At 68.5% G+C, this 56570-nt stretch carries 56 protein-coding genes and 1 pseudogene (1 of these 57 running past the window's edge); 24 read left to right on the plus strand and 33 right to left on the minus strand.

What is annotated here, in order from left to right; all coding sequences use genetic code 11:
- Positions 1–196: 196 nt before the first annotated feature.
- The 4 genes from ABN034_RS20925 (at position 197) to ABN034_RS20940 (ending at position 3547) form a co-directional block, all read left to right on the plus strand.
- Positions 197–628 (plus strand): hypothetical protein, encoded by a 432-nt coding sequence (locus ABN034_RS20925; protein WP_349692683.1) that lies wholly within the window; start codon positions 197–199, stop codon positions 626–628.
- Positions 629–684: 56 nt separating this feature from the next.
- On the plus strand, positions 685–2103 hold the full coding sequence (gene proS / locus ABN034_RS20930) for a proline--tRNA ligase (RefSeq protein WP_349692684.1): 1419 nt from the start codon (positions 685–687) through the stop codon (positions 2101–2103).
- 133 nt (positions 2104–2236) lie between these two features.
- On the plus strand, positions 2237–2803 hold the full coding sequence (locus tag ABN034_RS20935; protein WP_349692685.1) for a hypothetical protein: 567 nt from the start codon (positions 2237–2239) through the stop codon (positions 2801–2803).
- Positions 2804–2932: 129 nt separating this feature from the next.
- Positions 2933–3547, plus strand: a complete 615-nt coding sequence (locus tag ABN034_RS20940; protein WP_349692686.1) for a hypothetical protein — start codon at positions 2933–2935, stop codon at positions 3545–3547.
- A 96-nt stretch (positions 3548–3643) separates the two neighbouring features.
- On the opposite strand, the gene ABN034_RS20945 is transcribed toward ABN034_RS20940, so the two are convergent.
- Entirely contained in the window at positions 3644–4330 is a 687-nt protein-coding gene (locus tag ABN034_RS20945) for a histidine phosphatase family protein (protein ID WP_349692687.1), read from the minus strand.
- A gap of 119 nt (positions 4331–4449) precedes the next feature.
- Between ABN034_RS20945 and ABN034_RS20950 the strand changes: the two genes are divergently transcribed.
- Positions 4450–5313, plus strand: a complete 864-nt coding sequence (locus ABN034_RS20950) for an alpha/beta fold hydrolase (protein ID WP_349692688.1) — start codon at positions 4450–4452, stop codon at positions 5311–5313.
- A gap of 10 nt (positions 5314–5323) precedes the next feature.
- On the opposite strand, the gene ABN034_RS20955 is transcribed toward ABN034_RS20950, so the two are convergent.
- The 8 genes from ABN034_RS20955 to ABN034_RS20985 all read right to left on the minus strand — a co-directional run bounded on the left by ABN034_RS20955 (position 5324) and on the right by ABN034_RS20985 (position 11741).
- Positions 5324–5893: a hypothetical protein gene (locus ABN034_RS20955; RefSeq protein ID WP_349692689.1), complete on the minus strand. Its 570-nt coding sequence runs from the start codon at positions 5891–5893 to the stop codon at positions 5324–5326.
- A 19-nt stretch (positions 5894–5912) separates the two neighbouring features.
- Positions 5913–6431 (minus strand): deaminase, encoded by a 519-nt coding sequence (locus ABN034_RS34485; RefSeq protein WP_502879069.1) that lies wholly within the window; start codon positions 6429–6431, stop codon positions 5913–5915.
- An 85-nt stretch (positions 6432–6516) separates the two neighbouring features.
- Positions 6517–7074 carry a hypothetical protein gene (locus ABN034_RS20960; RefSeq protein WP_349692690.1) on the minus strand — a complete coding sequence of 186 codons (558 nt, stop codon included), beginning with the start codon at positions 7072–7074 and terminating at the stop codon, positions 6517–6519.
- 77 nt (positions 7075–7151) lie between these two features.
- Positions 7152–8429 carry an MFS transporter gene (locus ABN034_RS20965; protein WP_349692691.1) on the minus strand — a complete coding sequence of 426 codons (1278 nt, stop codon included), beginning with the start codon at positions 8427–8429 and terminating at the stop codon, positions 7152–7154.
- Positions 8430–8587: 158 nt separating this feature from the next.
- On the minus strand, positions 8588–9124 hold the full coding sequence (locus ABN034_RS20970; RefSeq protein WP_349692692.1) for a P-loop nucleotide/nucleoside kinase family protein: 537 nt from the start codon (positions 9122–9124) through the stop codon (positions 8588–8590).
- Positions 9105–9998, minus strand: coding sequence for an aminoglycoside phosphotransferase family protein (locus tag ABN034_RS20975; RefSeq protein ID WP_349692693.1), 894 nt, complete (start codon positions 9996–9998; stop codon positions 9105–9107). The genes ABN034_RS20970 and ABN034_RS20975 overlap by 20 nt, the downstream gene beginning before the upstream one ends.
- A gap of 66 nt (positions 9999–10064) precedes the next feature.
- Positions 10065–10613 (minus strand): dihydrofolate reductase family protein, encoded by a 549-nt coding sequence (locus ABN034_RS20980; RefSeq protein WP_349692694.1) that lies wholly within the window; start codon positions 10611–10613, stop codon positions 10065–10067.
- A 63-nt stretch (positions 10614–10676) separates the two neighbouring features.
- Positions 10677–11741, minus strand: coding sequence for a sigma-70 family RNA polymerase sigma factor (locus ABN034_RS20985; RefSeq protein WP_349692695.1), 1065 nt, complete (start codon positions 11739–11741; stop codon positions 10677–10679).
- 174 nt (positions 11742–11915) lie between these two features.
- On the opposite strand from ABN034_RS20985, the gene ABN034_RS20990 reads away from it, so the two are divergent.
- Positions 11916–12344, plus strand: coding sequence for an SDR family NAD(P)-dependent oxidoreductase (locus tag ABN034_RS20990; protein WP_349692696.1), 429 nt, complete (start codon positions 11916–11918; stop codon positions 12342–12344).
- Positions 12345–12825: 481 nt separating this feature from the next.
- On the opposite strand, the gene ABN034_RS20995 is transcribed toward ABN034_RS20990, so the two are convergent.
- The 4 genes and pseudogenes from ABN034_RS20995 to ABN034_RS21005 form a co-directional block, all read right to left on the minus strand.
- Positions 12826–13845 carry an aldo/keto reductase gene (locus ABN034_RS20995; protein ID WP_349692697.1) on the minus strand — a complete coding sequence of 340 codons (1020 nt, stop codon included), beginning with the start codon at positions 13843–13845 and terminating at the stop codon, positions 12826–12828.
- 71 nt (positions 13846–13916) lie between these two features.
- Positions 13917–14252: a zinc-binding dehydrogenase gene (locus tag ABN034_RS21000; protein WP_349692698.1), complete on the minus strand. Its 336-nt coding sequence runs from the start codon at positions 14250–14252 to the stop codon at positions 13917–13919.
- Position 14253: 1 nt separating this feature from the next.
- A pseudogene (locus ABN034_RS34490) lies at positions 14254–14517 on the minus strand (alcohol dehydrogenase catalytic domain-containing protein); the annotation flags it as partial.
- Positions 14444–15577 (minus strand): LacI family DNA-binding transcriptional regulator, encoded by a 1134-nt coding sequence (locus ABN034_RS21005; protein ID WP_349692699.1) that lies wholly within the window; start codon positions 15575–15577, stop codon positions 14444–14446. The pseudogene ABN034_RS34490 and the gene ABN034_RS21005, both read right to left, overlap by 74 nt.
- Positions 15578–15720: 143 nt before the next feature.
- Here ABN034_RS21005 and ABN034_RS21010 point away from each other — a divergent pair, with 143 nt between their 5' ends.
- Complete coding sequence (locus ABN034_RS21010; protein ID WP_349692700.1) at positions 15721–16293, plus strand: MarR family winged helix-turn-helix transcriptional regulator; 573 nt, start codon at positions 15721–15723, stop codon at positions 16291–16293.
- A complete protein-coding gene (locus ABN034_RS21015) occupies positions 16290–17591 on the plus strand; it encodes an MFS transporter (protein ID WP_349692701.1) in 1302 nt (433 codons plus the stop codon). The genes ABN034_RS21010 and ABN034_RS21015 overlap by 4 nt, the downstream gene beginning before the upstream one ends.
- A 144-nt stretch (positions 17592–17735) precedes the next feature.
- On the opposite strand, the gene ABN034_RS21020 is transcribed toward ABN034_RS21015, so the two are convergent.
- Complete coding sequence (locus tag ABN034_RS21020; RefSeq protein WP_349692702.1) at positions 17736–18551, minus strand: class I SAM-dependent methyltransferase; 816 nt, start codon at positions 18549–18551, stop codon at positions 17736–17738.
- A gap of 121 nt (positions 18552–18672) precedes the next feature.
- Positions 18673–19824 carry a sialidase family protein gene (locus ABN034_RS21025; protein WP_349692703.1) on the minus strand — a complete coding sequence of 384 codons (1152 nt, stop codon included), beginning with the start codon at positions 19822–19824 and terminating at the stop codon, positions 18673–18675.
- A gap of 359 nt (positions 19825–20183) precedes the next feature.
- On the opposite strand from ABN034_RS21025, the gene ABN034_RS21030 reads away from it, so the two are divergent.
- On the plus strand, positions 20184–22145 hold the full coding sequence (locus ABN034_RS21030; RefSeq protein WP_349692704.1) for an ABC transporter substrate-binding protein: 1962 nt from the start codon (positions 20184–20186) through the stop codon (positions 22143–22145).
- A gap of 39 nt (positions 22146–22184) precedes the next feature.
- On the opposite strand, the gene ABN034_RS21035 is transcribed toward ABN034_RS21030, so the two are convergent.
- The 11 genes from ABN034_RS21035 to ABN034_RS21085 form a co-directional block, all read right to left on the minus strand.
- Positions 22185–22745: a GrpB family protein gene (locus tag ABN034_RS21035; protein ID WP_349692705.1), complete on the minus strand. Its 561-nt coding sequence runs from the start codon at positions 22743–22745 to the stop codon at positions 22185–22187.
- Positions 22746–22910: 165 nt separating this feature from the next.
- Positions 22911–23729: a phosphotransferase family protein gene (locus ABN034_RS21040; RefSeq protein WP_349692706.1), complete on the minus strand. Its 819-nt coding sequence runs from the start codon at positions 23727–23729 to the stop codon at positions 22911–22913.
- A 69-nt stretch (positions 23730–23798) separates the two neighbouring features.
- Entirely contained in the window at positions 23799–24731 is a 933-nt protein-coding gene (locus tag ABN034_RS21045; RefSeq protein WP_349692707.1) for a nucleoside hydrolase, read from the minus strand.
- Positions 24732–24855: 124 nt separating this feature from the next.
- Positions 24856–25503 (minus strand): class I SAM-dependent methyltransferase, encoded by a 648-nt coding sequence (locus ABN034_RS21050; RefSeq protein WP_349692708.1) that lies wholly within the window; start codon positions 25501–25503, stop codon positions 24856–24858.
- Between the two features lie 56 nt (positions 25504–25559).
- Positions 25560–26423, minus strand: coding sequence for an AAC(3) family N-acetyltransferase (locus tag ABN034_RS21055; protein WP_349692709.1), 864 nt, complete (start codon positions 26421–26423; stop codon positions 25560–25562).
- 137 nt (positions 26424–26560) lie between these two features.
- A complete protein-coding gene (locus tag ABN034_RS21060; RefSeq protein WP_349692710.1) occupies positions 26561–26743 on the minus strand; it encodes a hypothetical protein in 183 nt (60 codons plus the stop codon).
- Between the two features lie 63 nt (positions 26744–26806).
- Positions 26807–27655 (minus strand): sulfotransferase family protein, encoded by an 849-nt coding sequence (locus ABN034_RS21065; RefSeq protein WP_349692711.1) that lies wholly within the window; start codon positions 27653–27655, stop codon positions 26807–26809.
- 320 nt (positions 27656–27975) lie between these two features.
- Positions 27976–28659, minus strand: a complete 684-nt coding sequence (locus tag ABN034_RS21070; RefSeq protein WP_349692712.1) for a Type 1 glutamine amidotransferase-like domain-containing protein — start codon at positions 28657–28659, stop codon at positions 27976–27978.
- 4 nt (positions 28660–28663) lie between these two features.
- Positions 28664–29620: a ribose-phosphate diphosphokinase gene (locus ABN034_RS21075; RefSeq protein WP_349692713.1), complete on the minus strand. Its 957-nt coding sequence runs from the start codon at positions 29618–29620 to the stop codon at positions 28664–28666.
- Positions 29621–29828: 208 nt separating this feature from the next.
- The gene (locus ABN034_RS21080; RefSeq protein WP_349692714.1) at positions 29829–30320 is read right to left on the minus strand and encodes a pyridoxamine 5'-phosphate oxidase family protein; all 492 of its coding nucleotides are present in this window, start codon (positions 30318–30320) and stop codon (positions 29829–29831) included.
- A gap of 136 nt (positions 30321–30456) precedes the next feature.
- Positions 30457–31548 (minus strand): ABC transporter permease, encoded by a 1092-nt coding sequence (locus tag ABN034_RS21085; RefSeq protein ID WP_349692715.1) that lies wholly within the window; start codon positions 31546–31548, stop codon positions 30457–30459.
- Positions 31549–31667: 119 nt separating this feature from the next.
- On the opposite strand from ABN034_RS21085, the gene ABN034_RS21090 reads away from it, so the two are divergent.
- Positions 31668–32291, plus strand: coding sequence for a TetR/AcrR family transcriptional regulator (locus tag ABN034_RS21090; RefSeq protein WP_349692716.1), 624 nt, complete (start codon positions 31668–31670; stop codon positions 32289–32291).
- A gap of 178 nt (positions 32292–32469) precedes the next feature.
- Positions 32470–34329 carry an acyl-CoA dehydrogenase gene (locus ABN034_RS21095; RefSeq protein ID WP_349692890.1) on the plus strand — a complete coding sequence of 620 codons (1860 nt, stop codon included), beginning with the start codon at positions 32470–32472 and terminating at the stop codon, positions 34327–34329.
- 126 nt (positions 34330–34455) lie between these two features.
- Here ABN034_RS21095 and ABN034_RS21100 read toward each other — a convergent pair whose 3' ends face one another.
- The 3 genes from ABN034_RS21100 to ABN034_RS21110 all read right to left on the minus strand — a co-directional run bounded on the left by ABN034_RS21100 (position 34456) and on the right by ABN034_RS21110 (position 40631).
- Positions 34456–35409, minus strand: coding sequence for an LLM class F420-dependent oxidoreductase (locus ABN034_RS21100; RefSeq protein WP_349692717.1), 954 nt, complete (start codon positions 35407–35409; stop codon positions 34456–34458).
- Between the two features lie 187 nt (positions 35410–35596).
- Entirely contained in the window at positions 35597–38026 is a 2430-nt protein-coding gene (locus tag ABN034_RS21105; protein WP_349692718.1) for a glycoside hydrolase family 43 protein, read from the minus strand.
- Positions 38027–38300: 274 nt separating this feature from the next.
- On the minus strand, positions 38301–40631 hold the full coding sequence (locus tag ABN034_RS21110) for an MMPL family transporter (protein ID WP_349692719.1): 2331 nt from the start codon (positions 40629–40631) through the stop codon (positions 38301–38303).
- A 76-nt stretch (positions 40632–40707) separates the two neighbouring features.
- Between ABN034_RS21110 and ABN034_RS21115 the strand changes: the two genes are divergently transcribed.
- Together ABN034_RS21115 and ABN034_RS21120 are read left to right on the plus strand one after the other, a co-directional pair.
- Complete coding sequence (locus ABN034_RS21115; RefSeq protein ID WP_349692720.1) at positions 40708–41538, plus strand: TetR/AcrR family transcriptional regulator; 831 nt, start codon at positions 40708–40710, stop codon at positions 41536–41538.
- Between the two features lie 221 nt (positions 41539–41759).
- Entirely contained in the window at positions 41760–42398 is a 639-nt protein-coding gene (locus ABN034_RS21120; RefSeq protein WP_349692721.1) for a hypothetical protein, read from the plus strand.
- Between the two features lie 89 nt (positions 42399–42487).
- Here ABN034_RS21120 and ABN034_RS21125 read toward each other — a convergent pair whose 3' ends face one another.
- Together ABN034_RS21125 and paaN are read right to left on the minus strand one after the other, a co-directional pair.
- Positions 42488–43357 (minus strand): aldo/keto reductase, encoded by an 870-nt coding sequence (locus tag ABN034_RS21125; RefSeq protein WP_349692722.1) that lies wholly within the window; start codon positions 43355–43357, stop codon positions 42488–42490.
- Between the two features lie 284 nt (positions 43358–43641).
- Entirely contained in the window at positions 43642–45387 is a 1746-nt protein-coding gene (gene paaN / locus ABN034_RS21130; RefSeq protein ID WP_349692723.1) for a phenylacetic acid degradation protein PaaN, read from the minus strand.
- 164 nt (positions 45388–45551) lie between these two features.
- On the opposite strand from paaN, the gene ABN034_RS21135 reads away from it, so the two are divergent.
- Positions 45552–46256, plus strand: a complete 705-nt coding sequence (locus tag ABN034_RS21135; RefSeq protein WP_349692724.1) for an alpha/beta fold hydrolase — start codon at positions 45552–45554, stop codon at positions 46254–46256.
- A 119-nt stretch (positions 46257–46375) separates the two neighbouring features.
- Entirely contained in the window at positions 46376–47266 is an 891-nt protein-coding gene (gene sigJ / locus ABN034_RS21140; protein ID WP_349692725.1) for an RNA polymerase sigma factor SigJ, read from the plus strand.
- Between the two features lie 92 nt (positions 47267–47358).
- On the opposite strand, the gene cysC is transcribed toward sigJ, so the two are convergent.
- Positions 47359–48636 (minus strand): adenylyl-sulfate kinase, encoded by a 1278-nt coding sequence (gene cysC / locus ABN034_RS21145; RefSeq protein WP_349692726.1) that lies wholly within the window; start codon positions 48634–48636, stop codon positions 47359–47361.
- Between the two features lie 9 nt (positions 48637–48645).
- Entirely contained in the window at positions 48646–49071 is a 426-nt protein-coding gene (dtd, locus tag ABN034_RS21150) for a D-aminoacyl-tRNA deacylase (RefSeq protein ID WP_349692727.1), read from the minus strand.
- 144 nt (positions 49072–49215) lie between these two features.
- Between dtd and ABN034_RS21155 the strand changes: the two genes are divergently transcribed.
- The 9 genes from ABN034_RS21155 to ABN034_RS21195 form a co-directional block, all read left to right on the plus strand.
- A complete protein-coding gene (locus tag ABN034_RS21155) occupies positions 49216–50073 on the plus strand; it encodes a beta-keto acid cleavage family enzyme (RefSeq protein ID WP_349692728.1) in 858 nt (285 codons plus the stop codon).
- A 20-nt stretch (positions 50074–50093) separates the two neighbouring features.
- Positions 50094–51137, plus strand: coding sequence for an asparaginase (locus tag ABN034_RS21160; protein WP_349692729.1), 1044 nt, complete (start codon positions 50094–50096; stop codon positions 51135–51137).
- A gap of 198 nt (positions 51138–51335) precedes the next feature.
- Positions 51336–51719, plus strand: coding sequence for a helix-turn-helix domain-containing protein (locus ABN034_RS21165; protein ID WP_349328166.1), 384 nt, complete (start codon positions 51336–51338; stop codon positions 51717–51719).
- Between the two features lie 50 nt (positions 51720–51769).
- The gene (locus ABN034_RS21170) at positions 51770–52375 is read left to right on the plus strand and encodes a hypothetical protein (RefSeq protein ID WP_349328165.1); all 606 of its coding nucleotides are present in this window, start codon (positions 51770–51772) and stop codon (positions 52373–52375) included.
- Between the two features lie 233 nt (positions 52376–52608).
- Positions 52609–52941, plus strand: coding sequence for a DUF2516 family protein (locus ABN034_RS21175; protein ID WP_349692730.1), 333 nt, complete (start codon positions 52609–52611; stop codon positions 52939–52941).
- 327 nt (positions 52942–53268) lie between these two features.
- A complete protein-coding gene (locus ABN034_RS21180; RefSeq protein ID WP_349692731.1) occupies positions 53269–53973 on the plus strand; it encodes a potassium channel family protein in 705 nt (234 codons plus the stop codon).
- A 24-nt stretch (positions 53974–53997) separates the two neighbouring features.
- Positions 53998–54504 (plus strand): DUF6069 family protein, encoded by a 507-nt coding sequence (locus tag ABN034_RS21185; protein ID WP_349692732.1) that lies wholly within the window; start codon positions 53998–54000, stop codon positions 54502–54504.
- A 224-nt stretch (positions 54505–54728) separates the two neighbouring features.
- Positions 54729–55976, plus strand: a complete 1248-nt coding sequence (mshA, locus tag ABN034_RS21190; protein WP_349692891.1) for a D-inositol-3-phosphate glycosyltransferase — start codon at positions 54729–54731, stop codon at positions 55974–55976.
- 109 nt (positions 55977–56085) lie between these two features.
- Positions 56086–56570 carry the 5' portion of a type III secretion system chaperone family protein gene (locus ABN034_RS21195; RefSeq protein ID WP_349692733.1) on the plus strand. 49 nt of this gene lie beyond the right edge of the window, so 485 of the gene's 534 nt are visible here — the first part of the coding sequence; its start codon is at positions 56086–56088; its stop codon lies beyond the right edge, outside the window.

Consider the following 56570-nt stretch of genomic DNA (forward strand, 5'->3'; position numbering starts at 1 on the left):
CCAAAGCCCGACGCGCCCCCAACCCGACCACCGAGGAGGTGAACGACAACACCATCCCGGCGCTCAGCGCCTAACCAACCAACGGATCACGCGACACGACCGATACACCACACCAATGGACTTGACCTGGGCTGCGCGGGACACACCGCACCACTGCGTCCCGGCTACGATCGCCCAGTGATGGGAGGATCTGCGAATGTCTGAGGCGTGGGTGACCGACAGTGACCTCCTCGCAGCGCAAGAGCGCTTTGCCGCACAGATACCCGGGTTCGTCATGCCCGTGGCCTACGGCGTGGCGCGCGAGGACGCGTCCGTTCTGACGTTCGGCCATGTGAACGCGCCCGGGGCGGTACGACCGCTCCCGGCGGCCGTGCTGGCCTCGGTGTGCGGCTACGTTGCTAGGACGGGGGTCTATCGGCTGGACCACGCGCAGTTCGCCAAGGTGGTCGAGCGTCTGGCTCCGGCCGAGGCTGCCACGCACATGCCGCACCCGAACCTGTGGTCGTGGCGCGATCTGTTGACCGATGCTGGCGCCGACAGCACCTTTCTCGGTTTCTTCGTTGCCGCCGTCGATGACCCGCCGGTCGACCAGTACGACGCGCAGTTTCGGCACCTGCTGGCACCCTGACCTCGGACGGGTGGTGCGCCCCGACCTCCCCCTGGCCCCGTCCTAGGATGCAAGGCATGGCGAAGGCAGGTGTACTCACTCCGCAGGCGACGGACTTCCCGCGCTGGTACCAGGACGTTCTCGGGAAGGCCGAGCTCGCCGAGAACGGTCCGGTTCGCGGCACCATGGTCATCCGGCCGTACGGCTATGCAATCTGGGAACGCATGCAGGCCGAGATGGACCAGCGCATCAAGGCCGCGGGTGCTCGCAATGCCTACTTTCCGCTGTTCATCCCCGAGAGCTACCTCAAGCGCGAGGCCGAGCACGTCGAGGGATTCAGCCCCGAACTCGCGGTCGTCACCCACGCGGGTGGGAAGGAGCTGGAGGAACCGGTCGTCGTACGGCCGACCAGCGAGACGGTCATCGGCGAGTTCATGGCGAAGTGGATCCAGAGCTACCGCGACCTGCCGCTGCTGCTGAACCAGTGGGCGAACGTCGTCCGGTGGGAGCTCCGGCCGCGGGTCTTCCTGCGGACCAGCGAATTCCTCTGGCAGGAAGGCCATACGGCGCACGCGACCCGGGAGGACGCGGCCGCCTACGCCCGCCGCATCCTGCACGAGGCGTACGCCGACCTCATGGCGACGGTGCTCGCGATCCCCGTGGTGGCCGGTGTGAAAACCCGCCGCGAGCGGTTCGCCGGAGCGATCACCACACTCACCTGCGAGGCCATGATGCGCGACGGCAAGGCCCTCCAGATGGGAACCAGCCACGAACTCGGCCAGAACTTCGCCCGCGCCTTCGACATCCGATTCCTCGACGCCGCCGGTGAACGGCCGTACGCCTGGACGACCTCCTGGGGATCCTCGACCCGCATGGTCGGCGGGCTGATCATGACCCATGGCGACGACGCCGGCCTGCGCATCCCGCCGCGGCTTGCCGCGACCCAGGTCGTGGTCACCGTCGTCAAGTCCGGCGAAGGTGTGGGGGAAGTGGCCGCCAAGCTGGTCGGCGACCTGGTGACCGCAGGTGTACGCGCCGAGTTGGATGACCGAGTGGATGTCGCCTTTGGGCGGCGGGCCGTGGACTGGGAACTGAAGGGCGTACCGGTCCGCATCGAGATCGGCCCGCGGGACCTGGCCGCCGGCGCGGTGACGGTCGTACGCCGAATCCCCGGAACCAAGGCGACCGTACCGATGGAGACCGTGCTGTCCGATGTGACAGAGGCGCTCGAGATCGACCAGGTTGCCCTTCTCGCGGAGGCGACGCAACTCCGCGACGCGCGGACCGTCGACGTGGCGTCGGTGGACGAGGCGGTGGCGGTGGCCGTCGACGACGAGGGCTGGGCGCGCATCCCGTGGGCGACCCTTGGCGAAGAGGGTGAGGCACGGCTGTCGGAGAGCGCGGTGACCGTGCGGTGCCTGATACGGCCCGACGGTGGCGTTCCCGACTCCGAGGACGAACCGGACCTGATCGCCGTGGTGGGCCGATCCTACTGACGGCGGACAACGGTACGGAGTTGCGGCGAAGCCCAACCCGGCGCGCGGAAGCTCCACACGTACGACGTTTTCAGGGTTCCTCTTCTCAGGAATTCAGCTGGAGCCGATAAGTCACAGCATCTAGCCTGGCGAAATGGTCACGAGGGTCAGGGACGCCAGGCCGTGGCGCATCGGGACGAGCGATGACGTCGCGTGGATCGACGAGGGCACGTCCATGGGCCGGACCATCACCGCCGCCATCCCACCGGTTTTCGAGGCGTACGCGACGATCATGCTTCCCTACGGAGGCGAGGGCCAGGACGCACACGACCGGACCATGCTCGCGCTGCTGAGTGAGCAGTCGGCGGGCCAGTCGTGGTGGCTGGGGTATCTCGACACCGGCGCCGATGACATCGTCTTTCCCGACGCGCCCACGGTGAGCTTGTATGCGGGGTGGCCGTATGTGTTGGTTGAGGCGGGGCCGGAGCAGGCCGCCACCTGGCGCCAGAGCGGAGACCTGTCGTTCTGGAAGGGTGCGCTGCCCAACTTGATGTTCCCGACTGACCACTCGTGGCTCGTTTCGACGCTGTGGGATGACGACTGGACCTGCATCGGCGGACCGGCCGAGCTGGTGGACAAGTTCCTGCGCCACCCCGCTCTGCAGGCCAGGCCGGTAGCCCTCGACCAGGACGCCACACCGCCAGGTCATCAAGCGCTGTAGCCCACTATCGCGAAGCGCGCCAGCCAGGCGGTTTGGCTCGTGCCGTCGATCGAAACAACACGGGTGCCTTCAGGATCCGGTTGTGGCGTCCTTCATGGCTGTTCCTATGCGATGAAGGTAGTCGGTGGCGTGGCCGTCATCCTGGAGGTCAGGGATGTCGAGGATGTACCGGCATTGATCAAGGGGCATGTGACGCGCGAACGCATGCGGATCGTTGATCAGCTCATCGAGCAGGTCTTCGCCCTCCACAAAGAACAGGTCGATGAGCTTGGGGTTCCCGTCGGCCGAGAGCAGAACGTGACGGTCGCCGATGTCGACCCGCGGCCCCCACCACCGCACATTCTGACGGCCCCAGGAATGCATGGCCTCGACCTCGTGCCGGAGATCACGCAGATCGGCGTCGGCTTCTGCTGGATGATCCCACTGCCGCAGAAATGTCCGCACCACACTGCTGTCCGGGGTCGTCAGGTATTCAAGCACGGCCAGATGTCCGCCACCGTCGAGTGGGGTCGCCAGCTCTATCCGCGGAATGTACCTGTTGCCTGCGCACCGCTCGCAGAGCTCGACGAAATATTTGTACGCCGGCTCGAACGGGCTGACCCGGGCCACGAGTCGACCACTCGGCGACCGATGAGCGTAGGCCCAGTCGCCACGACCGCACATCGCCCAACCCAGGCGCTCGAGATGTGCTCGTGCGACGCGGTGATCGAGCACGGGCCACGGCTCCGCAAGGAGCGGGACTAGTTCGCGATCCTGCATCGGCGAAGTCTGACACCGGCGTTGCGGGCGCAGCCACCGACTTTTGTTGTGGGCCTGCGGCTTGCCCCTGTGGCTAGTGGCCTAGGGCAACCCCCAAGCGTTCGGGAGGAGGTGGGCGTGGTCGTTGTATCGAACGAGCCGGGCCTTCATCTGGCCAATGTCAGGTAGCCAGCCGTCAGCGATCCATTCGGTGATCCCCGTGTCCGTGATCTCCGGGTAGAGGTACGACGCGTGGAACGGGAGGCTGAGGAACGCCCACAAACTCGCCCGCAGCGGGACGGTCTGAGTGACGATCACGACGGTGCCGCCCTCGTTGGCCAGGACGGCTTCGATGAATGCTCTGGCAGCCCGCTCGATACCCTCCCGATAGGACTCGCCGCCCGGCGACTTCGGTGCGTACGGAGACCAGTTGGCCAGCCGCTCCTGGGCGAGCGTGGCGAGCCACTCCTCGACCACCATGCCGTCACACTCACCGGAGTGTGGTTCGCAGAACCCGCAGTCCGGTTCCGGTTCCAGATCGCCGAGGGCTGGTGAGATGACCTGCGCGGTTTCGATCGCCCTGCGGGCGTTGCTGGAAAGCAACCGCGTCACATCGGCCAGCTCGCCGGTAGCGGCGAGGCGGTCCCTTAGCCGCTCCGCCTTGTCACGCCCCTCCTCAGACAACCCCAGATCGTCATGATCGAGCAGACGCCCCGGGTCGTGAGAGCGCTGGATGGCATTTCGGATCAGGACCAGTCGTGTGCTCGGCAGCTCACGCAGCTTGGGCATGACACCAATTCTCCCAGCCCCGCTCGGCAGCACCCATCCCTGGGAAGACGCCGCCGATGAGTTTTGCCGTGGCGGCGAGTCAGTAGGGCAAGAATCAAGAACTCGCGAAAAGAGGCGTCATGACTCAGCCCAAGACTCACACCCTGGAAGTGCCCGGCGCGGTGCTGCATTGCGACGTCCGGAGCAACGATTCCAGTTCGGCGCCGGTCCTGCTGTTGATCGGGTCGCCGATGGGTGCCAGCGGGTTCCTTACCCTTTCCGGACATTTCGCCGACCGTACGGTCGTGACCTACGACCCGCGCGGTGTGGAGCGCAGCGAGCGTACGGACGACGCCACCGAGTCCACGCCTGATGAGCACGCGGACGATCTGCACCGACTGATCTCGGCGCTGGACGCCGGACCGGTGGACATCTTCGCCAGCAGTGGTGGCGCCGTCAACGCGCTGGCCCTGGTGGCCCGCCATCCGGAGCAGGTCAGGACGCTCGTCGCGCACGAGCCGCCGGCCGCTCAGGTGCTGCCCGACCGCGAGCAGGCGCTTGCCGCGTCCGTGGACATCCACGAGACCTATCAGCGCAGGGGCCTCGGACCGGCGATGGCGAAGTTCATCATGCTCGTCGCCCACAAGGGACCGATTCCGCCCGATTTCGCCGACCAGCCCGCCCCGGATCCTGCCAACTTCGGGTTGCCGACCGAGGACGACGGTTCCCGGGACGATGTGCTGGTCGGGCAGAACATCATTTCGTGTACGCACTATCAGCATGACCTCGAAGCCGTTCGTGCGGCATCGACTCGCGTCGTCATCGCCGCCGGCGCCGAATCCACTGGGGAAATGGCTCACCGGGCCGCTGTGGCAATGGCCGAACGGCTAGGTACGAAACCCGTCACCTTCCCCGGCGACCATGGGGGATTCCTTGGCGGCGAATACGGCATGAAGGGCGAGCCGGACGCCTTCGCCGCCGCCCTGCGCCAGGTCCTGACCTAGGCATCTTCGCTCATGACTGCGGCCCGCTGCCTGGGCAGGAGACGTACTCCTCGAACTCGGCGATGGTCCTGACGCCGTCGTCGAGAACGGCGGCGTAGATGCTGGCGCTCGTGATCGTGTCCCGATAACGAGGATCACTCCAGTACGCATCCTTGATGTGCAGGATCGCGTCGCGGGTCTCAGGCGTGAGTCGCCGGACAAGCGCGCGAGCCCCGGCACTGGCCTCCTCGAACTGGGTGGCGTCCACGGCCCAGATGTCGAACTTCCAGGCGCCGCTCCTCGTGTCACCGAGTCGGACACCCCAGTAGAGACCGCGTCCTTCCGTGCGACTGTCGGTGAAGAACGCCTTCCACGCATGGAAACGCACCGTGACCTTCGCGCCGAAGGCAAAGTAGTCTTCGATGCTCACGTCCGGCGCGTTGATGTAGAGGTCAAGATCGCGCCACGTCATGAGATCGTAGAAGTAACTTCCGCCGACAAAGGTCTCGCCAAGCGGGCGAGCTATCGCCAGAAGTCCTTGCTCCTCGAGCACGGCATCGGCTTCACGGCGAAGTCGAGCCGCCTGGTCGTGGATCTGCATGGAAGTCGCTCTCCTCCGCCTACGAAGGCGCTACGGCAGGCAGCTGCGCGAGAGTCCGCGCCCACCGACGCAGTCCGGAATCTGGAGCAGTCTCGCAATATCGGCTGAACTGGTTTCGGACATCGGATCGTCGGACGCCACCCACCATCAGAGGCGCCGCATACGACGGGATGTCCGCACTGACAGGGGTCCATCCCGCCGCGACGCTCGCCGCGCCGTCTGCCGGCGACTCCAGGCCGAAGTAAACTTCCGCAACTCCGAGGGTCATCGCGGCACCGAGGCACATGAGGCATGGCTCGAGGTTGACCGCGAGCCGCAGTGGGTGAGGTCGCGGGCGCCACCCCAGCGATTCGTCGGCCTGGGCCATGGCCAGTAGGTCCGCGTGGACCAGGCGCCGCTTTTGCGCCTTCTCCTGGGTGAAGGCTCTGCCAACGATGTCCTCGCCCATGACCACCACTGCCCCGATCGGTAGTTCGCCGCAGAGTAGCCCTTCCTCAGCGACTTCGATTGCCGAACCGATCATCTCGTGTGGCGTCATGAGCGAACGATACGCAGCCGCGAAACCGTGGTGGACAAGGGCCTCTGGCGAAGCCCTCTGCGAGCGAACACAACCAACTGACCGGTCAACGACGGCCGGCGTGTGACGTTTCCGGGAGCTGTGTGGTGAGCCTGTCCGGCCACTCTACGGCCAGACAACTCCCGGCAGATGTCGTTGCCCACTCCTCGCTCAGCGCCCGAAGATCCCGGATCGCAGTCTGGAAGTGCTGCACCGTATAAGGAAACGCGTCTTCGCGAACCGTCCCCCACAGTCCGTGCGCCCGCTTGATCAGACCACTCGACCTGCCATGGTGCACTGCGTCGTGGACCAGCGACGTCATCGTTTCGGCCACGGTGATGGACCGACTCCTGGTGTTCGTACGAAGAACCTGCTGCGAACGCTGTTTCGGGTCACGGCGCTGCCGACCGGACACGACGGTCATCCGCTCGAACATCGCCCCAGCGGCCATGCTGCCGAACACGCCGCCGGCCATCTCCAACGCTCGTTCGGTCGCGAAGTGTGCCAGGTCATGCGGCACCTGCCATCTCCCACCGGCGCCGGGCAGCGACACGACCACACCGTCACGTCGATGGACATGGACGGAGTACTGAGTGTCCCCATCGCGATGGAACTCCACCTTCATGTCCACCACCGTGACACGAGGGCTGCGCACCGCCCACCCGGATTTCGGCCGTGGGCAAGGGCGTTACGGTGGCATGATCACGGCGCCGCCTCGGCGGCGGCGGCGTGTGAGTCGCACGCGGCGTGGCCCGCCGGTGCCGCGCGAGTCAGGCTGTGTCGGCGTACGACGGTCCACAACGCCGCCGCGGCCATCGCGCATGCGGCCGCGGCGAACAGCATCCAGGATGCCGTGGCGTTCTCCAGCAGTCCTCCGAACCCACTACCGAGGGATGCTCCCACCAGGCCGGCCGCGACCATCGAGGTGTAGGCCTGCGTCAGCGCGCCTTCGGCGGCGACATCGTCGAGCAGGCTGGACGCGGCGATGCCAGCCGGCGCGTAGAGTGCGCCGAAGATCACCAGTACGGCCATCAGCGCCACAGACTGGGCAGCGGAAACGATCGTGACAACGACGATGCCACCCGCGCCCGCCGCCTGCGCGAGCAGAAGCCTCCTGGACCGTGGGATTCTCCACGACCGACCGCCGTACAGCGTTCCACCGGCGAGTTCGCCTGCCGACACGCAGGCGAACAGAACGCCCGCCACGGCGGGAGCGCCGTGATCGACGGCGGTAGCTGGGATCGCCACGCTGATGAGGCCGAACGCCGTTCCTCCCAGGAGACCGGCGACGAGCAGTGTCCGGGTCCCCGGGGTGGCGAGTGCCGTCTGCCGGGGTTGGCTGCGTACGCCGGAAGATCTCCATCGACGTGAGGCTCGTGTGGACGCGAAGACGAGCGCCGAGCTGCCTGCCAGCCCAGCGGCGGCCAGCACCGCAACAGACGGGCCGGCGAGGAGGAGTAGGCCCGAGACCACGAGCGGTCCGGTGATCATGGCGATATGGAACTGCATCGCCAGAAGGGCGTACGCGGTCTCGAGTTCGTCGGTGCGCCGCACCAGTGTCGGCCACAGCACCCGCATACTGCTGATGGTCGCCGGTATGCAGGCGCCCCCGGCCCCGGCGAGCGCGACGACAAGTGCTTCGGGCGCATGCCGAGTCGCCGCAAGGATCAGAAGGATCAACAACGTAGTGCAACCGAGACCCGTGCCGACCAGCACGCGTGTCTGGCCGTACCGATCGATCAGGCGCCCCTGGATCAGCAGGCCGCACGCGTTGCCGGCACTCAGCGCGCCGCTGGCCAGTCCGGCCGAGCCGAAGGAACTGGTGGTGGTGTGGACGAGCAACAGCACGCCGAGCGTGAGCATACTGATGGGGAGAGAGCCGAGAAAGCTTGCGAGCAAGGGTAATGGCGCTCCGGGAGCGCGAACGACGAGTGCGTAGGGGCGGAACACAGTCCTCCTAGGATGTGTCCCACCCGTCACCCTGTGCAGACGCTATTGGCCAAACAACGCACCGGCGGCACGTACACCGACTCGTCGCCGGTGAGTCTAGCGTCGCCGCGTGGTTCGTGAGAAGCGCGCAATTCTGGGCTGTCTTGGTGCGGGTGCTGCCGGCTGGATTCCTCCATCCGCTGCGGAGTTCAACGGCGGACGGTCACGATCTCGATGCCTTCGTTCTCGTCCGGCGGCTCGAAGATCGTCCGGTGGTGCCGGACTCCGGCCTCATCGATCGGGTGGCTGCCCGGAACGCCTGTCGCCGTCCTACGTGCCACCTGCTCGACGGCAGTCTCCACCGACACGTCGATGTGGTGGAGGATCGGGCGATAGCCGGCGGCCTCGACTCGCTGACGCCACGTCTGGCGGTGTTTCCTGCTCCACTGGTTCCCATCGAGAACGACGTCATGGCCGAGCGCCAGGACCTGCATGGCGGTCTCCCAGATGAGTGCTGTGCATCCCTCGACTCGCACGGCGTACTGCGGATCGTCGTACGGCAGCTCGTACAGCCGCAGCATCCACTCGTCGAGGCTGAACCGCACAGCCGGGAGCTCTGCGGCGAGGTGGCGAGCGTGGGTCGTCTTGCCCGCCCCCACCAGGCCGCACAGGAGGTGAACGCGCGGGGCCTCGGATCGCCCGGCGACCTGGTCCGGCAGCACTGTGTCACGACCTGTGGTCGGCAAGGACTTCACGGATCACGTGGCGCGCGTTGTCGGCCATCATCGGGTTGGTGTCCTGGTAGTACGGCAGTGCGATGAGTGCGATGGACAGCGCGCGACCGCGCCCCCGGATCCAGCTGGCGTCGTCGACCTGCAGGACGGTACGGAAGTCGTTTCGTACGCCGGCCGGCAGAAGGTTCCACGCGACGATCAGGTCGCAGGCGGGATCGCCGACGCCGACGGTCCCGAAATCGATGACGGCACTGAGCTGGCCGTCGACGGTCAGGAGATTCCCGGGCATCAGGTCGGCGTGGACCCAGACGGGTGGACCGGTCCACGCGGGTGCGCGCAGGGATGCCTCCCAAGCCGCGGTCACGGCCACGGTGTCGACCAATGTGCCCAGCTCGCCAATCGCGATACGGGTTTGCGCATCGAGTGCGGAGAGCGGCCCACCTCGGTAGGCAGGCGGCCCGCCCGGAAGATCGATCCGGCGTACGGCGGAGACGAACTGCGCCAGGTCCTTTGCGAGCAATGCAGGCTCGGAGAGCCTCTCGGGCGTGGGATTCTCTCCTTCGAGCCAGCGGTAGACCGACCACTGACAGGGGTATTCCTCCACCGGCTTTCCCCTCCCGAGCGGGACGGGAATGTCGAGGGGAAGGAGCGGAGCCAGCTGGGGCAGCCAGTGGTGCTCCTTCTCCACATCTTCGAAGAAGCCTGCCATCCGCGGGAGCCGTACCGCCATGTCGGGGCCTAGCCGGTACAACGCGTTGACGGTTCCACTCGAGGGGACGTGCCGGATCGGAAGGTCCGCCCACTGCGGAAACTGTGCGGCGAGCAACCCGCGGACGAGGTCGGCGTCGATGTCGATCTCGTCGGCATGCATCTTGCCTGCGCACATGGGGACCTTCTTGAACTGGGGTTGGGCCGACGCCTATCCGAACCGGTCGCGACGTCGCGTGTCAACTCACATTCCGACGACGCGCAGCCAGAGGTTGGTGGCCTGAGGCGCGTGCGTCAGACTGAGGCGTTCGAGTGTGACGTTGGTTCCGCCGGGGTGGTCGAAGAGCCGGACGCCATCACCGAGCAGGACCGGAGCGATGAGCACGAGGATCTCGTCGAGCACTCCCGCCTCGAGGCACTGCCGGGCGACGTCGGCGCCGAGAACGTTGACGTACTTCTCACCCGCGGCGGCCTTGGCGGCCTTGACGGCGGTGTCGAGGTCACCGACGAAGGTGACGTCGGGCACCGGTGTGTCCGGCGGGTTGTGGGTCAGCACGAACTGCGGTCCGCTCCACCCACCGCCGGCGAACTTGCCTTCCTTGTCCGCGTCGCCCTTGTGCGGATCGTCACCGCGGAAGGTGCGGTTGCCGACAAGGAGCGCGCCGATCTTCTGGAGGAGCTCACCGACGATCGGGTTGGGTCCGAGGTGCTCGGTCAACCAGGACATGTCGCCACCCGGACCGGCGATGAACCCGTCCAACGACATCGTGACCGAATACAGCAGCTTCGCCATGGCCTACCTCCGTCGACATCACATCTGACTGACCTTCCTTGAGACGGTGGATCGCCGGAAAACTCATCGGTCCGCCGCAGGCAACGCGGTCGGCAGGTCGAACGCCGCGAACAGGTCGAGGTCGTGGAAGGCGGTGATCTCGACGATGTGGTCGTTCTCGATCTGTAGGACGGCGATCCCGAAGGCGGCATACTCATGGTCGCCGGGGCGCTGGACGTAGACCGCGGCGGCCGGCTGCCGGTTCGCCTGGGTCGGCACCATCTGGAACCGTCCCACGTAGCCCGGAGCGCCTGCGTCCCAGCTCGCCGTGAGTGCCGCGACGACCGCTCCGCGACCCTGGAACCACATCGGATAGGGCGGCATCGTCGTACGTACGTCCTCGGCGAGCAGTTCGGCGACTGCGGCGAGATCGGCACGCTCGACCGCGTCCATGTACCTCCGCAGCACCGACCGCTCCTGCTCGGTGGGCTTGGCTGAGGGTGCCCACTCCAGGCGGCGCTCTGGCAGGTGATCGCGAAGCGTTGACCGCGCCCGCTGCAGGGCGCTGTTCACCGATGCCACGCTGCCCTCCAGCAGCGCGGCGGTCTGCTTGGCTGGCCAGCCGAGTACGTCGCGGAGGATCAGCACCGCCCGCTGTCGAGGCGGCAGGTGTTGGATCGCTGCAAGGAACGCCAGCTCGATCGTCTCCCTGGCGACCACCACGGCGTCGGGTTCCGCCTCGCTCGGGGCAGCCGGCTCCCACCTCCCCTCCGTGCCGATCAGGCGATCGGGGAAGGGCTGCAGCCAGGCGATGTCGGTACGCGGCGGGAGCCCGACGCTCGGATCCGTTGGCCCTGTCAGGTGATGAGGAAGCACGCGGCGGGAGCCGTCCTCGAGGACGTCGAGGCAGGCATTTGTCGCAATCCGGTACAACCAGGCACGGATCGTCGAGCGGCCCTGAAAGCTCGCGAGGTTCTTCCAGGCGCGAAGGAAGGTCTCCTGCACAAGGTCTTCGGCGTCGTCGAACGATCCCAGCATCCGGTAACAGTGCACCCGCAGCTCATCCCGGTGCCGTTCGGTGAGTGCGGCGAAGGCCGACTCGTCGCCCGCACGGGCGGCGGCGACTACCTCGTCGTCTCCTGCGTTCACCGTCGCCTCCGCAGCTACACCGATCGCCAATTCGGACGTGGTGAGAACGCTACGACCACGCGTTGCGGATCAAGAGACGAGGTGACACTGGAGATAAATGCCCAGCAAACAGGAACTGCCGCGGACCACCTCGCGGCCCTAGCTGTCTTCGGTGGGGCATCTCGCGCGGATGGAATGGAGTGCCTTGTACGCAGGATGCTTCCGCACCGGCGCGGGTCGATCGTCAACGTCTCCTCGATCCAGGCGTTCGCGCTCTGGCCGCGGTATTTCGCCTATGGTGCGGCCAAGGCCGCCATCGTCGCCATGTCGCGCAGCGTGGCGGTCGACTATGCGGCGTACGGGATCCGTTGCCATGCGGTCCTTCCAGGTTCGATGCGTACGCCCATGTTGGAGTCGACGTTCGTGCCGGGCGAGGACCGTGTCGAGGCGTTGCGGCGCGAGGGCGAGGTCTCGCCGATGGGTCGGGTGGCTGATCCCGGCGAGGTGGCAGCCGTGGTGGCGTTCCTGTTGTCCGACCAGGCGTCATATGTCAGTGGAGCGGAGATCGTCGTGGACGGTGCGACGACGGTGCGCGGCTTCCCGGCACCCCCGCTCGTGCTGTAGCGCAGCCGTCAGGCGGTCAGAGCCCTGACGAGGAAGACGCCTGGGTCCTTGACGACTTTTCGGCCCCGTCGTCATCCAGGTATCGCGTCGGGATCTGGCTGGGAGGTGGGCGGCGAACAGGAAGAGCGCGAACATCGCCAGGATGGGAATCCATCGGGGGTCGTTGAGCATGAGGTCGGACGCGGTCTGCTGCCGTTCGGCGGTGGTGAGTGATTGGGTGGTGTGCTCGTTTTCGGCCCATCCGAGCCGGGCGGGAACGAACGCCAGGTAGGTCCACACGCGCATCGCGAAGTGCATGGCGGCGCCGGCGACAAGCAGCACGCGGCGCTTTCCGGGGCGCCAGCCGAGGTAGAGGACGCCGGGCGGTCCACGCATGCGGGTCCTCAACTGAGGATCCTGGAGCGCTAGACGCCGATGGCGCCGTCGATGCGCTCTCGAAGTACGTCAGCATGGCCGTTGTGCCGGGCGTCGTGGTTGCTTGCTACCAGTGGTGTAGGTGTGGACGGAAGTCGGCGTAGGCGTCGTCGAGGTAGTACGGGACGACCGCTCGGCCGGGTGGTGTGATCGCGTCGATCCGGGCGAGGTCTTCGTCGTCGAGCGTGACGTCGATGGCGGCCAGCTGTTCGGCGAGCTGGTCCGCGGTTCGGGCACCGAGGACGACGCTGCTGACGGCCGGCTGCGCGAGGAGCCAGGCGAGGCTGAGTTGTGCGGGCGTACACCCTTTGTCAGCGGCGATCTCGACGATCGCGTCCACCACCGGGTCGACTCGATCGCCGAAATGCTTGACGTCCCAGTCGCCCTTGCTGCCGCGCGTGAGCCGGACGCCGGAAGGTGAGGCGCCGTGCCCGTATTTGCCGGTCAGCAGACCGCCGGCGAGTGGGGACCAGACGGTGATGCCGATGCCGTAGCTGCTGGCCATTGGCAACAGTTCCCGTTCGACCCGGCGGTCGAGCAGGGAGTACGGCGTCTGCTCGACGACCGGACGGTTGAGGTGGTGCTCCTTGGCTGCCCAGAGCGACTCGAGCAGCTGCCAGGCGGCGAAGCTGCTGGTGCCGATGTAGCGGATCTTGCCGGAACGCACCAGATCGTCGAGTGCTCGGAGCGTCTCGTCGATCGGGACCCGGGTCGTTGGGCGATGGACGTAGTAGATGTCGAGGTGGTCGATGCCGAGCCGGCGCAGCGAGGCCTCGCACTGGTCGACGATGTGTCGGCGGGAACTTCCGGCGGCATTGGGATCGTCGTCGTCCATCGCGCAGTGGAACTTGCTCGCCAGGACGATCCGGTCACGGCGTCCTGCCTTCTGGAGCAGTCGGCCGAGCAGTTCCTCGCTGGCTCCGCGGCCGTAGACGTTGGCGGTGTCGAGACTGTTGATACCGGCGTCGAGAGCAAGGTCGAGCTGGCGGGCGGCGTCGGCTTCGTCGACCGCGCCGCCGAACAGCATCGTGCCCAGGCTGAACGAGGTGACGGAGACGCCGGTTCTGCCGAGGGGTCGGTACTGCACGGGTGATCCTCCACTTGGTCGTCCGGATAGGTAGTGGGTTCGTGGCCGTTGTCGCGTGGGCTTGGCCACGGTCAGGGGCTGTGTGTGGCGGCGAGCAGGATCTTGCCGGTGACGGAGCGGTCGGCGAGCCGTCGATGCGCGGTCGCCGCCTCGCTGAGCGGAAGCCGGTCCACGATGCGCGGGGTGAGATTGCCCTTGCGCACTGCGGTCAGCACGGCATGTGTTGCGCGAGCATGGGCGGTCGCATCGCTGAGGTAGTGGCTGGCCGACGCCCAGCGCAGGGAGAGGGACCCGGCGGTACGGTGGGGCGCGGTGATCCCGGAGAGCCGATCGAGGTGGAACGGTGGGGGCGTCCCGGTGATGGCCCCGTACATGACCAGCGTTCCTCGTCGATCCGGCTGCCGCATGCACCGCGACCGTCTTCCCCGCGACGTTGGTCCCGGGCACGAACGGAAGCGTTACGGGGTACGGCGTACCGGCACGGTGCTGCAGGTCAACGTAGTTGATGCCGATCCAGTGGTTACGGACAAGGACCCGATCACCCTCCGGGTGCGGGGATTCGATCTCGGTCGGTGTCAGGACGTCCGGCCCGCCATGGTCAGCGATCTGAACGGCCAGCATGGCGGCGTCCCTTCCGAGATCTGGACGGGTCGGCTGGCCGTGTCGCGGCATCGGCAGCCGGTGCCGCAGTGCTTGACCGAACCACGAGCTCGGTGGCGAGGAGCTGACTGGAGCCGGCCTCGCCGGTGCGGAGCCGGTCCAGCAGCAGCTGGGCGGCGAGCGCACCCTTGTCGCGTGCGGGCTGTCGCACGGTGGTCAGCGGTGGCTGGGCCATTGCGGCGGCAGGCGAGTCGTCGAAGCCCACCACCGACACGTCGGCCGGTACGCGCAAGTCCTGCGCAGCCAGCTCCGCCATCACGCCGAGGGCCAGCTCGTCGCTCAGACAGACCAGGGCCGTCGGTCGGGGGACGGCCTCGAGGAGCAGGCGAGCGGCATGCCGGCCATGCTCAGCGTCGTTGGCCGGGCAGGACACCATGACTGGCGGCGGGACGCCGGCATCCTCGCATCCGTGGCGCCATCCGACCATGCGTTCACGGACGACGTAACTACGACTCGTGGCGTTGTTGCCGACCAGCACACACTGCTCGGCAGCTGCTCCGGAGTCGCCGGCAGCGACCGCGACCCCCGCGATCGCGGCGTGGCCCTGCGCTGCCAGGTGGGCGACGGCGGCCTCGGCGCCAACGCGATCGTCGACGTTGACGCAGGCCGTTCCGGTCTCGGGCGCCTGGTCGACCAGAACCGACGGGATGGCACGCTTGCGGGCGACCGCCAGGCCGGGGGAGTCCTCATCGACGGAGTAGACGATCAGCCCGTCGACCATCGCCCGCGACATCGGCCCGCTGCCGCCGGACCGTGGAGCCGACAGCACGGTCAACGCATGGCCCGCTTCCTGCAGCTGCCCGGCGACTCCAGCGAGGAACAGCGTCGACACCGGGTCGCTGAACGCATAGCCCAGGTCGTCGGTGAACAACACGCCGATCGAGTCGGTCCGGCCTTTGCGCAATGACGCCGCCAGTGGGCTCGGACCTTCGTAACCGAGTTCGCGCGCCGTCGCGAAGATCCGCTCCCGCAGCTCCGCCGACAGCTTCTCCGGACGCGAGTACGCGTTCGAGACCGTCGTCCGGGAGACACCCAGAGCCTGGGCGAGACTCAGCAGCGTCGTCCGGCTCACAGGTCACCTCCCGATGTTGGTGAATCGATCAACCTCATGTGAATCGATAAACTACCGGGCAGCCGAAGGATTCGTCAAACGCCCTGGGAGACCACGCGAGGCATCATAACAGCACTTACATAAGTGCTGTTATGATGCCCGTCATGGCGCCATCTCGCGAACGTCCTCCCGACCGCGATCCGCACCGCTCCACCGCGCGTGGACCCGAGTCCACTGCGCCTGGACCGGACCCGACCGAGGACAGTCGGTGGCGGCCGTTGCGTGTCCTGCTGTCGGCGATGGACGACGAGATCGCGCGCCTCTACGCGGAGCGTGGAGTGTCGGGGATCCGGCCGCGCTACACCATGCCGCTGATCCGGCTCCGCCACCGTGGCCCGATGACGATCCGGGAACTCGCCTCGGAGCTGCAGGTCACCCACTCGGCGATGAGTCAGACCGTGAGCAGCCTGCGCCGCGAGGGTCTGGTGCGTACCAAACCGGGAGCCGACGCGCGCACCCGCGAGGTCGTGCTGACAGCGCGCGCCCGGAAGGTGCTGCCGTTCCTCGAGGCGGAGTGGCGTGCCACCGAGCGGGCGGTCGCGGATCTGGAGGACGAGATCCCGTACGCATTGAGCCAGGTAGTGCGGGATCTCGAGGCGGCGCTGGAGCGGACGTCGTTCCGCGACCGGATCGCGCGACACCTGGCCGACGACCACGACGAGGAGTCGCGCCCGTGAGCATCGTCCACGGGCTGGTCGACGTCCGTCCGCTGCGTACGAGCGCTGCTTTCCGGCGACTCTGGATGGGCGGCAGCCTGTCCGGGTTGGGCGGGCAGCTGACGCTGGTTGCCGTGCTGTACCAAGCATGGGAGCTGACCGACAGCCCTGCAGCGGTAGGCGTCCTGGGCCTGGCGCGCGCGGTGCCGATGGTGGTGTGCGGGCTGGTGGGCGGTGTGTTGGCCGACGCGGTAGACCGCCGCCGGTTGGTTCTCCTCACCATGGTCGGACAGCTGCTCGCTGCCGTGGTCCTGGTCGCGCAGGCGGTGGCGGAGCTGGGGTCCTTCGGGACTCTGCTGGCGATCGTCGCGATCCAGTCGACCTGCTCGGCTCTCGGAGCACCCGCGGCGCGGACCTTCGTACCGCGTCTCCTACCGGCCGACCAGGTTGCCGCCGGCATCGCCCTGAATCACCTCAGCTTCCAACTGGCCATGCTCGTTGGACCTGCGGTGGCCGGAATGGTCACGGCAGCCTGGGGGGTGAAGATCTGCTATCTGCTGGACGCGGTGACGTTCGTAGCCGCGGCCTACGGCGTGTTCGGTCTGCCGTCGATGCGCCCCACCGGCGAGGCGAACCGGCCGGGACTCGCGGCGATCTGGGAGGGCTGGCGATTCGTCGTGCGCCGGCCCGCTCTGTCCGGCGCCTTCGCGACGGACATGTTCGCGACGGTGCTCGCCATGCCGATCGCGTTGTTTCCGGCGATCAACGACGAGCGGTTCGGTGGGCGCCCCGAAACGCTCGGCCTGTTCTTCTCCGCGATCGCCGTGGGCGGGATCACCGCGGGAATGCTGTCCGGCACCCTCACCCGTCCGGGGCGTCCGGGCGTGGTCATGCTCGTGACCGCCGGGATGTGGGGCGTGGGGCTGACGGGGTTCGGCCTGGCGCAGCACCTGTGGTTGGCCCTCGGCTGCCTTGCCGTCGCGGGTGCCGCGGACACGCTCTCGGTCATCTCGCGTGGAACCATCGTGCAGCTGGCGACGCCCGACTCCCATCGCGGCCGGGTCAGCGCCCTCGAACACATCGTCGGTGTCTCAGGACCCGATCTCGGCAACTTCCGTGGCGGTCTGGTGGCGGGCGTGACCAGCGCCAGCTTCGCGGCCATCTCCGGCGGGATCCTTTGCGTCGTAGGGATCGCCGGGGTAGCGGCGACCAACCGGGCGCTGCGACGTTTCACCACCACATCTGGCGACGCCTGCGCGGAGCCGGAATCCAGTCGTACGCCGCAGCCGGAGAGCACTGCCTCGACGACCACGTCCTAGCGGGTCGAGTGCTGCATGCGAAGGGCGGGTCGAGTGCTGCATGCGAAGGGCGGCCCCAGCCGCATTGAACGAATGGACCTGCCGCGTCGCCGAGATCAGCATGGGTCGCCGTGCTCACCAGGCGTCAGGCGCTCGGTGGATGCGCTACGCAAAGTGCTCGTGTTCGGCATAGCGTGGCGGGTCTTCGAGCTTGACGCCGCCCACCCACACCACGTGGTGGGTCACCTCGATTCCACCGGCCGCATCGCTGTGGCGGCGGGTGAAGAGTTCGAGGCGCGGATCGTCGGGCAACGGCAGTGGCTGGCCCGTCCAGGCCCAGATGCCGCACTGGAACTTGAGCCATTCGTACACATCGGGGTAGTAGCGCTTCGACACGATGTCGGCGGCCACGCGAATCCCGACCCCACTGCGTTCCATCGCGACCTTCACCTGGTCAAGTGTCCTGATGGTCTGGTTGAGGGGTGCCGCGTCGCCGAAGACCTCGCGGACCTCCTGGTGATGTAGGTCGCCGATGACCTCGGAGAAGATCAGTCCACCGGGACGCAGCACGCGAAGTGCCGCCTGCACGCCACGGGTCTGGTACCCGATCGGACCACGTTCAGAGAAAACCAGGTCGAAGGGCTCCGGCCACGGGTGTTTCGGGAGGTCGTCGAGCTCGAGATGCAGGAGTTCGACGTTCGTCACGCCGGCGGAGTCCTTCGCCTTGCTCGCCAGGTCGAGGTGCGAACGATCATTGTCGATGCCGACACCCTCGCGGAATCGGTTGCTGTGCCGGACCAGCGTGGTGCCGTCGCCGCATCCGATGTCGAGGACACGCATGTCCGGTCGCAGTTGTGAGCCGATGAGGTCGCCCGCGAGGGGATTGAGGCGTGCATCGATCCGGCACACCGGAGGCGGGCCCTCGTAGTAGGAATAGCTTTCGCTCAACACCTCGGCCAGGTGCGCGCGATCGAGCGTCATAGGTCTCCCTCGGTGGTGGTTCAGGCCGCCGCCCTCGCCGCCGCCCAGGCCGAGCGACTCCCCCGGCAGGGCCCCGGGTCCTACGCGCCACCACGCCGTCGACTCGCCGACAAACCGAGAGCTATCCGCCGGCGGCGAGGCGGCCAGTCGCGAAGTACGCCTTGCACACTCCGTCGTCGGCGTAGTCGGTGGCGATCTCGAGCACTCGCCGGCCGTCCAACGACGGGACGAGCGTCGAGCTGTAGTTCGGGCAGTAGTTGTTGTACGCCTCAGGAACCGCCACGGGTGCGGGGATCTCGCGCCATGGCCCCCTGTCGTCGTCTTCGCTCACCATGAGGGTGGCACCGTTTCCAGCGGCCGTCGTGCCGTCGGCGTTCTGCAGGAGCTGGCCGACCAGGACGATGCGTGCACTGCCGTGCGGCCTTGGAATCACGGCGATCGTGGGTGTGTGCGTGAAGTACCGGCCCGATGCGGCCAGGATCATCGTTCCGGCGTCAGTGGGATCCCCCCAGTCGGAACCGTCCGGTGATGTGCGGGAGTAGACCGCGCAGTCGTACTGCCCCGGCACACCGCAGATTTCGTACACCATGAGGTAGGTGCCGTCGGGAAGCCGACGGACGACGGGCATGCCAGGGCGGAAGGCCCCCGGTCGGCTCTGCACGGTGACCTGCTTGGGTTCCCAGTTCACCCCGTCGGTGGAGACAGTTCTCGCCAGCTGCTGGCTGCCCTCGACCCCTTCGGACTCGTCGGCGAAGTGACAGACCAGTCGTCCGGCCGCATCGACGGAGAACTCCGGCTCCCACATCCCACGCGGGCTTGGGGATTCGGCACAGTTCGACAGGTAGGTCCAGGTCCGACCGAGATCGCTGCTACGCCAGACCCGCTGCGTCATCCGTCGGTCTGGGCCGGCATCGGCCCCCACGCTGCCCGCCCACAGCAGCGTGCCGGCGGGCAGGTCCCCGATCCGTCGCGGGAGTTCGAAGATGCTCGCGCAGCAAAGCCCCGGAGTGCCGGCCTGCTCCGACGCCGGAATCGCACCGACCTGCTGGAAGCTGCGGCCGTCGTCGACGCTCTCCAGGATCGCACCTTCGCCGCCGCGTCCGGTGAACGTCACCACACTCGCCATGATGCGGTCGTTGGCTGTGCCATTGTGCTGGAGCCGAATCGCCCGTGGATAGAGCGACACCTCGCCGGTCAGCAGTTTCGGCGACTCTGCCGTACGGCTGGCAAGGCCACCCCGGTCGACGTCATCGGTCGACTCGCCGGCCGTCATCCCGGCTCCACCGGCCGTCCTAGCTGGCACCTCGGCTGTCGCGACGCCTCCAGTGACGACGCACGCTGCGGCAAGGCAACCGGCAACAAGAGCGAGTCTCATGTTCTCCCCACCTCTCACGCCATCCGGGCGTCGGCACATCCGAACAGTGAGCCGCCTCAAATTAGGGAGCCGACGTAGCGGTGTCAACGTCATGGGGTAGAGCTGGCCACCTGCCGCTTACGCCCATCGCTCGTTCGGCGGTCGTACCTCGATCTGGCCACTCTCGGCCGCGAGTGGTGATATTCGGTCTTGACCCTAAAACCGGTCAGCGGCAGGGTTGCTGCAACCCCTCCGGCAATCCGTCAGGAGACGAAGCGATGGCATCCCTGCATGAGAAAGGCCGCGGCGTATCCCGCAAGGACCTGCTCAAGGCGGGAGGGGCGCTGGCGCTCGTCGCCGTTGGCGTGCCTGGGTGTGACCTGCTCTCTACCGACCCGGGCAGCGACCGGTCCGGCGCAGGCCGTGGCGCCCGGGGCATGGAAGCGCCAGACCTGGCCAAGAAAGTCAAGGACGGCACACTTCCGGCCGTGAAGAAACGCCTGCCGGAGAAGCCCGTCGTCGTTCAGCCCGTCGACCGGACCGGACAGTACGGCGGAGAGTGGCACACGGTGCTGCAGGGCAGTGCCGACTCGTCGTGGGCCAACCGCATCCTCTGTTACGACTACCTCCTGCGTTGGGACGCCGAGTGGAAGCAGATGCTTCCCAACCTGGCTGAGCGTTTCGAGGCCAACGCCGAGGGCACCGAATACACCTTCGTACTCCGCGCCGGGATCAAGTGGTCCAACGGCGAGCCGTTCACGGCCGACGACATCGTCTTCGCTCAGAACGACGTCCTCAACAACACCGACCTGTGGCCCGTGGCACCCTGGCCCGCGCAGGCCGAGAAGATCGACGACCTTACCGTACGCATCACCCTCGCAGAACCAGACGGACTCTTCCTGCAGCGGCAGTGCACCGCTCTGGGCCGCTACCTCATCGCGCATCCACAGCACTATGTGAAGCAGTTCCACGTCGATCACCATCCCGAAGCGGCCGCGATGGCAGAGGCCGACGGTCTCGAGGACTGGATGGCGTTGTACACCGCGAAGGTGGACCCGCTCCTCAACGTCGACCTTCCGGTCCTTTCGGCATGGAAGTTCAGCCGCCCCGCCGACGGTGGCACGCGTGCTGTCGCGGAGCGCAATCCGTACTACTGGAAGGTCGACACGGACGGACGGCAGCTTCCGTACATCGACCGGGTCGTCTTCGAAGTGATCAGCGACGTGCAGGTCATGGTCACCAAAGCCGTGGCCGGCGACTTCGACATGCATTGCCGGCACTTCAACACCCTGACGAACAAGCCGGTGCTTGCCCGTGGGCGCGCGAGAGGTGACTACGACTTCTTCGACCTGCGTTCGGGATCGATGAACCATACGCTGATCCAGCTCAACCTGACGCACAAGAACCCGATGTTGCGGAAGATCTTTCAGAACAAGGCGTTCCGGATCGGTCTCTCACACGCGATCAACCGGCAGGAGATCATCGATACGGCGTTCCAGAAGCAGGGAGAGCCGTGGCAGACCGCTCCGCGCCCGGAGTCGGAGCTCTTCGACGAGGAGATGGCCAAGCAGTACATCGACTACGACGTCGACCTGGCCGAGCAGCACCTCGACGAGGCCGGCTATGCCGACCGCGACGCCAACGGTCGACGACTCGGCCCGGACGGTAAGCCGATCACCTTCTCCCTCGAGTTCAGTGGCGAGCTCCGCCCCGAGTGGGCCGACACGGCGCAGCTGCTCGCGACGTACTGGAAGGCTGTCGGCATCACCGTCACAGCCCAGTCGCGCAACCGCGCACTGTGGACCGAGCGGGTGGAGGCCAACGAACACGATGCCGTGATCTGGCAGGGCGACCAAGGGGCGTTCAACGCGCGTGCCACCATCCTCGAACCGTTCTACTTCTTTCCGCAGAACACGGGATCGCGCTATGCCATCCGGTGGGCAGAGTGGTATGCGACCGGCGGGGAGTTGGGCGAGGAGCCACCGGAACCGAACAAACGCCAGATGGAGCTCTACGACCAGATTCTCGCCACGACCGACCAGGACCAGCAGGTCGCGCTGATCAAGGAGATCCTGGCGATCGCCAAGGAGGCGTTCCAGGTCATCGGTGTGGGACTCGAAGCCAGTGGATACGGCATCGTCAAGAGCACCTTCCACAATGTGCCCGCCGAGATGATCGACACCTACACCATCCAGACGCCCGGACAGACCCATGCGGAGCAGTACTTCATCCAGGCATAACCATCCAGGGCGCGTCGAGTCCGTCGTGGCCGTACGAATTCACGTGTCGGATCGCCTGGACAGGATCTCCGCGACGAACCGGTCCTTCCCAGCGATGTAGGCCCGGCGGTCACCGGGATACTTCACGGCGAGCTCCTGTTTCAGCCGGGCGTACGCATCTCTGGCTTCGGGGTTGGCTCTGAGGCCTTCCCGAAAACGCACATAGTCTCGCCAGACCGGACCGTCGACGGTGACAACGTGAAGGTTCACCAGCCGGTGGCGCGGCTGGTCCTCCCACCCGAACATCAGGTCGACGACATCCGCGTCACCGCTACCACGGTAGAGAAAGCCCAACCTCTCCAACGCGGCGGAGAGTGCGGTCGGGTCGATGCTTCGCGGGAGGCCGACCGCGATGTCAAGGATGGGTTTCGCCGCCAGTCCTGGCACCGAGGTCGAGCCGACGTGTTCGATGTCCACGTCCATGTCCACGTCCGCCTCGGCCAAGGCCGCTTGGAGGTACGCGGCAACCTTCTTGTACACCTCGGCCCATCGCGGACTACTTGGCACCACACTGACGACACCTCTGGTGAGGCCAAGACCTGATCCGTCGAAGAAGTCCACGGACTGTAGTATCGCTGAGGTGCGAACCGATGTGTACGTGGCCGAGTGGAGCCGAATGCCGTCATCGCAGCGAGCAACCGAAGCGCACCGGCCATCCTCGCGTTCCGCGTGACGTAGCGGTCTGCTACGTCGGTTTCGTTCGGCGCGCACGTCGCCAAACCGTGGTTACGAGAGCAGGGTGAGTAGGCGTTCGGCTTGCCGCCGCGTCGTGCCGATCGGATTACGGGCATGGGCAGGTCCCCCTGGCAGAAGCATGAGGAGCCAGACGAACGCGCACAGTCGACGCAGCTCGCCCAGTCTGGCCAGCTCGACGGGTGTGAGATCGAATGCCGTCAGCAGTGCCGGCACGTCCATCGCACCGCCGATCCAGGCGGACAGGTGCTCGACCAGTTCGGCGATCTCATAGGCCCGGTCGCTTCGGCCGGAGTCCTCGAAGTCGACCATCATGACCTGCGTACCGTCCCAGAGGTAATTGGCGAGATTGCCGTCCGCGAGGCCGAAGACCGGCGGCGGATCGGCTTCCACCACATCGGCAGACAGTTGTTGAATCCACGCCGATCCCATGTCGTACGCCTGGCGAACCAACGGGTCGGTCCCCAGCTGAGGTGGGGAGGCGATCGAGTGCGCTACCTGCCCAACAAGCGCGGCGGGATGTCCGATCCGTCGCGGCAGTTTCGCCAGCTCGTACGCCGGAATCGCCCGGTGAAGTCGGCCGACCGCAGCCGCAAGCGCGTCGATCTGTGCCGACGTGAGAGGCGAGGAACGCAAGGGCTCTGCGGCAAGTCGGGACATCACGACGGTGGGAGGAACGCCGGTCAGGTCCGCCCTGATCGGTCGTGGCGCGAGCCCAGGCAGGTGAGCGGCGAGCAACGTCAGGCCCGCCCATTCGCGCCGATGCTCGCCGCGACTCCACGACCGGAAGCGCTTGATCACGATGTCTGCACGAATGGTGACGTCGTGGGTGGAGGAGCCGGTGCCATGCACGCCCGTCCTCCTCGGCTCGAACCAGCCAGTCCCGAAACCTCTGTCCAGCAAGGCGGTTCGGCCAAGTACTCACGTCGACGGTCGGTTGATCGACTCGACAGCCGCGAGCCAGATGTCAGTGAAAGCGTCACCGTCGACGTCGTCGAGTACCTTGATGGCCCGCCCGTCCGATGTGGGGTGGAATCGCAACACATGGTTGTCAAGGACGGGTTGCAGGCGATGCTCGGTCACCTCGACTCCTTCCCACCCCACTGCCACCGCACAGGTGAGGGGATCCCAGTGGAAGTTGAGGAGATCGTCCGGAAGACCGGAGTGGGCGCGACCGAGTTCCCGCAATCCGTTGTCGCGTCCATAGACCTCGGCCTGCTGTGCCAGGAGTTCCCCGAACGGTCCGGCAGCGCGGAGTCGGGGCAGATCGGCAGTGCGCAGATGACCCTTCATGGTGCCCGGCAACGTCGCAAGGGTGAGATCTGCCGTCTGCGCGACGATGTCGGCGGCACGCGCATCCCATTGAACGTTCCAGTCCATGTCCGGTCCCCACGCGGGAAGACCGTCGTCGGGCGGATGAACCCAGCCACCCATGACCACCACGGGCGCGCGGCCGAGAAGACCCGGCCGACTCACCTCCAGCATCGCCAGATTCGTGCAGGGCCCGATGCCGACGATCGTCGCGCCCAACTCCACACTCTGCTGGAGCAGGTCCAGCGCCTCGCCTGGCCGAGCGGGCAGTGGCACAGCTGTACGTGGCCAGTACCTCTCGTCGTCCACGATCGGGTCGGCGCTCCGTAGCGTCGTCAGTGACAGTTCGGCGCCGGCGGCGAGGGGAATGTCGCGGCGGCCGACAAGATCGAGGCAGTACGCCGCATATCCAGCCCGGCGACCCCCAGGATCGATCGTGGTCGTGATACCGACGATCTCCACGTCGGGCCACCCGAGAAGCAGCCCAAGCGCGCAGATGTCGTCCGGGTCGCCGCCGAGATCGGTGTCGAGATGGATCCGCACCCCATGAGTGTGCCCGGACTACGGCGTCGGCGACAGGTCTCCGGCCCGTCGGACGCATGACGCGGCGACCGCCGCGAATGAACGGCAACGGACTCACGAAACCTGATGGGACCCCGTCCATCCCCTATTCGGGCCGGCGAAGCGTCAGTGACTGGAACCGGCCGTCAGGAATTGCCACCGCGTGGAAGTCGACGATCTCGAATTCACGAGCGGCCTCCCGCTGAAGCTCCTCGTCGGTACGGAAGCAGAAGAATCGCGGTGGGTCATGATGATCGCTGCGCGCGAGGCCTTCCTCGGACTGGCCGCCATAGACTCCGAGAAAGAAGAGGCCGCCCGGCCGGAGCACGGATCGGATGACAGCCAACACGGCCGACAGGTCAGCGCGCGGAACGTGCAGCAGACAGTTCAACGCATAGATGGCGTCGAACGACTCCGGCGGAAACTCCTCACCGAGCCCGAGAAAGTCTCGTACGCGGGCGTCGATGCCCTTCGCCACGCACCGCGCCACCATCGCGGGCGAGAGGTCGGTCGCCACGACATCGAGCCCGTTCTCTGCGAAGAACAGGCTGTCCTGACCGGTACCAGCGCCGATCTCCAGGAGCCGTCGGCAGTTCTGCTCGCGAAGTCGGCCGAGGAAGCTGGCGCGTTCGGCCACCTTCCACCCACTCTTGGTGCCGCTGTCACGCGACTCCGCACCGCCATCGTAGGACATGCGGAGCCCTTTGATGACGTCGACGTAGGCAGAATTCGCTCCAGGGGGCGACAGGTTCACGGGCAGACCTCACTCGGAACGACGATGGTGCTGCGGAGAGGCGCGGACCTTCCGCATCATAGAGGCCTGCCACCTCCGCGCAGGATTGCGAGCCGCTGTTGATACGCGGCGCCACACCGACACTCGGGGTCCTCGCACAGCAGGGCACGCGGATCCGCCGCGATGAGACGCTCGGTCGTGGACAGCACATCCGACACGGACAGCCGTCGCGCGCGGCAGCGGCCGATGCTCACCTCCGTGGTCACCGGAGCAAGGAGGCCTTCGATCTCGTCGAAGCGATGACTTTCACCAGGGATGTTCGGCAGCTCCATCCAGACACCGGGCGCCTTCTTGGCGTACCGGTAGAACCGCGAACGCCCCAACCGCTGTTCTGCCAGATGGATGGTGGTGCTGGAGGTGTGGCCGACGCCGAGGAGTAGGACGTCGCCGCCGAGCTCTCCCAGTTCCTCTATCGGACCGAGCGGCCAGTCGAGGCGTCCAGCGTCGACCAGGGGGCGCGCATCCGGGCCGACCGCGAGGTAGGTGAACAGCGGATGGTCGCCGCGTTCGTGGGGGAAGTTCTGCCGCATTGTCTCGGCAATCGTGCCGAGCCAGGAATCCACCGGGAGATCCTTGGAATATACGGTCGCCTTCGCCAGCGCGTCGTCGAACTCCTGCCACGTCTGGGCCTGATGGCAGGCGTTGTGCGGGCGGGTAAGCCCCGGCGGTGCGGGCAGACCGGTCAGGTCCCAGGCGCCCGCCGAGACCATGACCGTGCCGCACACATCGACGAGTGCGCGACAAACGGCCTCGGCGCCGCCGTCGACGCGCCCGAACGAACGCAAGGACGCGTGGACCAGTACGCGGGACGCCTTGCTGAGGCCCAGCTGCCGTAGACCCTCGGCAATCATGTCCTGGGTGACAGGGGAAGAGTCATCCATCGCAGGTAAGCCCGTCAGACCTGGCCGGAGAAGCACGTCACTCAGAAACATGCACGGCAGCTTGGCGAAGCATGCACTTGCCAACCCGATTTCGTCCCCGCGTACTCTCGGCTGACGGCGCAGATAGAACGCCGTTGTCAGCCGGGGAAGTCCATGGAACTCGGAGGCAGGGTTTGCTCGGCGCCCTTCGGGAGCCGGTTTTTGAAGTCCCGTCGTTCAGCACGGTCGCTCCACGGGAGTCTTTCCTTGTGGCGCCGCTGGACGAGTCCCAGCACGACAAGCAAGACGGCAATGCCAGCAAAAATCAGCAGGATCCCCATGGCAGGGAGGGTGACACGCGTCGGCCGTCATGTCGATGGGCGAGACGGATCGTGCGCGCCAGGTCAGGGCAGGTAGCCCCACGCCTTGGCCAACGGACGCAGGTCCTCGTGCACCTCGTCCGCCTCGGGGAGTGGACGGCCGGGCTGGATCGACCCGGTACGAATCTTGATGCTCCAGTCACCGATCCCGGCCCTGAACTTGCCGTGCTCGCTGCGTCCGTACTCCAGCATGTGGGAATCCCAGCGGACTCCGAGGTAGGCGCAGATCTGCTTCGTCACCGTGGCCGGATCGGCGGTGAGGTCCTCGTAGCGCACGACCAGGCCGGGATGAGCCTGCCGCGCCTCCTCGACACCGTTCAGGTACGTGAGGGCCTCGCGGATCGTGGGTGCGAGCTCCCGGTCGGGCCTGGACTCCATCAAGGATGCGACCACGGACGCGGGATGGCGGAGCAGGAAGATGAAGCGGGCCTTCGGCCAGCAGGCGAGCAGCCGTTCGTGGTGGGTCGCGTTGGCGGGCGTCTTGTCGACCAGGATCCGCTTGCCGCTACGGACGAGTTGGCGGTGCAGTACGCGGTCCCACAGCAGGTGCTCCAACTCGTCGCGATCGAGGTGGAGCTCCTTCATCGCGACCTCGGCGTACGGCTTGTCGAAACTCACGCGGGTGAAGCGCAGATGCAGCTCGTGTGGCGCACAGATGGCCGGGTGGCTGTTGAGCAACACCCGCAACAGGGTCGAGCCGGAACGGACCCCGCAGATCACGAAGACCGGCGACGGGACCAGTCTGGCGTCGGCTGCCCTCGACCGTCGTACCTGGCGCCGGCGGGCAGGACCCCGGAGGGCTCGCCGCGCTCGTCGTGCCGACTTCAGGAGGGTCGGGTGGTCGGCCAGGCGTGTCTTCAGCTGGGTACGCATGTCAGCCGGGATCACGGAATCGACACCAATCTGCAGAGATCCGGACGTTGTTGGTCAAGAAATGGTAACGGTCACTCCCCGCGTGATGCTGAGCGGGCACCGAGCGTCATCACGTCCACGAGCGGTGCCCGCACACCACCGAGGTACCCGGCATTGGGCATGACGAAAGGTTGGCATCCGCCCGAAGGTGTCCCGCGAGCCTGGGCCAAACGTCCCACAGAGGTCGCCAACCCGCCAACCGACGCGACCCAGGCCACCTTCCCGACCAGTCGGTTGTCGGGACTGGTCGGTCCCGCATGGCCTCGGCTAGCGGCGGGCACTCACGGCACGGACATGCCGTCGTACGACGTCGCACCGGGTGCGAGCTTGCGGTAGCCGTCCTTGTCCACCACCAGGAGCGGATCGGGCCCGATGGCCGTGACGGTGGCGCCGGCCACGACGGCGTTCGAACGTTCGGTGAGGGCGATCGCGGACCGTCCGTGGGTCGCCGCCCACACGATCTCGCGCGGCAGGTCGGCATCGCGATGGTGGACGAAGACGCCGTAGCCGGCGGTCAGGTCGGCACCGTGCGTGTCGGTGAGCCCGACCTCGTTGCGGTCGATGTGCGCGATCGTGGTGATGTCGGAGCCGAGCAGGGCAGCGCCAGCGCTGCCGCCGAACACCATCCCGCCGCCCAACACGAACTCCCGGAGCTGCTCGAGCAGCTTCCACCGGCGGATGATCGACAGCAGGCGATAGGTGTTGCCACCACCGATGTAGATCGCGCGGTAGTCGGCAGGGAAGACCGGCCGGTCGCCGGTCCACAGGGAGATGTCACCGACCCCCAGCGGTTCGTAGACGCTGCGTACCCACTCCAGGCAGTCGGTGTAGTCGTGGGTGGACGGGTCGAGCGCCACCGGCCAGTACGACACCGGACCGCCGCCGATCGCCCTCGCGAACTGCCGGTCGAGTGGATACGAGTCGCGGGCACCCCCGCCGCCGCCGAGGAAGACCCATCCGGGCATGGCGCTACCCCCTCACCGATGGACCGTCGAAGAGGCTGCTCACGGACTCGCCGAGATGGATCCGCCGGATCGCCTCGGCGAACAGCGTCGCGACCGAACGGACCCGCATGGTGGGCAGCACCTTGTCGGGACTGAGTGGAACCGTGTTGGTGATGACGATCTCGTCGATGTCATCCTGGCTGGCCAGGCGTTGGATGGCCTTGCCGGTGAAGAGTCCGTGCGTGCACGCCAGGGAGATCCGGCGGACCCGGCGTTCGCGCAGGCGTTCCAGGAGCTTGAGGATCGAGCCAGCGTTGGCGATCTCGTCGTCGAGCACGATGACGTTCTTGTCGTCGACGTCGCCCACGATCGCGTCGATGCGTACCTCGTCATCGGCGAGGCGTTGCTTGCTGCCGGCCGCGACCGGGAGGTTGAGGATCCGCGCGAACTGGGTGGCGGGCTTGGCGTTGCCCAGGTCCGGCGACACCACCACGGTGTCACTCAGGTCGCGGCCGGCGAAGTGCTTCGCGAGCTCGGCGACGGCGGTGAGGTGGTCGACCGGGATGCTGAAGAACCCGTGCACCTGAGGTGCGTGGAGGGCCATGGTGAGCACGCGGTTGGCGCCGGCGGTGGCCAACAGGTCGGCGACGAGCCGCCCACCGATCGAGATCCGCGGCATGTCCTTCTTGTCCGACCGGGCATAGGCATAGTGCGGGATGACCGCGGTGATGTTCGCCGCCGAGGCACCGCGGGCCGCGTCGAGCATGAGGAGCAGCTCCATCAGGTGCTCCTGCACGGGCGGGACGATCGGCTGGACGAGATAGATGTCGCGCTGCCGGCAGTTGGCCTGCAGCTGCACCTGCAGACAGTCGTTGCTGAAACGCTGGATCTGCATGGGCGAGAGATCGACACCCAGGTCCGTGCAGATCTCGCGAGCCAGCTCAGGGTGGGCACTTCCGGTGAAGACGCCGATGTCGCGCATCTGCCGCATGAGGTGAGCCGTTCCTGTCGGGGTTCTCGACGTCCTACGACCGACACCAGCGTATCGACCGGACTGCCCGCAATCCCCCGGGAGGAGCGCTTCGTACGACCCTTCGTACGCGACGACTCCTTCGTTACGTCCGTTCTGCGAAGTCGCTGTGCACCACTGGGACCGCGCACGGCCGCCCCGGGCACGGCCCTGCCGCGATCTAGGTCGACCAACTCCACCGGGTGGGGTTGTGGAGTTCGGCCTCCCATCCGTAAACGACTCGGGGCCGGACGCGGTACGCCGGACCTGGCGCGATTCCGGGTGCGGCCACACTTTCGCCCGCGACAAAGGCGTTGTAGTCGTATTTGTGGTTGTTTGCGTCGACGTACCGCTGGAGCTCATCGCTGTCCACGACCCGCTCGCCGGCGCCTTCGACGATGACGACGTCCTGGCTGCTCTCGAGATGGACGGTGGCCTCGGTGTTGCCGGCGAGGTTCGCCGCCGCGACCGGTGACCCGGACGCGAACACGAAGCTATCGTCGAGCCAGACACCCCACACGGGTCGGACGTGCGGGCGTCCAGTGGCAGAAGCGGTGGCGACCCAGTAGTTGAGTGCGGTGGTGAGCCGCTCTTCGGCCCACCCCCAGGGCAGCAGGTCGGAGGGGACGACGGACCCGAACATCCTCGGTGGTGCGGCCTCAGGAGTTCTCACGCGCCCGAGTATTCCGGTTTGGTAGGAGATCCCGGAACCCCTGGGAGTGTCGGGACGGAAACACAGCGTTAACACCAGGGGGCTCCCGGGCGGCGTCGCCGCCCGAGAGCCAGTCAGGTCGCCGCCCGAGAGCCAGTCAGGTGGTGGTGCGCGCGATGCGGTGCCGTCGTACGCCGATGAGGCCACAGGCGAGGCCCAGGACAACCCAGCCGACGAGGACGAATCCGGGCTGAGTGACGGCTGCGGAGTCGAAGAACGCGGTGCTCCGCAGCAGCGATCCGCCCGCGCCAGGTGGGAGGAACTGCCCGGTGACGCCGACCCAGGACGGCAGCAGCTCCGGCGCGCTCGCCACCCCGGAAAACGGGTTGCCGACGAACATCATCAGGACGGCCGCGAGTCCGAGTCCGGCGGGCCCGATCGCCGCTCCGAGCCCGGCCACCGTGGCCGAGATCGCCAGCACGGTCAGGCCTATGGCTCCCGCGTTGACCCACCAGTCGCCGCCGAGTGCGCCGAGCCATTCCTGCGCGACCCACACGGCTGCGACGCCGGCGAGTGCCGACGTGACGAGCAGCCCGGTCGCCTGCGCCAAGCCAGGGCGCGATGCCACGAACGTCGCGATGCCCGTGGCAAGACCGGCGAACACGAGCGGCAGGACGGCAACGCTCAGCACGGTGCCGCGCGGATCGTCACGGGTGGTGGGAACGACGTCGACGACCTTGGGTGGCGCCGGCGCGTTCCCTCCGGCCTGGGTGTCGGCACCGGTCTGGGTGTCGGCACCAGTCTGGGCGCCGGCGCCGGCGCCGGCCAGCGGGCCGTCGGGTGTCGTGACGGCCTGGGTGAGCAGTTGTGCGACCAGCGGGCTGGCTGCCGACGCCGTGAGCAGGGTGATCCCGTCCGGTGCGGTGACGATGGCGCCGTAGACCTCGCGGTCCTCGATCGCCGACCGCGCGGCCGCCTCGTCTGCGTACCGATGGATCTCGAATCCACCATCGCTCGCCTGCTCCAGCTTCGTGCTGAGTGCGTCTGTGGCCTGGGCCGGGCCGGCGACTCCGAGGGGAAGGTCGCGAGGTTCGAGGTTGGCCGACGGCCAGGCGAACAGGCTGAGCATCCCGGCGACCGCAAGGGGGACGAGCAGTGCGACGCCGAGCAGTTTCGCGGCGCTGTGGAGCTTGCCGCCGGAGTGTGGCGGCTTCGCGGCCGCGAGTTCTGCGGTCGAGCTGGTGGCCATGACGGTGTCCCTCCTGTGACCGGACCAAAGAGAACGAATGATTGTTCTCTTTACGGTCATCAGGCTGAGGTCGGCCGAGGTCATTTGTCAAGAAGGAACGTTCGTTTTATGTTCTGGGTATGCCACGCGTCTCCCAGGAGCACCTCGAAGCCCGCCGCCTGCAGATCGTCGACGCCGCCCGGAGGTGCTTTCTGCGCAACGGGTTCCATGCCACGTCGATGCAGGACATCCTGCGCGAAGCGGGCCTGTCCGCTGGCGCCGTCTACCGCTACTTCCCCAGCAAGGACGAGCTCACCGCGGCGATCGTGGCCGACGCCATCGCCAGGCTGCGCGAGGCGTTCGAGACCCTGGTCGAGTCCGACCCGCCACCGCCGATCGACCAGGCGTTCACCCGGATCGGGCGGACGATCCAGCGGATGGACGAGGAGTACGGGCTGGCCCGTCTCGCCATCCAGGTGTGGGGCGAGGCGGTGCGGTCACCCGAACTCGCCCAGCGGCTCCGCGACCTGGTCGTCGTCATCCGAGGGCTGGTCGTCCGGATGGTACGGATCTACCAGGGGCGCGGCGAGATCAGCCAGGACGTCCCTGCCGAGAAGGTCGGCCCGGTGATCGCCGGCATCTTCCCCGGCTTCATGCTGCAGCACGTCCTCTTCGGCGATGTCGACGCCGAGATGGTGGGCGAAGCGGTCCGGGCGCTGGTCGGTGGTCGGCTCCTCGACGACAGCGACGACGAACCAGCCTGAGCCCACCACCCGCGCGATCCAAGCGCCTCCTAGCCCGAGCCGTGATGCGGTTCACAGCGGCGACCGACTTGTGTCGTACGGAAGGAAAGCGCACCATAGGTCAAGGAAGTTACTCGCAGGTAGCATTGGGTGGATGCCACCGCAGTTGCAGCCGGTGACCAAGGGGAGCGACGGGCCGATGAGCCACTACAAGAGCAACCTCCGCGACATCGAGTTCACGCTGTTCGACGTCCTCGGCCGAGAAGCGGTCCTCGAGACCGGGCCGTACGCCGACATCGACCGCGACACCGCCCACACCATCCTGGTCGAGCTGGACCGGCTGGCGCGCGAAGAGGTCGCCGCGTCGTACGCCGAAAGCGACCGCACGCCGCCCGTCTACGACACCGCCACCCGGAGCGTCCGGCACACCGAGACGTTCAAGAAGAGCTTCCAGGCGTGGACCGACGCGGAGTGGTGGCGGCTCGACCTGGAGCCTGCCCTCGGTGGCCAGCCCTGCCCACCGTCGCTGCGGTGGGCGGCGTCGGAGCTGGTCCTCGGCGCCAATCCGGCGCTTTTCATGTACGCAAGTGGGCCGCGGTTCGCGACCGCGATCTGGCGCAACGGGACGCCGAGCCAGAAGAGGTTCGCCCAGCACATGATCGACCGCCGGTGGGCCGCGACCATGGTGCTCACCGAACCCGACGCCGGATCCGACGTCGGCGCCGCCCGTGCCAAGGCGTACCCCCAGGAGGATGGGACGTGGCACATCGAGGGCGTCAAGCGGTTCATCACCGGCGGCGAACACGACCTCGCCGAGAACATCGTCCACCTCGTCCTCGCCCGGCCGGTCGGTGTGGAGGGCGCGGGTGGTCCGGGCACGAAGGGCCTGTCCCTCTTCATCGTCCCGAAGTTCCACGTCGACCTGGAAACCGGCGAGATGGGCGAACGCAACGGCGTCTATGCCACGAACGTCGAGCACAAGATGGGTCTGAAGGTGTCGACGACGTGTGAGCTGACGTTCGGCGAGGACCCTGCTCAGCCGGCGGTCGGCCACCTGCTCGGCGAGGTGCACGACGGCATCCGGCAGATGTTCCAGATCATCGAGTACGCCCGGATGCTCGTCGGCACGAAGGCGATCGCCACGCTGTCCAGCGGCTACCTCAATGCGCTGGACTACGCCAAGGAACGCGTCCAGGGCGCCGACCTCACCCGGGCGACCGACAAGACCGCGCCGCGGGTGCCGATCACCCATCATCCCGACGTACGACGGTCGCTGCTCACCCAGAAGGCCTACGCCGAGGGTCTGCGCGCACTCGTCCTCTACACGGCGTCAGTGCAGGACGACGTCGCGCTCGGCGAGCACGCCGGGTCTCCCGACGAGGCGGCGGCGAGCCTCAACGACCTGCTGCTGCCGATCGTGAAGGGCTACGGTTCCGAGCGGGCCTGGGTCCTGCTCGGCACGGAGTCGCTGCAGACCCTCGGCGGGTCGGGGTTCCTCCAGGACTACCCGATCGAGCAGTACGTCCGCGACGCGAAGATCGACACGCTGTACGAAGGGACGACGGCGATCCAGGGCCTCGACCTCTTCTTCCGCAAGATCGTGCGGGACCAGGGTCAGGCGTTCGGGCGGTTGGCCGGGGAGATCCAGGCGTCCGCAACGTCGGGGAGTGGCGGCCGGCTCGCGGTCGAGAAGGGCCTGCTCGCGAAGGCTCTGGACGACGTACAGGGCATCGTCGGCGCGATGGTCGGTTTCCTGCTGGCGTCACGGCCGGAAGCGCAGGACTCCGATCCCGCGAGTCTCTACAAGGTCGGCCAGAACACCAGCCGGCTGCTGCTCGCGGTCGGCGACGTGGTGTGCGCGTGGCTGCTGCTCCGCAAGGCCGAGGTCGCGATGGAACGGTTGGCGGATCCTGGTGCGGGCGATGAGGCGTTCTACGAGGGCAAGCTCGCCGCGGCGAAGTGGTTCTGCGCCCAGGTCCTCCCGAAGCTCTCGGCGGAGCGGGCGATCGCCGAAGGCACCGACAACGACCTGATGGCCTTGTCCGAGTCGGCCTTCTGACCTTTGCCCGGGAGCTGTGCGGGCGTGGGTCGGCGTTGCGAGCGGAAGCGTTGCCCTCTGGCGATGCCCAGAGGGCAACGCCAGAGGGCCGTCCGGAGTCGGCAGTTGCGCGGCCTGGCTGCGCGCTCAGGACAACCGCGACAGGGTTTCGCCGGCGAGGCGTACGGTGTCGAGGTCCTGGGCGTCGGGGAGGTTGACCAGCAGGCCGTCGAGGCCGGCGTCGAAGTGGACCTGCACCTGCTCGACCACCTGGTCGGGCGCACCCGCGATCACCGTGTTCTCGAACCAGTCGTCACCCACCTGGGCACGGACGGCCGACGCCTTGCGTTCGGCCTCTTCGACAGTGGCGGCGATGACCAGCGTGGCGAGCTTGGTCTTCGTGATCTCCGCCGGATCCCGCCCCAACGCCTCGCAGTGCCGGGCCAGGACGTCCAGCTTGTGCCTGACCGTGGGCAGGCCGCCGAAGATGTTGGAGGCGTCACCGTACTTGGCCACCAGTCGAAGCGTCCGCTTCTCGCCGCCGCCACCGATCATGATGGGCGGACCGCCGGGGGTGAGGGGACGCGGAACGTTGAACGCCTCGACGATCTCGTAGTGCTTGCCGGAGAAGCTCGGGCTGTGCTCGGTGAACATCGCCCGGCAGATCTGCAGTGCTTCCTCCAGCCGGTCCATCCGCTCGCCCGTCGGCGGAAACTCGAAGCCGTACGCCCGGTGCTCGACGTCATTCCACGCAGCGCCGAGGCCAAGGATTGCCCGGCCGGCCGAGATCACGTCAAGGGTCGTGACGATCTTGGCGAGCAGCGCCGGGTTGCGATAGGTCACGCCGGTGACCATGGTGCCCAGCTTCGCGGTACGGGTGCGGGCCGCCAGAGCGCCGAGCAGGGTGTACGCCTCGAGCATCGGATCGTCGGGCTTCCCGAGTCCGGGTAGCTGGTAGAAGTGGTCCATCACCCACACCGAGTCGAAGCCGGAGTCCTCCGCGGTGGTGGCGATGGAGGCGACCCGCTCGAAGAGTTGGTCGGGTGGGACGTCTGGATAGGTGAACAGGGGGATCTGCAGGCCGAAGCGGGTCACACTCATGTGGTGAAGTTTACGTGCCGGCTAACGATCCGTCCGCCGGCGGACGACCAGGTCCTGCGCGGACGGCTCAGGCACCGTGGTAACTCGTGTGGGTCATGCGCCCGTACGACCTTCCTCGTCTGCGCCGGTGTCCGCACGGACCGGCGGCCGGCCATGAGGACACCGGCGCAGACCCAGGTCGGCCCGGTCAGGGGCGGGACACGCGGAAGTAGTCGAACACCGCTGTCGCCGGCCCGAACTCCTCGGTCGTCGCGGGTTGGGAGCCCTGCGACACGAGTCCGATCTTCGGTGTCGTGTCCGCCGGCAGGGTCCACGTGAGGCCCCAGGTCCAGTGCACACCGTCGGTGCTGGACCCGGCGCGGAATCGGTGCTCGCGCGTGTCCGGGTCGAGGGTGTGCAGCAGGCGCAGCCAGGTCGTCTCGCCCGGCGCTCCGGCGAGCCCACCCCCCCACGACCGGCGGCCCTGGAACACCGTCTCCTTCCCGAACTCCGCGATCCGCGTCGGCCCGACCGCGACCACGTCGAAGCGGAGGAAGTCGTCGTCACCGACGTAGGCGATCAGGCCCGCCTGCTGGAAGTTGCGAACCGTGTCCTCGCCGAGGTCGAGGTCGAGCTTCGTCTCGACCATGTAGTCGCCGTCCGGCATCGACTCGCGCAGCAGGAGGCCGGGCGTGCCGTTGCCCACGAGGTCGGACGTCTGCGTGGGCCACACCAGGGCGCCGTCGGTGACCTGGGCCTTCGGGTCCTCCCGCAGCCACGACCAGCCGGTGCCGAGGCCGTCGGTGAAGTTGTCGGAGTACGCAGCGGCGACCTTGCCCGGCTCCGGATCCGGCACAGCCTTGGTGACGGGGGTGAAGAGGCCGGTGGCGGAGAAGTTGTCGGCCTCGCCGCCGTTGGCGCCGACCAGCCCGGCCCGGCCGCTCCGGTCGAGCCCGCGCGGAACGTCGAGGGAGACCGTCGCCCACGGGTCGCCCAGTCGCGCATCGGTGATGTCCGCGGTGACCCGGGTCCCGCGCGCCTCCAGGGCGAGCACGTGCCATGCGGTCAGATCGAAGTCGGCGGGGAGCGCGACGGCCTTGGCGCGTGCGTCCGGGCCCTGGCCGGCCTCGAGCCGGAGTTCGTTCGCGCCGGCGTCGAGGATGGCGCGGACGCCGATGCCGTCGCCGTCGGCCCGTGCCAACACCCCGGCGCTGCCGATGCCGGACTCTGCCGTGCGGACGTCCGACTCGATGCGGACGTCCGTCCGCGCCAGCGGCTTGGTCACGGCGACCGCGGCGTCGCCTGCGAGTTCGGCGAATCGGCCGGAGTCCGACCTGTCGTCCGGACCGGCGACCGTGAGCGAGCCGTGGAGGGTACGGAAGTGGTCAGCCGTCCCGTCCGGGTCCTCGAACCGGTCGTCCACCTCGCCGCGTACGACCGGTGCGGGTTGCGCCGTGTCCGACGCGCCGCGTCCCGCTCGCACGATCGGCCAGCCGTCGACCCAGTCCAGCCGGTCGATGTTCATCGGTCGCATCGTGAAGCCCGGTGAGACGTCGAGCCACGGGTCGTTGCGATCGATCGCGTGGTAGGCCATGTACATCTCGCCACTGACGTCGAGCGCGGCCGAATGGTGGCCGGTGCCGATCCACGTGTTGCCGTTCGGCGCGAGGACGGGTGTGCCGCCGGCGCGGCTGGCGAGCAGCGGCTTGCCGAGCTTGTCGACGAACGGACCGTCCGGGCTGGTCGCGCGTCCGACGAAGACCGAGTAGCCGGTGGTCGGTCCGGCGCAGCAGTTCGCCGACGACGCGAAGAGGTAGTAGTAGTCGCCGTGCTTGACGACGTTCGGGCCTTCGTAGCGAGACGCCGCGATGTGCTTCGGCTCGGACACCGCCCGGAGCCCGTCGGGGGACAGCTTCACCATCCAGATCCCGGTGCCGTAGCCGCCCCAGTAGAGGTAGTGGGTGCCGTCGGCGTCGGTGAACATCGCCGGGTCGATCACCGTGTCGAAACCGTTGCCGCGCGGCTCGGCCGGGATCAGCGGCTCGTCCGACGGCGTCCATGGACCGGCGGGGGTGTCGGCGGTCGCGACTCCGATCGCCGGGTCGAAGCCCTGCGTGGTCGTGGTGGTGTCGGGGACCGTGAAGTAGAGCAGGTACTGGCCGTTGAGATAGCGGATGTCCGGCGCCCAGAAGCCGGTGGTCGGCGCCGCCCAACTCGGACGGTGCGTCGCGTCGAAGACCGAGCCCTCGTCCTCCCAGTGCACGAGGTCGGTGGAGGAGGCGATCTTGTACGCCGAGCCGCGCTCGTTGGCCTCGTCGTACGGCCCACCGGTCGAGTAGGCGTACCACTTACCGTCCTTGCCGCGCATCACGGCAGGGTCGGGGAAGTCGATGGAGTAGCCGCGGGTGACGAAGTTCGTGTACGACGAGCCGGCGGAATGGTGCCCGGATTCTGTGGCCACCGCTGCGGGCGCCTCGGCATCGGTGGGCGCGGTGGTGCCCTGCGACACGGCATGGGTGGCTGCGGTGGTGCCCTGGGGCACGGCAGCGAGTGGGGGCCCGGTGAAGGCGGCCGTGGCGAGGCATGCCGCGAGGGCGCCGATCACCGCCGTACTTCGAATCCGCCGGCATCCGTCCATGGCGCTGCCCTCCGGGTGTCCGTGGTGCGACGATCATGACCGTGCTGTCCAGGGTGAGTTCTATTCGTCTTGCACAACGTTGTAAAGATGGCGTCGCTGGCCACCTTCGGCGGGCGGTCTTGTCGGGCCGTCGCATGGTCGTCCCGAGCAGCGGACCATGATCAAGAGGCGGAATCGGGGCAGATTCGGCCCGTACACGCCCGGTTCATGCCTCTTGATCATGGACTGGGGCCACCGGCCGGCTCCTCCGTAGGCGCTGCTGGTATCCGACCCGCTAGGTCCCGATCTCGCGGTCGTCCGACCGGGACACGGCAGTCGGTGCTGCTGCGGCAAGCGGTACGCCGGCGTCCAGTTCGCGTTCCGTAGGTTCCAGGCGCATAACCCCGGCGAGCCGGCGGAGCGGACGCGGCGCCCACCACGCAACGGTGCCGAGCAGCGCCAGCACCGCGGGCACCAGCAGGCCGCGCACGATCGTCGCGTCCACCGCGATCGCGATCAGCATGCCGACGCCCAGCAGCTTCATGAACTTCAACCCGCTCAGCGCGAACGCCCCGACGACGATCCCGAGCAGCAGGGCCGCTGCGGTGATCAGCCCGCCGGTCCGCGCCAACCCGTCGACCACCGCGTCCCTGGGCGTACGCCCGGATCGGTAGGCCTCGGCGATCCGGGACAGCAGGAACAGCTCGTAGTCGGTCGAGAGGCCGAAGAGCACCGCCAGCATGAGGACGGGGATCGAGGCTTCCAACGGTCCGGCCTCGGTGCCGAGCAGACCGACCAGGTACCCATCCTGGAACACCCACACGATGGCGCCGAACGACGCCGTGAGGGAGAGGGCGGAGAGCACCACCGCCTTGACGGGTACGACGAGGGAGCCGAACGCCACGGTCAGCAGGAGCAGGACCGCCCCGGCGAGAACCGCGAGCATCCACGGCATCCGGTCGCCGATCGCGTCGAGCGAGTCGATCAGCGCTGCGGTCGGACCGCCGACCAGCACCTCCCGCGTCCCGGCCGGCGCGGCGATGTCGCGCAGATGCGTGACGGCGTCCTGCGCTGCCTGGCTCTGTGGGTCGTCGTGGACCTGGGCGGTCAGGACGACGGTGTCACCGGAGGATCCGGCCGGTGCCACACCGGTGATGCCGTCGATCCGGCTCGCCTGCTCGGCGTACGCCTGGACGGCGCGCTGCTCGGGTGCCCGGCCGTCCGAGCCGACGAGAACGACCTGGGCGGCCTCGGTCGAGGCGCCGGGAAGGGTGGCACGGACGTGCTCGGTCGCCATCCGTACGGCGTTGTCCTTCGGCAGGACGGAGGCGTCCACCTCGGAGAACTCCGCCCGCAGGAACGGACTCCCCACGACCAGCAGCCCGGCGACAACCACGACGGTGACGAGGGCGGGGCGGCGCATCACCACGCGCCCGACCCGCGCCCATCCCCGCCGGTCGTGTCCCCGCCGGTGTCCGCTCGGGTCGTTGAGTTCCGGATCGGCAGCGGTCACGCCCGGGCGCCGGCCCCGGCCGATCGGCACCCGCAACCGGTCGATCCGATGCCCCAGCACCGAGAGGAGCGCCGGCAGGACCGTCAGCGCCGAGAGTGCCGCCACGACGACGGCCGCGATGCCGCCGAAACCGATCGAGCGGAGCATTCCCTGCGGGAACACCAGGAGCCCGGACAGCGCCGCCGCCACGGTGAGCCCCGAGACGAGGACGGTACGCCCGGCCGTACTCAGTGCCACGGTCACGGCGCGCTGGACCATCGCAGCATCGGCGCGGGTTCCCGTCGTACCGTCCCCGGCGTCGCCCGCGCGGAGCTCCTCCCGGAACCTGCTCACGACGAAGAGCCCGTAGTCGACCGCGAGGCCGAGTCCGAGCAGCGTCACGACGTTCATCGCGAAGACGGAGACGTCGGTGAGCGTGGTCAGCACCCAGAGGACGCCGAGTGCGCCCGTGATCCCGACGGCGCCGACGACTAGCGGGAGTCCGGCGGCGATCAGCCCACCGAAGACGAGGACCAGCACGATCAGCAGGACGGGGAACGAGATCAACTCGGCGCGGGCGAGGTCTTCTTCGGTCTGGGCGTTGACGGCGTCGCCCATCGGCGTCCAACCGCTGAACCGGAGGGTGAGTCCGTCCACGCCGTAGGTCGTCCGGCCGCCGACCGTGTCGCCCGTACCCAGCAGGGCGTCTTCGACGTCGGGCCAGGCGGCGAGCTGTCCGTTCTGGCCCTCGGCGCGCAGTTGGATGGCGACGGCGCCGGTCCGGTTGTCGGCTGAGACCAGTGCCGGCTGCTGCCACCACCCGGTCGCGCCCGCGACCTGAGCGTCCGGGAGCCGCCCGACCGCCTGCCTGACGGCGTTCTGCACGGTTGGATCCTGGACGGATCGCCCAGCCGGCACGGTGTAGACCGCGAGTGCGTCGGCCTGGTTGTCGAGGGCCCGCCCCGCGGCGGTGGCGGCGCGCTCGGACTCGCTGCCCGGCACGTCGTATCCACCCTGGTCCATGCGATCGGTCAGGGTGGTGGACGCGGTGCCGGCGAGGATGGCGAGTACGGCCGCGACGGCAAGGACCCACCAGCGACGCCGCGCCACGAAGGACGCCCACTGTGCGAGCATGGAGCACTCCGACGGCAAACGTTACGACTCGAAACTGTTTTATGGATCGTAACCTAACGAACGAAAGGCGGGTCGTATGGGCAGACCCACCCCGACCGGTGGCAACCCGGGCGAGGCGGGTACGACAGGGCCGGACGTCGATGACGCGGCATCAGGGTCGCGGCGACCCAGCCGTCGGGACCAGCGTCGCCAGGAGTTGCTCGCCGACATTGGCACCGCCACCCGCGAGCTCGTCGTCACCGACGGGCCGCCCGCGGTGACGATGGCCGCCGTTGCCGACCGGCTCGGCGTGACCGCCCCGGCCCTCTACCGCTACGTCAACGGCAGGACCGGGCTCCTCGACCTCGCCTGCGCGTCCGTCATCAGGGAGCTGGCGGCCGCTCTCATCGCCCGCCGGGACTCGCTGGGCACCGATCCACTCGCGCGCGCCCTGGGCGTCTGCCGGGAGTTCCGGCGCTGGTCACTTGCGCATCGGGCCGAGTGCAGCGCGACGTTCTCCCACCGGGCCACCCGGTACAGCGATCCGAGCGCGACCCCCAGCGCCGCCGGAGACGAAGCGGTCGCGGCCCAACTCGAACTCGCCTGGGTCATCGAAGAAGCACTCCTCCTGCTGTGGGCCGCCCGGCCGTTCGACGTCGGACGCGGCGACGACGCGCTCCCCGAACGCCTGCGCGCAGCCCTCGGCCCCTACCGCTCCCAGATCATGGCGCGGGCGGTCGCGGCCGGTCACACGATCGAAGAACCCCCGCTCGGCGCGACCGCGGTCCTGCTGGACTACTGGACCCGGATCTACGGGCTGGTGTCGATGGAGGTGTTCGGGCACCTCGCGCATGCCATGACCGACGCTGAGCCGCTGTTCGAAGCCGTTCTCGACGATCTGAGCGCACTGGTGGGACAGAGGCGCTGAGTCCGCCGCGCCAATCAGCTGCGCTGGGTTGGGTGCGCTGGATCGGCTGCGTTGGGTTGGGTGCGCTGGTCGGGCGTGGCGCGTAGTGCGATGCCCGCGGCGATTGTCGCGCACGCGCAGGCGTACGCACCCGCGCCCGGATGCGCGGCGAGGGAGAACGGCCTAATACAGTGCCCGTGGCCACAGGAGCGTCCGCGCACACGAGGGAAGGGTGGGCTTCCATGCCGCAGGCCGGTCGTACGCGTGGGCTCGGGATCCTCGCGCTCGCCGTCGCCGCCCTCCTGGCGGTGGGGTGCAGCGATAAGTCGTTCTACCCCGCGACCCTGGAGGAGCTCCCGCCGAAGGACGAGGCGGCGACACCGGGCCCGGAACCGGAATCGCCCACGCCGAGTGAGACACCGTCGCCGACGCCGACGTTCGAGGGTCTCCACGTGAGCTGCGTATTCGTCGACGTGGACGTTCCTGACACCTGGGAGCTGCAGGAGCAGGCGGAGAACACCTGGGCGTACTCCCTGCCGGCCAAGGAGACCGGCGGCGGTGTCGTACGGATCTCCGGCAGTTTCACCGAGGGTGACGGCAACGCCGCCCAGAAGGACCTCGAAGCCACGGTACGAGGCGAGGACGGGGCCCAGGTCGCGGTCCAGGTCAGCGGCGATGGCGTCGTCATGGGCCGGCTGGCGGTGAAGAAGGGGAACGAGTGGCGCCTTGCCAAGGCGTTCGCGGAGGTGGGCATCCAGGTGGTCGAGGTGGGCTACGCCCCAGCCGGTAACGCGACCGACACCAAGATCGAGGAAACCAGGTCCCTGCTGCAGGACGTGGTGTCGAAGGCCGCCCTCGATGGTGCCGGCACCTGCCCCTGACCTCTTGGCCCAGCCCCGGCCGGGAGACGGTGGACCGCCACCGTCTCCCCAGTCGAGCGCCCAGTCGAGCGCCCAGTCGAGCGGGTGCTTCAGATCGGCATCGCGACGAACGGGGAGGCGTACGCCACGACGCCGTCCAGCACTTCCGCGATCCGCGCATCGGTCCAGTTGCCACGGTCACGCTCGGCCTCGACCAGCAGCCGGAGCAGGCTCACCTCGCCGGCCGTGGCGATCCCGGTCACCTGCGGATGCTTGAGCACCCACGCGAGCGCCGCGCTGACCTTCTCCTGCTCGTCGAACGGTTCGTACCACGTGGTGTACCGGTGGTCCTCCTCGGTCCAGTTGCGACGCGAGATGGTCTTGATGATCATCAGGCCGGCGTCGACCCGCTGCGTCTCGGCGGCCAGCTCGTCCCATGCCGCGCGGTAGTCGTCGTCGCGGCCGAGTGCGTAGTTGAGCGGCGTCAGCACCGTTTCGAACGGGAACCGCTTCAGCGCCTCGCGATGCGTCGCCGGTGCGTCATGGCCGTGGCCGGTGATGCCGATGGCGCTCACCATGCCCTCGTCCCGCGCCCGGATCGCCGCTTCGAGGGCGCCACCACTGCCGGTGGCCTTGTCGAGTTCGTCGAGGTCGCCGACGGCGTGCAGCTGGATGAGGTCGAGCCGGTCGGTCTGCAGGCGTTCGAGGGAGTTGTTGATCGACACCCAGGCTGCCTCGCGTTCGCGTTCGCCCGTCTTGGTCGCGAGGAAGATCTGGTCCCTGATCCTCGGCATCCACGGCCCGAGGCGCAGCTCGGCCTCGCCGTAGCTCGCCGCCGTGTCGAAATGGTTGATGCCGGCGTCAAGGGCCTCCTGGATCGACTGGTCGGCCACCTCCTGGGTCACCTCGGCCAGCGCCGCCGCGCCGTAGATGAGGACGCTGCTCTGGTGCCCGAGTCGCCCGAGGCGTCGCGTTTCCATAAATGAACTCCGCTCGCGAGTTGTGCCGGGATCTACCGTTGTACGGCGTTCAGCTTATGGCGACCTGGCAACCCTCGGGGCCTGGACGCCAGGCCAATGCGAAACCGATTCGCCACACCATGCGCCCTGGTGCTGCACCACGTCGCGGCGCGGTTCCGTGATCATGAAGGAAAACTGGCGCATACACCGACAGAATCTTCATGATCACGATCATGATCACCGGAGAGGGCGGGACGAGTCCCGGTGGGCCCCGGAGGGCCGGTGGTGGCGGGTCGCTGAGGTACTCACTCGGGCGCGTGGCGGCGGCTCTGGATGATCCGGAACCGGCCCGCGACATACGCGGCGTCGACGAAGGACGCGTTCGCCGCGGGATTCGCCCCCGTGCCGTGGAAGTCGCTGAACGCCGCCGACTGGTTGACGTACACCCCGTCGGTGAGGTTCTCCGACAGCGCCACCCCCACGTCGAGCGCCACCTCGCGCGCGGCCGCCAGCACCCGCTCCGACGTCGAGTAGACCGCCGCCGTCATCGCACCCCGCTCGTGGCCCAGCCGGCGGACGAGGGCGAGCGCCTCGTCGGTGTCCCGCGTACGCACGAGAAACGTCACCGGGCCGAAGCACTCCCGTCCGAAGACAGCTACGTCGTCGGCGTCGAGCGCGAGGATCGCGGGCGTGCGGACGACCGCATCGGCGTGCACCGGATGCCGCACGGCGCGCGACTCCAGGACCACCTCGCCGCCCAGTGCGGTCGACCCCTCGACCCGGTTGAGGACGGCGTCGTTGACGATCGCGCCGAGGAGTTCGACCGCTCGCCCCTCGTCGGAGAGCAGCTTGTCGACTGCCGCGGCAAGCCCTGCCCCCACCTCCCGGAACGACTTGTGCCCCTCGTCGGTGTCGATCCCGTCGGCGGGTACGAAGATGACCTGCGATGTCGTACACATCTGGCCCGAGTACAGCGCCAGCGTGAAGGCGAGATTGCCCACCAGCCCGCGGAACGCGTGCGTCGAGTCGATGACGACCGGGTTGACGCCCGACTTCTCGGTGTAGACCTGCGCCTGGGTGGCGTGGGACTCGAGCCAGTCGCCGAATTCCGCCGACCCGGTGAAGTCGACGATCCGGACCGCGGGATGGGTGGCGAGGTCGCGGGTGATCCCGTCGCCGTCGGCTTCGGCGGCGAGCGTCACGAGCGCCGGATCGAACCCGCGCGCGGCGAGGACCTCCTGGCAGACCTGCACGGTGATCGCCAGCGGCAGCACGGCGCCCGGATGCGGCTTCACCACCACCGGATTGCCGGTGACGAGGGACGCGAAGAGCCCCGGGTAGGAGTTCCACGTCGGGAACGTCGTGCACCCGATCACGACGGCCACGCCCCGGGGCACGACCGTGAACGTCTTCTCGATGCGTACCGGCTCGCCTCTGCCCGGCCGCTCCCACAGGGCCGTCGCCGGGTGCCGGGTCATTTCCGCGTACGCATAGGCGACGGCCTCCAGCGCCCGGTCGAGCGCATGGGTCCCACCCGCCTGGAACGCCATGACGAACGCCTGGCCGGTCGTCGCCATCACCGCGTTGGCCAGCTCGAATACCCGCTTGTGCAGTGCGGCGAGGATCTCGAGGGCGACATCGACCCGCGTGTCGGGCCCGGCGTCGCGCCATTGCGGGATGCCTGCCTGGGCGGTGGCGAGGAGATCGTCGAGACCCGTCGTGGCGACCCGCGGATAGCGGATGTCGAGGCCGATCCCGAACGGTGAACGTTCGGTCGCGACGGCGCCGCTCGCGCCCGGTGCCGTCCGGAGTGGGAAGTCGGTTCCCTGCCAGGTCCCGAATGCGGCAAGCCCCGCCGGCGCGGCCTCCTCGCCGTAGACGCGCGGGCTCGGCGACTCCGGGAACGCCGAGAAGTGGCTACGGTCCCGGATCGCGTCGAGTGCCCGGTCGAGGGCGTCGCGGAGCGGCCGATCGTCGGCGAAACCACCGCTAGCGCCAGGTTGGGCAAGGGTCGTCGAGTCGCCGGGTTGGGCACGGGTCGTCTGGCTCACGCCGCCAGCGTAGGCCGTCCCCGTGGCAGGCGGTCCGCGTTTTGCCGCGGCGATACCTACGCCGCGGCCTGCCCTCATCCACTGTCGGGGTCGCGTCCAGCGCAAGGCCCGCCGCGTTGCGGGCGCCCGCGCGGTGGCGGACCGCGTGGTTACGCTCTCGGATCATGGAGAGGGAGCTTCGCAGCGGTCAGGCCGAGTTTGCCGGCCATCGCGTCGCGTACCGTGTCGCCGGGCACGGTCCTGCTCTCGTGGTACTGAAGAATGACCGCTACTCGACGGTCTCCGTCGAACTCCGGCTCCTGTCCGACCGCTACATGGTCGTCCAGATCAGTCCGCTGGGCTTCGGCCGCAGCGACCGCCCACGCGACTACCCACGTGCCGGCATCCACGAGCATGTCCTCTCGGTTCTCGACCACGAGGAGGTCGACCGGTTCGCCGTCTGGGGTTATTCGCAGTGCGGCGCGATGGCCGCCGCGGTCGCGCAGGCGACCCCGCGCACCGCGGCGATGGTCACCGGGGGCTTCTCGCTCGTCGACGGCGGGCCGACGGACGCCCGGCTGGCCCGCATGGATCGCGAACAACGCGTGCCTGTCGCACCGCGGGCGTTCTGGCACTGGCGCAAGCGGTTCGACTGGCTCGACGAACTTGCCGCGATGCCGTGCCCCAGACTGCTCTATGTGGGAAGGGAGGATCGTCCGGCCGCCCTCGGCATCCGGGGTTCCCGCGATGCCCTGACCGAACGCGGCGTCGACGTCATCGAGTTCGACGGACTCGACCACCGGACCTGCGAACGTGAGCCTGCCCTGTCCACCCGGGTCGTGCCGACCGTCGTCGACTGGTTCGACGAGTGCGTCGGGACCACCTGGTGACCTTCCGGACCGTTGTCGGTCGGCGGTCGGGTTCTGCCGGGGAGAAGGTCTCGCGGGCACCTCGGCGGGATTGCGTGGCTCGGTCGCGGTGACACTCCGCGAGGAGGGAGGGTGACACGGTGGACGAGCGCGAATGGCTGACAGGGCGGTTCGAGGAGCATCGGCCCCGCCTGCGAGCGGTGGCCTACCGGATGCTCGGCTCGGTCTCGGAGGCCGATGACGCCGTCCAGGACGCCTGGCTGCGCGCCGACCGCGCCGACACGAGCGGCGTGGAGAACCTCGGCGGGTGGCTGACCACGGTGGTGGCGCGCGTGTGCCTCGACCGGTTGCGCTCCCGCGAACAGCGGCGCGAGGAGCCCCTCGAGGTGGACGTGCACGTGCCCGACCCGATCGTCAGCCACGAGAACGGCGTCGACCCCGAGCACGAAGCGTTGCTCGCCGATGCGGTCGGTCTGGCCCTGCTGGTGGTGCTCGAGACGCTGAGGCCGGCCGAGCGGCTCGCGTTCGTCCTGCACGACATGTTCGCCGTGCCGTTCGAGGAGATCGCCCCGATGATCGAACGCACACCGGCCACGGCGAGGCAGCTCGCGAGCCGGGCCCGCCGCCGGGTACACGGGCAGGCACCGGCTCCCGACCCCGACCTCGCCCGCCAGCGCGAGGTCGTCGACGCGTTCTTCGCCGCCTCCCGCGCCGGCGATTTCGACGCGCTCCTCGCCGTTCTCGACCCCGATGTCGTCCTGCGGTCCGACGGCGGGGCCGCCCGGCCAAGCCTCACTCGCGTGCTCCACGGCGCGCGCACCGTGACCGAGCAGGCGCTGCTGGCCAGACAGCTGTCCCCGTTCGTACGACCGGCACTGATCAACGGAGTCGCCGGCGTCGTCGTCACACCGCAGGGACGGCCGCAGGTCGTCATGGCCTTCACGGTCACGGGCGGGAAGATCGTCGCCATCGACGTACTCGCCGACCCCGAACGCCTCCGCCCGCTCGACCTGTCAGTCCTCGACGCCTGATTCCGTCGTTCGGCTGACTCCGTCGTCCGGCTGGACGCCTTGGTCTTGCTGGACGCCTTGGCCTGGCTGAATCCCGTCGTACGGAAGGCGGCTCAGGCGGAGCGCTCGGGCGCGGCCGGGCGGAACCAGCCGCGCGTGGTGAGCAGGTCCAGCACGCTCGTCGCGACGGCGTCGATCTCCGTCCCGGTCGTGTCGAGTACGAGGTCGGCGTCGGTCGGGGCTTCGTACGGATCCGAGATCCCGGTGAACTCCTTGATCAGCCCCGCGCGGGCCTGTGCGTAGAGGCCCTTGCGGTCGCGGCGTTCGCACTCCTCCAGAGGCGTGGCGACGTGTACCAGCACGAACCCGCCGCCGGCGTCGCCGACCGTCCGCCGGACCTCCGCCCTGGTCGCTGCGTACGGAGCGATGGGTGCGCAGATCGCGAGCCCGCCGTGGCGGGCCACCTCCGCGGCAACGAACCCGATCCGGGCGACGTTGGCTTCCCGGTCCGCCCGGGAGAATCCGAGCCCGGCCGACAGCATGCGGCGTACGACATCACCGTCGAGCAGGGTGACCGTCCGGTCGCCGCGTTCGAGGATGAGGTCGCGGAGCCGGCGGGCGACGGTCGACTTGCCCGAGCCGGAGAGCCCGGTGAAGAACACGACGAGCCCGCGTTCGTGGAGCGGCGGGTGCTCGGCGGCGATGATCGCGGCGATGCGGTCGGGATAGCCGTCCAGGGTGTACGCACGCTCACCCGGTGCCAGCACCCGCGGCGAGTCGAGAGCGAGGTCGACGGGTTCGCCGTAGGCGGCCGCCACGAGCCGGCGTCGCCGGGCGTCCTCGTCGGCGTCGTCGCGACGGGCGAGTGGGACGGGCACGACCAGCGTCCGGCCGGGCAGTTCGCCGGCGGCGGCAGTGGTGGCGCGCACCAGCGCCGGCGGGGACAGGGACCGGGACGAGCCATGGCCGACCAGCGGCAACAGGACGGTCGTGTCGTACGCCGTCACGGACTCGGCCAGTCGCGCGAGGTCGGCCGTGGACAGGGGCGCGTCGACCGGGAACGCCGCGGCCTGGCTCCCCGTCAGGACGTCGCGCAGGTCGGCAGGTGTGCGGTGCAGGTGGCGGAACACGCCGTCCTCGCGCGGGGCCAGCGGTGCGACGGACCCGGTGATGACCTGGCCACCCGCCGCCGTTTCCCGGCAGCTGGCGACCGTGAGCCGCGCGACCGGCGTGCCCTCCACATCGGTGAGGTCCACCAGACCGGAAGGCGGGACGGTGATGTCGTCGGGAACGGCGACAGAGACGTCTGGCAGTACGCCGTCGAGGGCGAGTGCGAGGTCGTCGTACTCCGCGGGCGAAGGCGCCCACTGCGGCACGTCGGTGTTGTCCATCGGGCGAGATCACGTCTCCAGGATCAGCGTGACGGGGCCGTCGTTGACCAGCGACACGTCCATGTGAGCCCCGAACCGACCGGTCTCGACGGAGGCGCCCAGCTCGCGCAGGGCGGTGCAGAAGTGGTCGACCAACGGCTCGGCGACCTCGCCGGGCGCGGCGAGCGACCAGGACGGACGGCGGCCCTTGCGCGTGTCCGCGTACAGCGTGAACTGGCTCACCACCAACAGCGGCGCCCCGATGTCGGCGCAGGACTGTTCCCCGTCAAGGATCCGCAGTCCCCAGATCTTGGCGGCCAGCTTCTCGGCCTGGGCCGCCGTGTCCGCGTGGGTCGCACCCACGAGGACGACGAGGCCCGGCTTGTCGATCGCGCCGACGATCTCGCCGTCGACCGCGACGCTGGCGCGGGAGACCCGCTGTACGACCGCACGCATGCGCCCCATTCTTGCCCGGCCCATTTGTCAGAGGTATCTGGCCCTCCCGGGGTCCCCGCGGTCTCGGGGTGGTGTGACGAGATACCTCTGACACGTCGGCGGTGGCGACCGGCCAGGGAGGATGTCCACTGGGAGGATGCGGACATGGCAAGCCCGAGCCCTACCCGCGAGACGTTGATCACGGTGGCGCCGACCGGTGCGGAGACCAGCAAGGACGCCTGCCCCGACCTGCCGACCACGCTGCCCGAGCTGGTCGAGACGGCCCAGCGCTGTGAAAGCGCCGGGGCCGCCATGATCCACGTCCACGTCCGCGACGCGGACCACCGGTCCACGCTGGACCTCGGCCGGTTGCGCCGATGCGTCGCCGCGCTCCGGGCCGAGACCGATCTCGTCATCCAGCTCTCGACCGGCGGCGCCGTCACCGACTCCTACGCCGACCGGCTGCGCGTCCTCGACGCCGAACCCGACTCGTGCTCGCTCACGATGGGCACCGTCAACTTCGGCGACGACGTGTTCTCCAATCCGTGGCCGTTCGTCGTGGAGTTGTACGAACTGACGCAGGCCCGGGGCGTCGTGCCCGAGTTCGAACTGTTCGACCTGGGTCATGTGGCGGCGCTGCACCGGCTGCTCGACACGTGCGGCCCGCCGTTCGGCGGCAGGGTGCACTGCGACTTCGTGATGGGCGTGCCAGGGGGGATGCCGGGCGACGCGGCGACGCTGACAGCCGCCGTCCAGGCGCTACCTCACACCGTGACCTCGTGGTCGGCCACCGGCATCGGTCGTACGACATTGCCGGTCGCGCTGGCCGCGCTCAGCTGCGGCGGACACCTGCGAGTCGGCATGGAGGACACGCTGAGCTTCGCGAAAGGGCGTCCGGTCCGCCACAACGCCGAACTGGTCGAGCGGGCCGCGACTCTCGCGATGGTTGCGCAACGCCCGCCGATGCCGCCGGGTGGAGCCCGGGAACTGCTCGGCCTCGCGTCCGCGGAGGTTGGCCAGTAGGTTCGGCAGACGTGCCTGCGATGAGTGCGCCCCACGGGACCGAGCCAGCCGAGCCAGCCGACACCGGGCCAGCCGACACCGGGCCAGCCGGCACCGGGCCAGCCGACACCGGAGCTGCCGGTGCCTCTCCCGTCGTCGCCGAGGTTGTCCGCTCAGGATTCGTCGAGTGCCGGCATCGCGGGTCGGTTGTCGCCCTTGCCGCTGACGGTTCGGTGGAGTTCGCCGTCGGTGACGTGACCGGGCCGTGCTACCCGCGCTCGGCCAACAAGCCGATGCAGGCGACGGCCATGCTGCGCGCCGGCCTCGACCTCGACGGCGAACTGCTCGCGTTGGCGACCGCAAGCCACTCCGGCGAGGCGTTCCACGCCGACGGTGTACGACGGATCCTCCATGGCGTGGGCCTCACCGAGGCCGCCCTGCGGTGCCCGCCCAGCTGGCCGATCGACACCGACACCCTGCACGCCCGCATTGCCGCCGGCGAGCGACCCGACCGGGCCACGATGAACTGCTCCGGCAAGCACGCCGGCATGCTCGCCGCCTGCGTCAGCGCCGGCTGGCCGGTGGAGACCTACCTCGATCCGGCCCATCCCCTCCAGGTCATGATCCGCGAGACGGTCGAGGACCTGGCGGCCGAGAAGGTCGCGCACACCGGCGTCGACGGGTGCGGCGCGCCGCTCTTCGCACTGAGTCTGACCGGACTGGCGAGGGCGTTCCGCACGATGGTGCTGGCGCCGCCCGACACACCGGAGGGCCGCGTCGTCGCCGCCGTCCGCGCGCACCCGAGGTGGACCAGCGGGACCGCCCGAGACGAGTCGGCGCTGATCGCCGCGGTTCCCGGGCTCTTCGCCAAGAGCGGGGCGGAGGGGTGCTACGCGGCCGTACTGGACGACGGCCGCGCGGTGACCCTGAAGATCGACGACGGCGGCCAGCGGGCCCGTCCGGTGGTGATGGCGGCGGCCCTGCGCCGGCTTGGCGTCTCGGGTTCCGTCATCGACGAACAGCTCGCGCCCGAGGTCCGCGGAGGTGGCATGGCCGTAGGTGAGATCCGCAGTGTCGGCATCTGAACGCCGATGACCTGATCCGGAATCCGCCGACCCGGGTGAAGCCGCTAATTGTCAGACGTCCTCGCGGTTTCGCCAGGGGTCCTGGGCGGGGAAGTCGGGAGCAGGACAGCTGAGCCATTTACCCAAGAGCAGTTCCAGTGCAGAGGCAGAAGTTGCTGTCGGCTTGCGCTTGCTAACTTTTGCAAGCACAATGGCGGCATGAAGGTCCGGTCCATCAGCACGCTCGGTGACTATCTCCGGGAACAGCGCCGCAACGCGGAGCTCTCCCTGCGACAGCTCGCCGATCTCGCTGGCGTATCCAACCCGTATCTCAGCCAGATCGAGCGCGGGTTGCGAAGGCCCTCAGCCGAAGTTCTTCAGCAACTCGCCAAGGCGCTGCGGGTTTCGGCGGAGGTGCTCTACGTGCGGGCAGGACTGCTCGATCCGGCCGAGGAGGAGGGCCTAGACGATCGTGCCGTCGAAACGGCCATCCGCTCGGACCCCTATCTCTCCGTACGCCAGAAGCGGGTACTGCTCGACATCTATTCGTCGTTTCGCCGCGAGGCCGACGAGGAAGAGATCAGTGAGCCGGAACGCGCGTGAGCACCACCCGGAACCGGGCCGTACGACACGCCCGACAGGAGGACTAATCCATGCCCCGTAACACCCGCAAGTCTTCGACCGAGCCCAACCCGCTCTACGCGATCGCCGGTGCCGGCGACCTCGCGGTGGAGAAGATCCGCGAGATCTCCAAGATCGCCACGGACAAGCTCGGCTCACTGGAGACTGCTGACCCCGCCGTCGTCTCCGACCGCGTCCAGGAGCGCATCGAAGAGCGCGCTGACGCTCTCGCCATGGTCCTGCGTACCGCCTCTGATGATCTCCGCATCCAGGCGAAGGACCTGACCGAGAAGGCCCAGTCGGCCGTGCAGATGGCGCTGATCCAAGCCGGCGACACCTACGAAACGCTCAGCGAGCGCGGCAAGGGTGCCGTGATCCGGATCCGCAGCGTGCAGAACGGCAGCTCGAACGGCCGCCAGATCGCCCGCACGGGTTCGTCGTCGCGTCCGTCGGCGTCGCGGTCGAAGTCGACCACGACGCGGAAGCGTTCGACGGCCAAGCGTTCGGCGAAGCCGCGGACCGCCGCGAGCAGCACCGCGAAGTCGACCGCCGCCAAGTCGACTGCTGCGAAGTCCACCGCGAAGTCGGGTACGCCGAGGAAGAACTCCTCCGCACCCGCCCGCAAGGCGACCAGCTGAGCAGCACACCGTCCCCCGGCTGCGACACCTCACGGGCATGCAGGCGGCGAGGCCGTGAGGCGGACCGAGGGTGACGGGTCGGTAGGACGGTGCCGGCCCGGCCCTGAGGTCATGGCTGTCTGACAGCCGCAAACCGAACGACTCAAGCCGCTCGGCGATCAAGGGTCGACCCGCGGCACGGATCGGGCCGTCCGGACGGCACCTTCCGGGCCGTTTGCGGTTACCCTCGCTGTGTGCTGAGTCAACCGATGACCATCGTCTTCTACATCCAGGCCGCCCTCTGGATCGCTCTGCTCGTGCTGAAGGCATTCGCATTCGGCGATGTCGTCATGCGGCCGCAGGAGGCCTTCCCGGCCGCGGACAAGCAGACCAAGACGCTCTGGTTGATCCTGGTCGGCCTCGCTCTGCTCATCCATCTCATCCCCATGTTCTGGAGCCCGCTCAGCCTGCTCAACATCGCCGGCACGGTCGCGGCCGCGGTCTACGTCGTCGGCGTACGACCGGCGGTCCGTGAGGCCGGCGGTCGGCGTGGCGGGCAGAGCGACGGCCCCTACGGTCCGTGGTGACGCTGAACGAACGCCGATGACCGACTGGTCGGAATTCGACCGGCATGGGCGCACCCACCGGCTCGAGCTCACCGACGGGACGCTGCGCGAATGGGACGCTGCGCGAATGGGACGCGGTGGTACTCGCGTCCGGTGCCGACGACGGGCTCGTCCTCGACCGGTCGGCGTTCTATCCCGGCGGCGCCGTGCCCGGCGTCTCACGTCTTCGCGTCTCGCGCCTGGCCGCGGGCAGGTGCTGGACCCAGGCTTCGGGCCCGCGGGTTGGGTGGTCCGTCGTACGGGTAGCTGATCGCGTGCAGGTGTCGCGTGCGCGAGAGGTGACAGGTCATGGACCCGGGCAGCGACAGTTCGCCGCCGGACCGGCCCGACGGTCGGGCCGCTCTTCGCCGGCGGGTGGTCGCGTTCTCCTGGCTTCTGATCGGCCTGCTCGTCGCGTACGCCCTGATCATCGCGACGAGCGGCAGGCTGCTCGGGTCAGTTGCCCGCATCGTCGCCCTCGCCGTCGTACTCTTCGCCGCTCTGCGGATCCGCCACGTGAGCCGTGGCCGTACCGACGCGGTCGGTGTGATCGCCGTCGCGGCGGTCGTGATGACGGCGACGGCGAGCGTGTTCGCCGGCGGTGAACTGCTGGCGGTACTCACGGCGGCCACGACGATCATCCTCGTGGCCGTCGCCGGCAGCCTGGTGATCCACTCCCTCATGGCCAACGCCCGGGTGGATCTCGCGACCGTACTGGGCGTCCTGTGCATCTATCTCCTGATCGCGCTGGTCTTCTCGTCCGCGCACGAGTTGGGCGGTGCGTTCCTGACCGGGTACCTCGAGGGGGCCCACCGTCCGCCGACCGCGGGCGACTGCCTGTACTACAGCGTCATCACGATCACCACGGTCGGTATCGGCGACATCAGCCCCGGCACGAACCTCGCGCGGATGGTGACCGTGCTGGAGGCACTGGTCGGCCAGCTCTACATCGTTTCGGTGGTCGCCGCCGTCGTAGGCCGGTGGCGTCGCGGCACTTCGAACGGGGGCGCATAATGAAAGCTCCGAGCAGGTCCCACCATGAGCGATCCCAGCCAACGTCCCGTCACGCCACGCCAGACCGGCATCGACCTGGACCAGCCCGAACGGCCCGAGGTCGACGCCGCCCGGCTGTGGGCGGGCGGACTCGCCACGGCATTGGTGGCGGCGCTGGTCGTGGTGGTCGGGGTCTTCGTCGTCCGCGCCTTCCTGAACGTCCCCATCCTGGCGCCCCGTACGGCGAGTGATTTCGGCGATTCGAGCACCTTCACCTATGCCATGACCGCAGCCGCGGCGGCACTGCTCGCGACCGGGCTGCTCCACGCACTGCTCCTGGCGACTCCCCGGCCGACGGTGTTCTTCTCCTGGATCGTCGCCCTGGCGACGGTGGCGGCGGCCGTGGCCCCGTTCCTGCGGCCAGCGTCGCTGGAGAGCCGGCTCGTGAGCGGTGTCATCAACCTGATCGTGGGCGTGGCCATCATGTCCCTCCTCGCGAGCGTGGGCCGGTCCGCCGTGCGTACTCCGCAGCGCATGCCGCAGCAGCGGTGAGGCCGCGGGCGGCAACCGGTTGCCCACTGACCGATCCGGATTGACCGGTACGGACGGCCGGGAATGCCGTACGACCGCCCGAGGTTGTCATCTCCTGGTCGGCGGTCCGGCCGCGCAGACCCGCATGAACGGCGCTGATGAGTTCGTACGCTCATGAGGAGGTTGGTCGGGTGCACCGGATTTCGTTGCCTGGCGAGCGCAGGCGGTTGCCGCGACGGGTGGCCATGCTGAGTGTCCACACCTCTCCGCTGGACCAGCCCGGCACCGGCGACGCGGGTGGCATGAACGTCTACGTCGTCGAGCTTGCCCGTCGCCTGGCGGCCCTGGGCATCGAGGTGGAGATCTTCACCCGCGCGACGTCCAGTGACCTCCCGCCCGTGGTCGAGGCGGACGACGGCGTACGGGTGAGACACGTGGTGGCCGGGCCGTTCGAGGGGCTGTCGAAGGACGAGCTCCCGGCACAGTTGTGCGCCTTCGCCCGCGGTGTCCTCCAGACGGAGGCCGGTCACGACTTCGGGTGGTACGACCTGGTGCACTCCCACTACTGGCTGTCCGGCCAGGTGGGTGCTCTCGCCAAGGAACGCTGGGGTGTGCCGCTGGTGCACTCCATGCACACGATGGCGAAGGTCAAGAACTCCCTGCTCGCCGACGGTGACACCCCCGAACCGCGCGCGCGGATCATCGGTGAGGAGCAGGTCGTCGACGCGGCGGACTGGCTGGTCGCCAACACCGACGAGGAGGCGCGGGCGCTGACCGGCCTGTACGACGCCGACCCGCGCACGGTCGTGACGGTGAACCCGGGGGTGGACCTCGACGTGTTCCGGCCCGGCGACCGTGCCCTCGTCCGGCGGGAGCTCGGGCTGCCTGACGACGCGGTGGTGTTGGCGTTCGTGGGGCGGATCCAGCCGCTGAAGGCACCCGATGTCCTCGTGCGTGCGGCGGCCCGGCTGCTCGACGCCCGACCCGAGCTCCGGGATCGCCTTGTCGTGGCCGTGGTGGGCGGGCCGAGCGGATCGGGTACGGCGAAGCCCGACGCGTTGATCCGGTTGGCTCGTACGCTCGGCATCGCCGATGTCGTCCGGTTCGTCCCGCCGGTGCCGCAGGGCGAGCTCGCGCGGTGGTACCAGGCCGCCACGGTGGTGGCCGTTCCTTCGTACAACGAGTCGTTCGGGCTCGTTGCCCTGGAGGCCCAGGCGTGTGGCACACCGGTCGTCGCGGCGGCCACGGGCGGTCTGCTGACGGCGGTGTGCGACGGCGAGTCTGGTGTGCTGGTCGACGGGCACGATCCGGACGAGTGGGCGCGCGTCCTCGGCGAGTTGGTTGCCGACCAGGAACGGACCGCCCGCCTCGGCGAGGGAGGCGTCGCGCACGCGCAGGGCTTCGGCTGGCCGGTAACCGCCGCGCGGACCCTCGACGTCTACACCGCGGCGATCGCCGCACCGGAGGACTCGATCTCGCTCGTCGGCCGCTGAGCGGGCGCCCGGCCAAGGCGACCGACCGCCCCATCAGGTCAGGCGTAGCGACAACCCCGAGCGTGGCGCTGTCGCTCTGCCCGGATCCCGCGCCGGCTACGGTGGCGGGGTGTCTGAGCACGATCCTTCCCACGAGCCCGATGACGGTGGCGCTGGGCCGGCTGATGTCGTACGACGGGCACTTCGCGACCTCGAGCTCGGTTGGGAGGAACCTGCACCGGGCGCGATCGTCGTGACGCTTCCCGGTGAACGCAAGCTCCAGACGACCTGCGTCCTCGACGTCGGACGGCAGGCCTTGAGTGTGCACGCTTTCGTCGTACGCCGGCCCGACGAGAACCACGAAGCGGTCTACCGTTACCTGCTCGAACGCAACCTGCGGCTCTACGGCGTGGCCTTCGCCGTCGACCATCTGGGCGACATCCACCTGACCGGCAAGCTGGCCTTGACAGCGGTGACGCCGGAGGAGATCGACCGCGTGCTCGGATGTGTACTCGATGCCGCCGACTCGTCGTTCAACCACCTGCTGGAGCTGGGTTTCGCGTCGGCGATCCGGCGGGAGTGGGCCTGGCGGACCGAACGCGGGGAGTCGACGGC

The organism is Actinopolymorpha sp. B11F2, from assembly GCF_040195635.1.
Taxonomy (GTDB): domain Bacteria; phylum Actinomycetota; class Actinomycetes; order Propionibacteriales; family Actinopolymorphaceae; genus Thermasporomyces.

Coding starts and splice junctions, on each gene's coding strand:
- ABN034_RS21060 (WP_349692710.1), bottom strand. CDS start 26,743: ATGGGGATCCTGCTGATTTTTGCTGGCATTGCCGTCTTGCTTGTCGTG.
- ABN034_RS21090 (WP_349692716.1), top strand. CDS start 31,668: ATGCCACGCGTCTCCCAGGAGCACCTCGAAGCCCGCCGCCTGCAGATC.
- ABN034_RS20950 (WP_349692688.1), top strand. CDS start 4,450: ATGACTCAGCCCAAGACTCACACCCTGGAAGTGCCCGGCGCGGTGCTG.
- ABN034_RS21070 (WP_349692712.1), bottom strand. CDS start 28,659: ATGCCCGGATGGGTCTTCCTCGGCGGCGGCGGGGGTGCCCGCGACTCG.
- ABN034_RS21185 (WP_349692732.1), top strand. CDS start 53,998: ATGAGCGATCCCAGCCAACGTCCCGTCACGCCACGCCAGACCGGCATC.
- ABN034_RS21075 (WP_349692713.1), bottom strand. CDS start 29,620: ATGCGCGACATCGGCGTCTTCACCGGAAGTGCCCACCCTGAGCTGGCT.
- ABN034_RS21180 (WP_349692731.1), top strand. CDS start 53,269: ATGGACCCGGGCAGCGACAGTTCGCCGCCGGACCGGCCCGACGGTCGG.
- proS (WP_349692684.1), top strand. CDS start 685: ATGGCGAAGGCAGGTGTACTCACTCCGCAGGCGACGGACTTCCCGCGC.
- ABN034_RS21000 (WP_349692698.1), bottom strand. CDS start 14,252: ATGCGGCAGCCGGATCGACGAGGAACGCTGGTCATGTACGGGGCCATC.
- ABN034_RS21165 (WP_349328166.1), top strand. CDS start 51,336: ATGAAGGTCCGGTCCATCAGCACGCTCGGTGACTATCTCCGGGAACAG.
- ABN034_RS21170 (WP_349328165.1), top strand. CDS start 51,770: ATGCCCCGTAACACCCGCAAGTCTTCGACCGAGCCCAACCCGCTCTAC.
- ABN034_RS20935 (WP_349692685.1), top strand. CDS start 2,237: ATGGTCACGAGGGTCAGGGACGCCAGGCCGTGGCGCATCGGGACGAGC.
- cysC (WP_349692726.1), bottom strand. CDS start 48,636: ATGGACAACACCGACGTGCCGCAGTGGGCGCCTTCGCCCGCGGAGTAC.
- ABN034_RS20975 (WP_349692693.1), bottom strand. CDS start 9,998: ATGTGCGCAGGCAAGATGCATGCCGACGAGATCGACATCGACGCCGAC.
- ABN034_RS21010 (WP_349692700.1), top strand. CDS start 15,721: ATGGCGCCATCTCGCGAACGTCCTCCCGACCGCGATCCGCACCGCTCC.
- ABN034_RS21095 (WP_349692890.1), top strand. CDS start 32,470: ATGAGCCACTACAAGAGCAACCTCCGCGACATCGAGTTCACGCTGTTC.
- ABN034_RS21025 (WP_349692703.1), bottom strand. CDS start 19,824: ATGACGGCCGGCGAGTCGACCGATGACGTCGACCGGGGTGGCCTTGCC.
- ABN034_RS21125 (WP_349692722.1), bottom strand. CDS start 43,357: ATGGAAACGCGACGCCTCGGGCGACTCGGGCACCAGAGCAGCGTCCTC.
- ABN034_RS21065 (WP_349692711.1), bottom strand. CDS start 27,655: ATGCGTACCCAGCTGAAGACACGCCTGGCCGACCACCCGACCCTCCTG.
- mshA (WP_349692891.1), top strand. CDS start 54,729: ATGCTGAGTGTCCACACCTCTCCGCTGGACCAGCCCGGCACCGGCGAC.
- ABN034_RS21155 (WP_349692728.1), top strand. CDS start 49,216: ATGGCAAGCCCGAGCCCTACCCGCGAGACGTTGATCACGGTGGCGCCG.
- ABN034_RS20980 (WP_349692694.1), bottom strand. CDS start 10,613: ATGGCGAAGCTGCTGTATTCGGTCACGATGTCGTTGGACGGGTTCATC.
- ABN034_RS20945 (WP_349692687.1), bottom strand. CDS start 4,330: ATGCCCAAGCTGCGTGAGCTGCCGAGCACACGACTGGTCCTGATCCGA.
- ABN034_RS21105 (WP_349692718.1), bottom strand. CDS start 38,026: ATGGACGGATGCCGGCGGATTCGAAGTACGGCGGTGATCGGCGCCCTC.
- ABN034_RS20990 (WP_349692696.1), top strand. CDS start 11,916: ATGGAGTGCCTTGTACGCAGGATGCTTCCGCACCGGCGCGGGTCGATC.
- ABN034_RS21120 (WP_349692721.1), top strand. CDS start 41,760: ATGCCGCAGGCCGGTCGTACGCGTGGGCTCGGGATCCTCGCGCTCGCC.
- ABN034_RS21085 (WP_349692715.1), bottom strand. CDS start 31,548: ATGGCCACCAGCTCGACCGCAGAACTCGCGGCCGCGAAGCCGCCACAC.
- ABN034_RS20955 (WP_349692689.1), bottom strand. CDS start 5,893: ATGCAGATCCACGACCAGGCGGCTCGACTTCGCCGTGAAGCCGATGCC.
- ABN034_RS21055 (WP_349692709.1), bottom strand. CDS start 26,423: ATGGATGACTCTTCCCCTGTCACCCAGGACATGATTGCCGAGGGTCTA.
- ABN034_RS20925 (WP_349692683.1), top strand. CDS start 197: ATGTCTGAGGCGTGGGTGACCGACAGTGACCTCCTCGCAGCGCAAGAG.
- ABN034_RS21135 (WP_349692724.1), top strand. CDS start 45,552: ATGGAGAGGGAGCTTCGCAGCGGTCAGGCCGAGTTTGCCGGCCATCGC.
- ABN034_RS21160 (WP_349692729.1), top strand. CDS start 50,094: ATGAGTGCGCCCCACGGGACCGAGCCAGCCGAGCCAGCCGACACCGGG.
- dtd (WP_349692727.1), bottom strand. CDS start 49,071: ATGCGTGCGGTCGTACAGCGGGTCTCCCGCGCCAGCGTCGCGGTCGAC.
- ABN034_RS21030 (WP_349692704.1), top strand. CDS start 20,184: ATGGCATCCCTGCATGAGAAAGGCCGCGGCGTATCCCGCAAGGACCTG.
- ABN034_RS20960 (WP_349692690.1), bottom strand. CDS start 7,074: ATGAAGGTGGAGTTCCATCGCGATGGGGACACTCAGTACTCCGTCCAT.
- ABN034_RS21110 (WP_349692719.1), bottom strand. CDS start 40,631: ATGCTCGCACAGTGGGCGTCCTTCGTGGCGCGGCGTCGCTGGTGGGTC.
- ABN034_RS21020 (WP_349692702.1), bottom strand. CDS start 18,551: ATGACGCTCGATCGCGCGCACCTGGCCGAGGTGTTGAGCGAAAGCTAT.
- ABN034_RS21115 (WP_349692720.1), top strand. CDS start 40,708: ATGGGCAGACCCACCCCGACCGGTGGCAACCCGGGCGAGGCGGGTACG.
- ABN034_RS21100 (WP_349692717.1), bottom strand. CDS start 35,409: ATGAGTGTGACCCGCTTCGGCCTGCAGATCCCCCTGTTCACCTATCCA.
- ABN034_RS34485 (WP_502879069.1), bottom strand. CDS start 6,431: ATGACGCCACACGAGATGATCGGTTCGGCAATCGAAGTCGCTGAGGAA.